Source organism: Sphingobium sp. 3R8, assembly GCF_020166615.1.
Lineage (GTDB): Bacteria > Pseudomonadota > Alphaproteobacteria > Sphingomonadales > Sphingomonadaceae > Sphingobium > Sphingobium bisphenolicum.
In genome coordinates this window covers 164029-221699 of the sequence record NZ_JAIQXR010000002.1, presented here as the reverse complement: position 1 = coordinate 221699, position 57671 = coordinate 164029, and the positions used below count along the sequence as shown (strand labels likewise).

At 65.5% G+C, this 57671-nt stretch carries 51 protein-coding genes and 1 tRNA gene (1 of these 52 running past the window's edge); 14 read left to right on the top strand and 38 right to left on the bottom strand.

Annotated features, from left to right (window positions below; genetic code table 11):
* Together K9B33_RS03075 and K9B33_RS03070 are read right to left on the bottom strand one after the other, a co-directional pair.
* Positions 1-449, bottom strand: partial view of a phosphotyrosine protein phosphatase gene (locus tag K9B33_RS03075; RefSeq protein ID WP_224546585.1) — the 5' portion only. 103 nt of this gene lie to the left of the window's left edge; 449 of the gene's 552 nt are visible here — the first part of the coding sequence; it begins with the start codon at positions 447-449; its stop codon lies beyond the left edge, outside the window.
* Positions 450-469: 20 nt separating this feature from the next.
* Positions 470-561: transfer RNA gene (locus K9B33_RS03070), tRNA-Ser, on the bottom strand.
* A 221-nt stretch (positions 562-782) separates the two neighbouring features.
* Between K9B33_RS03070 and K9B33_RS03065 the strand changes: the two genes are divergently transcribed.
* Positions 783-1577, top strand: a complete 795-nt coding sequence (locus tag K9B33_RS03065) for a DUF1134 domain-containing protein (protein WP_224546584.1) — start codon at positions 783-785, stop codon at positions 1575-1577.
* 68 nt (positions 1578-1645) lie between these two features.
* Here K9B33_RS03065 and dinB read toward each other — a convergent pair whose 3' ends face one another.
* The 4 genes from dinB to K9B33_RS03045 are packed head-to-tail and all read right to left on the bottom strand — an operon-like array spanning position 1646 to position 4391.
* The gene (gene dinB, locus K9B33_RS03060; RefSeq protein WP_224546583.1) at positions 1646-2737 is read right to left on the bottom strand and encodes a DNA polymerase IV; all 1092 of its coding nucleotides are present in this window, start codon (positions 2735-2737) and stop codon (positions 1646-1648) included.
* A 50-nt stretch (positions 2738-2787) separates the two neighbouring features.
* The gene (locus K9B33_RS03055; RefSeq protein ID WP_224546582.1) at positions 2788-3318 is read right to left on the bottom strand and encodes a hypothetical protein; all 531 of its coding nucleotides are present in this window, start codon (positions 3316-3318) and stop codon (positions 2788-2790) included.
* 9 nt (positions 3319-3327) lie between these two features.
* A complete protein-coding gene (locus K9B33_RS03050; protein ID WP_224546580.1) occupies positions 3328-3870 on the bottom strand; it encodes a DUF177 domain-containing protein in 543 nt (180 codons plus the stop codon).
* Positions 3867-4391: a ubiquinol-cytochrome C chaperone family protein gene (locus tag K9B33_RS03045; protein ID WP_224546578.1), complete on the bottom strand. Its 525-nt coding sequence runs from the start codon at positions 4389-4391 to the stop codon at positions 3867-3869. The genes K9B33_RS03050 and K9B33_RS03045 overlap by 4 nt, the downstream gene beginning before the upstream one ends.
* A 162-nt stretch (positions 4392-4553) precedes the next feature.
* Here K9B33_RS03045 and K9B33_RS03040 point away from each other — a divergent pair, with 162 nt between their 5' ends.
* Complete coding sequence (locus K9B33_RS03040) at positions 4554-5069, top strand: outer membrane protein assembly factor BamE (protein WP_224546576.1); 516 nt, start codon at positions 4554-4556, stop codon at positions 5067-5069.
* A gap of 196 nt (positions 5070-5265) precedes the next feature.
* On the opposite strand, the gene K9B33_RS03035 is transcribed toward K9B33_RS03040, so the two are convergent.
* From K9B33_RS03035 to K9B33_RS03005, 7 genes are all read right to left on the bottom strand, one after another.
* Positions 5266-6642, bottom strand: coding sequence for an efflux transporter outer membrane subunit (locus K9B33_RS03035; protein ID WP_224546722.1), 1377 nt, complete (start codon positions 6640-6642; stop codon positions 5266-5268).
* Between the two features lie 70 nt (positions 6643-6712).
* Positions 6713-7648, bottom strand: coding sequence for an efflux RND transporter periplasmic adaptor subunit (locus K9B33_RS03030; protein WP_224546575.1), 936 nt, complete (start codon positions 7646-7648; stop codon positions 6713-6715).
* Complete coding sequence (locus tag K9B33_RS03025) at positions 7645-7860, bottom strand: DUF1656 domain-containing protein (RefSeq protein ID WP_224546573.1); 216 nt, start codon at positions 7858-7860, stop codon at positions 7645-7647. The genes K9B33_RS03030 and K9B33_RS03025 overlap by 4 nt, the downstream gene beginning before the upstream one ends.
* Complete coding sequence (locus K9B33_RS03020) at positions 7857-9923, bottom strand: FUSC family protein (RefSeq protein ID WP_224546572.1); 2067 nt, start codon at positions 9921-9923, stop codon at positions 7857-7859. Before K9B33_RS03020 ends, K9B33_RS03025 begins: the two co-directional genes overlap by 4 nt.
* Before the next feature lie 10 nt (positions 9924-9933).
* Positions 9934-10383, bottom strand: a complete 450-nt coding sequence (locus tag K9B33_RS03015; protein ID WP_224546571.1) for a MarR family winged helix-turn-helix transcriptional regulator — start codon at positions 10381-10383, stop codon at positions 9934-9936.
* 190 nt (positions 10384-10573) lie between these two features.
* Positions 10574-10876, bottom strand: a complete 303-nt coding sequence (locus K9B33_RS03010) for a hypothetical protein (protein WP_224546570.1) — start codon at positions 10874-10876, stop codon at positions 10574-10576.
* Between the two features lie 23 nt (positions 10877-10899).
* The gene (locus K9B33_RS03005; protein ID WP_224546569.1) at positions 10900-13776 is read right to left on the bottom strand and encodes a M16 family metallopeptidase; all 2877 of its coding nucleotides are present in this window, start codon (positions 13774-13776) and stop codon (positions 10900-10902) included.
* Positions 13777-13943: 167 nt separating this feature from the next.
* Here K9B33_RS03005 and K9B33_RS03000 point away from each other — a divergent pair, with 167 nt between their 5' ends.
* Both K9B33_RS03000 and clpB read left to right on the top strand, forming a co-directional pair.
* Positions 13944-15593, top strand: a complete 1650-nt coding sequence (locus tag K9B33_RS03000) for a M28 family metallopeptidase (RefSeq protein WP_224546568.1) — start codon at positions 13944-13946, stop codon at positions 15591-15593.
* Between the two features lie 73 nt (positions 15594-15666).
* Entirely contained in the window at positions 15667-18246 is a 2580-nt protein-coding gene (gene clpB, locus K9B33_RS02995) for an ATP-dependent chaperone ClpB (RefSeq protein ID WP_224546567.1), read from the top strand.
* Positions 18247-18478: 232 nt separating this feature from the next.
* Here clpB and K9B33_RS02990 read toward each other — a convergent pair whose 3' ends face one another.
* Positions 18479-18688, bottom strand: coding sequence for a hypothetical protein (locus K9B33_RS02990; RefSeq protein ID WP_224546566.1), 210 nt, complete (start codon positions 18686-18688; stop codon positions 18479-18481).
* A 119-nt stretch (positions 18689-18807) separates the two neighbouring features.
* Positions 18808-20088, bottom strand: a complete 1281-nt coding sequence (locus K9B33_RS02985) for an aspartyl/asparaginyl beta-hydroxylase domain-containing protein (RefSeq protein ID WP_224546565.1) — start codon at positions 20086-20088, stop codon at positions 18808-18810.
* Between the two features lie 110 nt (positions 20089-20198).
* Here K9B33_RS02985 and K9B33_RS02980 point away from each other — a divergent pair, with 110 nt between their 5' ends.
* A complete protein-coding gene (locus tag K9B33_RS02980; protein ID WP_224546564.1) occupies positions 20199-21233 on the top strand; it encodes a hypothetical protein in 1035 nt (344 codons plus the stop codon).
* A gap of 105 nt (positions 21234-21338) precedes the next feature.
* On the opposite strand, the gene K9B33_RS02975 is transcribed toward K9B33_RS02980, so the two are convergent.
* Positions 21339-24416, bottom strand: coding sequence for a TonB-dependent receptor plug domain-containing protein (locus K9B33_RS02975; RefSeq protein ID WP_224546563.1), 3078 nt, complete (start codon positions 24414-24416; stop codon positions 21339-21341).
* Between the two features lie 394 nt (positions 24417-24810).
* On the opposite strand from K9B33_RS02975, the gene K9B33_RS02970 reads away from it, so the two are divergent.
* A complete protein-coding gene (locus K9B33_RS02970; protein WP_224546562.1) occupies positions 24811-25359 on the top strand; it encodes a type VI secretion protein in 549 nt (182 codons plus the stop codon).
* A 49-nt stretch (positions 25360-25408) separates the two neighbouring features.
* On the opposite strand, the gene K9B33_RS02965 is transcribed toward K9B33_RS02970, so the two are convergent.
* The 3 genes from K9B33_RS02965 to xseA are packed head-to-tail and all read right to left on the bottom strand — an operon-like array spanning position 25409 to position 27989.
* Positions 25409-26260: a M23 family metallopeptidase gene (locus tag K9B33_RS02965; protein ID WP_411973978.1), complete on the bottom strand. Its 852-nt coding sequence runs from the start codon at positions 26258-26260 to the stop codon at positions 25409-25411.
* A complete protein-coding gene (locus K9B33_RS02960) occupies positions 26257-26469 on the bottom strand; it encodes a DUF2093 domain-containing protein (protein ID WP_224546560.1) in 213 nt (70 codons plus the stop codon). The genes K9B33_RS02965 and K9B33_RS02960 overlap by 4 nt, the downstream gene beginning before the upstream one ends.
* Positions 26470-26492: 23 nt before the next feature.
* Entirely contained in the window at positions 26493-27989 is a 1497-nt protein-coding gene (gene xseA, locus K9B33_RS02955) for an exodeoxyribonuclease VII large subunit (protein WP_224546718.1), read from the bottom strand.
* Between the two features lie 7 nt (positions 27990-27996).
* Here xseA and purD point away from each other — a divergent pair, with 7 nt between their 5' ends.
* Both purD and K9B33_RS02945 read left to right on the top strand, forming a co-directional pair.
* Positions 27997-29274 (top strand): phosphoribosylamine--glycine ligase, encoded by a 1278-nt coding sequence (gene purD, locus K9B33_RS02950; RefSeq protein ID WP_224546558.1) that lies wholly within the window; start codon positions 27997-27999, stop codon positions 29272-29274.
* Positions 29275-29345: 71 nt separating this feature from the next.
* Positions 29346-29948, top strand: coding sequence for a hypothetical protein (locus tag K9B33_RS02945; protein WP_224546556.1), 603 nt, complete (start codon positions 29346-29348; stop codon positions 29946-29948).
* Positions 29949-29974: 26 nt separating this feature from the next.
* On the opposite strand, the gene K9B33_RS02940 is transcribed toward K9B33_RS02945, so the two are convergent.
* On the bottom strand, positions 29975-30940 hold the full coding sequence (locus K9B33_RS02940) for an acyltransferase family protein (RefSeq protein WP_224546716.1): 966 nt from the start codon (positions 30938-30940) through the stop codon (positions 29975-29977).
* A 150-nt stretch (positions 30941-31090) separates the two neighbouring features.
* Between K9B33_RS02940 and K9B33_RS02935 the strand changes: the two genes are divergently transcribed.
* Positions 31091-31792, top strand: a complete 702-nt coding sequence (locus K9B33_RS02935) for a GDSL-type esterase/lipase family protein (RefSeq protein WP_224546554.1) — start codon at positions 31091-31093, stop codon at positions 31790-31792.
* 156 nt (positions 31793-31948) lie between these two features.
* On the opposite strand, the gene K9B33_RS02930 is transcribed toward K9B33_RS02935, so the two are convergent.
* The 10 genes from K9B33_RS02930 to K9B33_RS02885 form a co-directional block, all read right to left on the bottom strand.
* A complete protein-coding gene (locus tag K9B33_RS02930) occupies positions 31949-32893 on the bottom strand; it encodes a glycoside hydrolase family 43 protein (protein WP_224546552.1) in 945 nt (314 codons plus the stop codon).
* Entirely contained in the window at positions 32890-34104 is a 1215-nt protein-coding gene (locus K9B33_RS02925) for a glycosyl hydrolase 53 family protein (RefSeq protein WP_224546550.1), read from the bottom strand. The genes K9B33_RS02930 and K9B33_RS02925 overlap by 4 nt, the downstream gene beginning before the upstream one ends.
* Before the next feature lie 112 nt (positions 34105-34216).
* Entirely contained in the window at positions 34217-34972 is a 756-nt protein-coding gene (gene kduD / locus K9B33_RS02920) for a 2-dehydro-3-deoxy-D-gluconate 5-dehydrogenase KduD (protein ID WP_224546548.1), read from the bottom strand.
* A gap of 107 nt (positions 34973-35079) precedes the next feature.
* Positions 35080-35919: a 5-dehydro-4-deoxy-D-glucuronate isomerase gene (gene kduI / locus K9B33_RS02915; protein WP_224546547.1), complete on the bottom strand. Its 840-nt coding sequence runs from the start codon at positions 35917-35919 to the stop codon at positions 35080-35082.
* Between the two features lie 98 nt (positions 35920-36017).
* Complete coding sequence (locus K9B33_RS02910) at positions 36018-36626, bottom strand: LUD domain-containing protein (RefSeq protein WP_224546545.1); 609 nt, start codon at positions 36624-36626, stop codon at positions 36018-36020.
* Positions 36623-38017: a lactate utilization protein B gene (locus K9B33_RS02905; protein WP_224546543.1), complete on the bottom strand. Its 1395-nt coding sequence runs from the start codon at positions 38015-38017 to the stop codon at positions 36623-36625. Before K9B33_RS02905 ends, K9B33_RS02910 begins: the two co-directional genes overlap by 4 nt.
* On the bottom strand, positions 38014-38769 hold the full coding sequence (locus K9B33_RS02900; protein ID WP_224546541.1) for a (Fe-S)-binding protein: 756 nt from the start codon (positions 38767-38769) through the stop codon (positions 38014-38016). The genes K9B33_RS02905 and K9B33_RS02900 overlap by 4 nt, the downstream gene beginning before the upstream one ends.
* A complete protein-coding gene (locus K9B33_RS02895) occupies positions 38766-39746 on the bottom strand; it encodes an alpha/beta hydrolase (protein WP_224546539.1) in 981 nt (326 codons plus the stop codon). The genes K9B33_RS02900 and K9B33_RS02895 overlap by 4 nt, the downstream gene beginning before the upstream one ends.
* Before the next feature lie 36 nt (positions 39747-39782).
* Positions 39783-40547, bottom strand: a complete 765-nt coding sequence (locus tag K9B33_RS02890; protein ID WP_224546537.1) for an SDR family NAD(P)-dependent oxidoreductase — start codon at positions 40545-40547, stop codon at positions 39783-39785.
* Positions 40548-40569: 22 nt separating this feature from the next.
* Positions 40570-41412: an IclR family transcriptional regulator gene (locus K9B33_RS02885; RefSeq protein WP_224546535.1), complete on the bottom strand. Its 843-nt coding sequence runs from the start codon at positions 41410-41412 to the stop codon at positions 40570-40572.
* Between the two features lie 186 nt (positions 41413-41598).
* Between K9B33_RS02885 and rhmD the strand changes: the two genes are divergently transcribed.
* The 5 genes from rhmD to rhaT all read left to right on the top strand — a co-directional run bounded on the left by rhmD (position 41599) and on the right by rhaT (position 46573).
* Positions 41599-42783 carry an L-rhamnonate dehydratase gene (rhmD, locus tag K9B33_RS02880; RefSeq protein WP_224546714.1) on the top strand — a complete coding sequence of 395 codons (1185 nt, stop codon included), beginning with the start codon at positions 41599-41601 and terminating at the stop codon, positions 42781-42783.
* 25 nt (positions 42784-42808) lie between these two features.
* Positions 42809-43666, top strand: coding sequence for a fumarylacetoacetate hydrolase family protein (locus K9B33_RS02875; protein WP_224546533.1), 858 nt, complete (start codon positions 42809-42811; stop codon positions 43664-43666).
* The gene (locus K9B33_RS02870; protein ID WP_224546532.1) at positions 43663-44412 is read left to right on the top strand and encodes an SDR family NAD(P)-dependent oxidoreductase; all 750 of its coding nucleotides are present in this window, start codon (positions 43663-43665) and stop codon (positions 44410-44412) included. Before K9B33_RS02875 ends, K9B33_RS02870 begins: the two co-directional genes overlap by 4 nt.
* A gap of 197 nt (positions 44413-44609) precedes the next feature.
* Complete coding sequence (locus tag K9B33_RS02865; protein WP_224546531.1) at positions 44610-45512, top strand: amidohydrolase family protein; 903 nt, start codon at positions 44610-44612, stop codon at positions 45510-45512.
* Positions 45509-46573 (top strand): L-rhamnose/proton symporter RhaT, encoded by a 1065-nt coding sequence (gene rhaT / locus K9B33_RS02860; RefSeq protein WP_224546530.1) that lies wholly within the window; start codon positions 45509-45511, stop codon positions 46571-46573. Before K9B33_RS02865 ends, rhaT begins: the two co-directional genes overlap by 4 nt.
* A gap of 15 nt (positions 46574-46588) precedes the next feature.
* On the opposite strand, the gene K9B33_RS02855 is transcribed toward rhaT, so the two are convergent.
* From K9B33_RS02855 to K9B33_RS02820, 8 genes are all read right to left on the bottom strand, one after another.
* Entirely contained in the window at positions 46589-47638 is a 1050-nt protein-coding gene (locus K9B33_RS02855; protein ID WP_224546529.1) for a LacI family DNA-binding transcriptional regulator, read from the bottom strand.
* Between the two features lie 46 nt (positions 47639-47684).
* Positions 47685-48650, bottom strand: coding sequence for a glycoside hydrolase family 43 (locus tag K9B33_RS02850; RefSeq protein WP_224546528.1), 966 nt, complete (start codon positions 48648-48650; stop codon positions 47685-47687).
* Entirely contained in the window at positions 48647-50161 is a 1515-nt protein-coding gene (locus K9B33_RS02845; RefSeq protein WP_224546527.1) for an MFS transporter, read from the bottom strand. Before K9B33_RS02845 ends, K9B33_RS02850 begins: the two co-directional genes overlap by 4 nt.
* Before the next feature lie 86 nt (positions 50162-50247).
* Positions 50248-51363, bottom strand: coding sequence for a glycoside hydrolase family 105 protein (locus K9B33_RS02840; RefSeq protein ID WP_224546526.1), 1116 nt, complete (start codon positions 51361-51363; stop codon positions 50248-50250).
* Between the two features lie 5 nt (positions 51364-51368).
* Complete coding sequence (locus K9B33_RS02835) at positions 51369-54368, bottom strand: glycoside hydrolase family 35 protein (protein ID WP_224546525.1); 3000 nt, start codon at positions 54366-54368, stop codon at positions 51369-51371.
* Positions 54369-54372: 4 nt separating this feature from the next.
* Complete coding sequence (locus K9B33_RS02830) at positions 54373-54687, bottom strand: L-rhamnose mutarotase (RefSeq protein ID WP_224546524.1); 315 nt, start codon at positions 54685-54687, stop codon at positions 54373-54375.
* A gap of 68 nt (positions 54688-54755) precedes the next feature.
* Positions 54756-56276, bottom strand: coding sequence for a glycosyl hydrolase family 28-related protein (locus tag K9B33_RS02825; protein WP_224546522.1), 1521 nt, complete (start codon positions 56274-56276; stop codon positions 54756-54758).
* Positions 56276-57484 (bottom strand): rhamnogalacturonan acetylesterase, encoded by a 1209-nt coding sequence (locus K9B33_RS02820; RefSeq protein WP_224546520.1) that lies wholly within the window; start codon positions 57482-57484, stop codon positions 56276-56278. The genes K9B33_RS02825 and K9B33_RS02820 overlap by 1 nt, the downstream gene beginning before the upstream one ends.
* Positions 57485-57671 lie beyond the last annotated feature (187 nt).

Here is a 57671-nt window from a genome sequence, read left to right as displayed (position 1 = left end):
TCGTGCAGATGCGGCACTATCGGCCGCGTCCAGCGCCCAAGCAAAACCCGTGGTAGACCCGCCAGGCGCGCGTCGGCGGCCAGCCGATGCAATTGCCGCACCTCCATGGCGAGCAACAGGTCGCCGTCTTGCGGCGCATAATCCTGCATGTCGATCGCCTTGTGGTCGGACAGGTCATGGCCCAGCGCCCGCGCCGCGATGATCGCGGGTTCATGCGCGGCCCGCCCGGTGGTGGTGGACAGGCCGAAGGAGGCCGTGTTGAGCCCCGCGCGCCGGCCCGCGACATCGGCAAAGGCGCTGCGACAGATATTGCCCTGGCACACGAACACCAGCCGCCGCACCTGCGCCGGACCGGGCGCGCGGCTGGCCGACCTGCCGAGCATGAGCTGCGGATAGGAAAGGGCGAGGCGAACAAGCCCGCGAAAGGTGCCGAAGCGGGATCGGATCAACGCACGGAACCTGCAAAAATTGGCGGAGACGGAGGGATTCGAACCCTCGGTGGCCCCTTAAGGCCACGACGGTTTAGCAAACCGCTGGTTTCAGCCACTCACCCACGTCTCCGCACGAAATTTGCCCACCCAGACAGGAGAGCAATGGCTGGCAGGGGCTATAGCGAGGGCTTTGCAGCATGGCAACGGGCTGATTGCGGAATTTTAGCAGCCTTTCGTCTTTCGTTCCGGCGCGGAATCGACTCGGGTCGCCGTTCGTTCATTGTCGTTTCAGCTTGCTGGTCGCAATGCCCTATGATGACTAGGAAGCGGGCTTTTCGGGGAGTAACGGGCATGATCGGCATCAAAGGGCAGAGGGGCAGCCGCATCGCGCGCGCCACGGCGCTGGTCGCGGCGCTGGCGGGCATGGCGCTGACGCCGCTCGCCGCCTCCGCGCAGGTGAAGACGATCGATCCCAATACGGCGATCGATTCCGACCTCGCGCCGCCGCCCCCGGCTAACACCACCCCCACCGATCCCGGCGTCGACACGAGCGTCACCCCCGGCGTCGCTCCCTATGAGCCGCAGGCGGGCAGCGCCGCCGGCAACACCGCCACCGGGGCGCCGGTCACGACCAACTCGCCGCCCGCCGCCCTCTCGCCCGCCGAATCCTATCAGGAAGACGACTTGATCGGCGCGGCGGAAGGCGTGTTCGGCAAGGGCGCCGAAGGCCTCGCTGGCCTCATCGAAAAAGTGCTGAAGGATCAGGGCCGCCCCAACGCCTATATTTCCGGGCGCGAAGCGTCGGGCGCCTTCGTCGTCGGCCTGCGCTATGGCTCCGGCACGCTCAACCATAAGGTGGAGGGCAAGCGCGAAGTCTATTGGACCGGTCCATCGATCGGCTTCGACGTCGGCGGCAATGCGGCCAACACCTTCGTTCTGGTCTATAATCTCTACGACACCCAGGATCTCTATCACCGCTTCCCCGCGGCGGAGGGCACCGCCTATCTGGTCGGCGGCTTCACCGCTTCCTATCTGCGCTGGGGCAATGTCGTGCTGATCCCCATCCGGCTGGGCGTCGGCTATCGCCTGGGCGTCAACGCGGGCTATATGAAGTTCAGCGAAAAGCGGACCTGGTTGCCTTTCTAAAGCAGACTTAACGCCCCTTCCGCCTGCGCGTAGCGCGTCAGTCGCAGCGGGGTGGGCACGGCGCGCGTCTACAATCCCAGCGCCAGTTGCCCGCCCTGCGCCGCGTTCTCTTCCTCCCCCTCCAGATTATGCACGCCCAGTCCCAGCAGCCGCGCCCCCATGCGCAGCGGCAGCTGCGCGACCAGCAGTTCCCGCCCGGCCTGCGCCAATATGTCGGGCGACCGCACCGGCGTCGAGAAACTCCGCGACCGGGTGATGATGCGGAAATCGGCGAACTTCACCTTCAACACCACGGTCCGGCCCCAGGCCTGCGCTTTCTCGATCCGGGTCCAAAGGCTCGCCGCGATCCGCTCGATCTCCGCCACCAGCGCCGCTTCCTCGACCAGATCGTCGAAAAACGTGTCCTCCACGCTCACCGACTTGCGCCCCTCGCGCTCGCGCACCGGCCGATCGTCCTCGCCCCGCGCCGCGCGATAATAATAGTCCGCCGCACTGCCGAAATGCGCCTGCAGGAAGCGCATGTCGCGCGCGCGTAAATCCGCGCCCGTCTCGATCCCCAGCGCCTGCATCCGCTTCGCCGTCACCGGCCCCACGCCATGGATGCGCCGCACCGGCATCGCCGCGATGAAGGCCGGCCCCTCGCTCGGCCGCACCACGCACACGCCGTCGGGCTTGTTCTGGTCCGACGCCAGCTTGGCGATCAGCTTGTTGTAGGACACGCCGGCCGACGCGGTCAGCCCCGTCTCTTCCCGGATCATCCGCCTGATCTCTTCCGCCACCTGCGTCGCCGACGCGATGCCCGGCTTGTTCACGGTCACGTCGAGATAGGCTTCGTCCAGCGACAACGGCTGGACGATATCGGTGAAGCGGCTGAAAATCTCCCGCACCTGTCCCGACACTGCGCGATACACCTCGAACCGCGGCTTCACGAAGATGAGGTTGGGGCAAAGCCGCCGCGCCCGCGCGCCCGGCATGGCGGATCGCACGCCGAATGTGCGCGCCTCATAACTGCATGTCGCCACTACTCCGCGCGGCCCGCCGCCGCCCACTGCGATCGGCAATCCTCGCAACGAAGGATCGTCGCGCTGCTCAACCGACGCATAAAAGGCGTCCATGTCGACATGGATGATCTTGCGCGGCAGCGGCGGCGAGGCGTCCATGCGCCGCCTATGCCATAATCAGGAACGAAAGGGAAACAGAGTCGGCTGCGTCAATCCTGGAGGCGCAGATTGTCGAGCAGCGTCTCCAGATGGGCGCGGCCGATCCGGCTCCACACATTATAGGTGCAGCGCTGCCCGTCGATCCGCAGATATGCAAGCGACTGCGAGCCCTTGCCCTCCGGATTGGCCGCAGGATAAGGTTCCGCGCCGATCAGCCCATAGCCGGCGAAGGCGGGGCCGGGCAGGGCGGCCAATGTGCGCCTGTACGGCCATTGCCTGTCCAGCCGCGCCCGCTGCGCCGCATCCGGCTCGGCATCCATGGGGATGATGCCCGGCCCGGCAAAGCCATAGGCGCTCCGTATCCCCGGCAGGTCGAACGCGACCGCCCAGCCGCCGCTGAAATCGGCTGCGCGCGCCTTGCCCTTGGCGCCGCCGTCGGACAGCAGCGCCAGCGGCGCGCATTGCGCCCGATTCTCCGCCATGTCCCACTGGACCCGAGCCACATCCTCACCGATCATGGGCCGCGCCTGCGCCCCACCCGCGGCGCTCGCCAGCATGAGTGCGACCAGAATGGCGGACATGGGGAAATCCTATTCCTTGTCCTTGAGCGCCAGCAGCGCCGCGAACGGGCTGGCCTGTTCCTCGCTCAGCACGCCTGCCTCCTTCAGATAGGCGTCCGCGTCGGGCGCGCGGGGAAAGGGCGTCATCGCCAGCGCCATCGTCTCGGCCACCGCTTCGCCCATGTCGATGACATGGCCGTCATAGCCGATCGTGTCGCAATCCTCCGCGTCCAGCTCCAGTTCGTCGGCTGCTTGAACATCTTCGCTCTCGACCACGAAGCGCAGTATGAAATCGCTGTCGATCGTTTCGGGCACCGGCACGCCCGTCGCGACGCAGGGCTGGGCCAGTTTTGCGCGCACCCGGCCGCGCGCGACGATCGCGCCATCCTCGTTCGCCACGCCATAATCGGCCTCCAGCCGATCGAGCGCCGCCAGGCCGAATCGCTGCGCCAGCGCGTCGCGCTCCGGCTGCTTCGCCGCGATATGCAGCTTGCCCGCCAGCCGCGCGATCTGGTCGACCTTGTGGGTCCGCGAAAATTCGGGGGCCAGATTGGGGGAGGGGTTGATGCTCATCCGATATCTCCCGTCAGCAGCGCGTCGCGCGATACGCAGCCCAGCCGTGTCCAGCGCGCCCGCAGCGCGCCCTCGACATGGGCGATCGCGGCGTTCTCCACATCCGCGCCGCGATAGAGGTTGCGCCGCAGCGCGTCCGCCAGATCGGCCTCGCCCGCCAGCGCCGCGCGATAGGCGCTGATCCGCCCGCCCAGCGCGCTCATCATCCGGCCGACATGTTTGCCGACCACGACGTCGCCAATGCCTTCCTGCCGCAACTGCCCGTCCATATCATCGACGAACAATTCGGTCAGCCACACGCTCTCCTGCGCGCCATTCTGCTGCTCCAGCCGGATCAGCACCTGCGCCAAAATCGCGACGATCATGTCGAATCGCCCGTCCAGCGTGTCGGGCACCGCGCCCGCGACATACCAGTGCGGCTGCCGTCCCTCCCGGATCACGGCGTTATAGAGCGGGCGCAGCCCCTCTTTGGGATCGGTGCGGCCAAAGAGGCGCTGGAGGAAGGAGGGGGAAGCGGACATCGGGCAACAGCTTTTCGTGACGGATCGGACGGCGACGCGCCGTCCGATGTTTTGCGCCCCTTGCCGGGGCTTGCGCATTTCCATATTGATCGCTGCGTCGCCCAATGCAATGGCGACATCAGTTTCTTGGGTTCGCGGGACGGCCCCCCGCAGGAGAAGTTCATGCGTCAGTTCAGCCGTCATTCGCCACGCGGGCGTATCCTGCTCGCGATCGGCCTCAGCGCGCTGGTGCTGGGCGCATCGGGCTGCACCCGCATCCGCACGCATCAGGGCTATTCGATCGACAAGCTGCTGGTCGATTCGGTCCAGCCCGGCATCGACAACCGCGCCTCGGTGGAAGGGACGCTGGGTCGCCCCAGCTTCGTGTCGCAGTTCGGCGAGCAGGACTGGTATTATGTGTCGCGTGAAATGCGCGCACTCGCCTTTTCCAATCCCAAGCCGGTGGAACAGACCGTGCTGCGCGTCCGCTTCGACCCCGCAGGCAATGTCGCGGCAGTCGATCGCATGGGTCTGGACCAGGTCGCCCACATCTCGCCCATGGGCGACAAGACCCCGACGCTGGGCCGCAACCGCAGCCTGTTCGACGAGATTTTCGGCAATATCGGCGCGGTCGGCGCTGGCGGCATGGGCGGCGGTGGTGGCGGCAGCAACACCGGCGGCGGCCCGAACGGCAGCTAAAATCTCGCCGTTACCTCTCTCCCGTTCGGGCTGAGCCCGTCGAAGGCCTGTTCTTCCTTTTGCGACGTCGAAAGAAAGAATAGCCCCCTGCGACTGCCTGCCTGCGGCTGTCGCTCAGGACAGGCTTCGACAGGCTCAGGGCGAACGGGTTTACTTCAAACTCGATGCTTTCAACAGGCCGATCCAGCGACCGGCTTCACTCCCAGCCGCCGCCCAGCGCCAGGAAGATCGCAATCTGGTCCTGCACCAGTTGCGTCCGCGCTGCCGCCGCGGTGACCTCCGCACTGGCCAGGCTGCGTTGCGCGTCCAGCAGCGACAGGAAATCGCCCCGTCCGAATCGGAACAGCTTGCCCGCCTGGCTTGCGGACAGCGCCGCGCTGTCCCGCGCCCGGTCCAATGCCGCCGCCCGCTCGGCATCGCGGCGATAGCTTTCCAGCGCCGTCTCGGTCTGGCGCAGCGCCTCCAGCACCGTACCGTCGAACCCGGCCAGATCGCCCTGTAGCGCGGCGTCGGCCTGCGCGATGCGCGCCCGCACCACCGGCCGGTTGGGGAAGCTCCAACTGATGAGCGGCCCCAGGCTGAAGCCGAACCCCGTGCCCGAACCCAGATCCTTGAGCGGCCCCGACAGGCCGACCGACCCGCCAATGCTGACCTGCGGATAGAGGTCGGCGGTCGCCACCCCCAGCCGCGCGGTATCCGCCGCGATGGCGCGCTCGGCCTGGCGGATGTCGGGTCGCCGCCGGATCAGCGCCGCGCCGTCGCCGACTGGCAGGGCCATGCGCAAGGACGGTAGCGCGGCGCAACTCTCGACATCGCGTGGATAATCGGCGGGCGGTCGCCCCAGCAGGGTCGCCAGCAGGTAAAGCCCATTCTGCCGCTGCGCCTCGAACGCCGGCAGCGCCGCCGCGCTGCTGTCCACCGCAGCCTGCGCCCGGCTGACGTCGAAGGCGGTGCCGCGCCCGCCCTTCGCCAGCCGCCGCGTCGCGTTCAGCGTATCGCGCTGCAACGCCACCACCCGCCGGTTTACGCCCAGGCTGTAATTGGCCGCGCATATCTGCGCATAGGCCCGCGCGGTCGCCGCCGCGACGCTGACCCGCACATAGTCGCGCGCCGCCGCGCTCGCCTCGACATCCGCGCCGCTCGCCTCGATCGCGCGCTTGATCCGGCCGTTGAGGTCCAGCGGATAGCTGGCGGACAGGCCCAGATCATAGCCGACCACGCCCGGCAGGCTGTAGCCGGTGCTGGATGGACGCGACAGCGACAGGCCGCTGCCGCTGACGCTGGTCGTGACGGTGCGCCCGGCCTCCGCCTCCCGCAATACCGCCTGTGCCTGGGCCAGATTGGCGTCGGCCTGGCGCAGGTCGGTATTGGCGGCCAGCGCCTGCGCGATCAGCGCATCGAGTTGTGGATCGGCATAGAGACGCCACCAATGGTCGGGCAGGTCGGCCTGGCTATATTGCCCGCCCTGCGCCGAATGAAACGCCCCGGTCGCGGCCGGCGCGGTGGCGGCGGACCGGGCCGGCGGGCGATAATCCGGCCCGGCGGTCGCACAGGCGGACAGGGCCAACACCAACAGCGCGCCCCCCAAACCCTTATGCGGTCCCGCGCAGGCGGGAACAGGCTGCCTTTTGGCCCGGTTAGCCTTAGCCATGACGGCAAACCCCCGCCTTGCCATCCTTGTCCCCATTTTTCTCAGGCGCCGCGGGCTGCACCGTCACCGTTGCGGTCCGGCCCGAAATCAGCCGCAACCCCGCCGGCGCCTTGTCCAGCTTCACCCGCACCGGAATGCGCTGGGCCAGCCGCACCCAACTGAAGGTCGGCTCGACGGAGGGGAGGAGGTTGCCGCTGTTGCTCCGGCTGTCGTCGTCGATGCCGAAGGCGATGCTCTCGACCCGGCCGTGCAGATCCTGCGCCTCGCCCATCAGCCGCACCGTCACCGGCGCGCCGATGCAGATCAGCCCCAGCTTGGTTTCCTCGAAATAGCCCTCGACCCGCATCGAATCGCTGTCGATCAGGGCCAGCGCCTGGCTCCCCGCGCCGACATAGTCGCCCGGATGCAGGTCCAGGTTCGTGACCACGCCATTGACCGACGCCAGCACCCGCGTCCGTTGCAGGTTCAGCGCCGCGCCCTCGCGCGCGCTCATCGCCTCGGTCAGCGCGGCCTGTGCCGTCTCGACCCGCGCGACATTCTGCTCATGCGTCTCCGCCGCCACCAGGTCGCCCAGCGCCAGGTCGCGCCGCGCCTCCCGCCGTGCCTGCGCCAATGTCGCCTGCGCGCTGGCGATCTGCGACCGGGCCTGATCCAGCGCCAGTGCGTAACGCGGCGTGTCGATCACGAACAGCAGGTCGCCGGCCTTCACCTGCTGGTTGTCATGCACCGCGACCGACGTCACCAGCCCGCTGATGTCGGGCGTCACCCGCACCACATCGGCGCGCACCCGCCCGTCGCGGGTCCAGGGGCTGCGCTCATAATGATTCCACATCCAGATCGCGACCAGCGCCGCGGCGATGACGAGCAGGATGGTGGCGGCGCTGCGGACCAGCCCCTTCCAAAACGGCGAATCGGACAGGCGGTTCATAGACGGATTCCAAAGGTGGGGACGAGCAAGGCGAGGCCGCCGAGCAGGAGGATGAAAAGGCTGAGGTCCACCGCCGCGCGATAGGCCAGGAAGCGATAGAGGCCGAAGGCGGCGATCAGCCGGGTCAGCGCCCAGCTCAGCACCAGCGCGACCAGCGCCAGCAGCAACAGGGTGGGGACGTAGAGGCCGCCCAGGGCGATTTCGCCGGTCATGCGATGGCTCTCCGATAGGCATGGGCGTCGGGGAAGAGGTTGCGGCGCAGGCTCACCAGCCCCAGCACGCCCTCGCGGCGCACCGGCAGGCGGGGATGGGCGCTCAGCGCGTCGATGGCGCCGTCGATATCGTGGAGCAGTGCGGGGTCGGCGGGCACCGGCTTGTCCGGGTCCAGCCCGCGATAATGGCGGCTCACCCCGCCCAGCACCGCGGTCAGCGGAGCGCCTTCTTCCGGGGGCAGGTCCAGCCGCAACTGGCGCAGTTCGCCGATGGCGACGCCTGTACGCAGGTCGCGCAGGGCGTCGTAGAGCGGCTTGCCGCTGTCGGCACGGGTCGCCGCCAGTCGCGGGGCGAGCAGGGCGATGCGGTCGAGCATCCGGTTGATCCAGCCGCGCACGTCGGGCGGGCTCATCAATGTCGCGCGATTGGCGATGTCGGTCCAGCCGGCGCGCAGCGTGCGGCGGATCGCGCGTTCGACCCCGGCCGACTGCAACAGCCCGGCCATCAGGATCGCGAACCAGATGCCAACGATCTGCGCCACCGCGCCGTTGATATAGCTGCCAAAGGCGCTGACATAGCTGCTCGACAGCAGCACAGGACTGCCCAACCCCAGCAGGGTGGGCAGCGCAATCCCCGCCCAGCGCGGCGACGCCATCATCGCGCCCAGCAGCAGCAAAGCGGGCGCATAGGCCAGCGCCAGCATCAGGAAGCCGTCCAGCCGCGGCATGATCGCATAGCCGTACAGCGCGCCCAGCGCCGACGCCGCGACCGTGCCGACCATGAAGCCCCTGAGTGGGGCCAGCGGATTGTCGACCGCTGCGAACAGCGCCAGGAACACGCCCGCCTGCATCACCGCGGTGCCGCCATCCTTCCAGCCGCTCAATATCCAGATCGCGCAGCCCAGCGCCACCGTGACGAAGGCGCTGAACGCGCCGCGCGCTGCGCTGGCATAGTCGCGGTGCAGTTCGCGGTTGCGCCGGCCCTCCAGCAGTTGCGCGACGCGCGGCGTCACCGCGGCGCGACTGTGCGTCGCCATCTGGTCGTGCAGGTCGCGGCAGTCGCGATGCGCCGCGATCAGCGTGGCCAGCCGGGCGTAGAGGCTCAGGCGCATCATGTCGGCCCAGCCCATGTCGGGTGCCGCCGTCGGCTCAAGTCCGGCGCAGCGGTCGATCAGCGCCTGGGCCAGCCGCGCCCGGCTGTCATTGTCGACCACCGGCGAATCCAGCCAGTCGCGGACATCGGCGATCAGCCTCTCGACCTGCGGCGGCACGGTTCCGCCGTTGGCGGCCTTTAGCTGCGCCAGCCGGTCCTCCGCCGCCGCGCCCAGCGGCAGCAACAATGACAACTGGTCCTGCAACGCGCGAACCGTCCGCACTCGCGGCGCCAGGCGGCTGATGTCGAAGGGCAGGTGGACCGACATCTGGTGCAATTCGGTGACGTCCTGCGCCAGCCGGCGGCGCTCGGCGTCCAGCCCCGCTACCGGTTCCGTCGCGATCGCGTCGCGGGTCCAGCGCTCGGCGTCGCGCAGCATCGCCTCCACCCGCGCCAGCAGCACGCTGCTGATCGATCCGGGCAGCACCACGCTATGGACCAGGCTGCCGCAGGCGATGCCGATCAAAATCTCCTGGACGCGCAACGACGCCACGGTGAAGATGGTCTGCGGCGTATCGACGTCAGGGAAGACGATCAGGCAGGCGGTATAGCCCGCCAGCACGAACATATAGGATCGCGGCGTGCGGTCCATCAGCGACACGAATACGCACAACGCCAGCCATGACGCCATGGCCAACACCAGCAATTCGGGCGCATTGACGAGCGGCGGAACGATGGCGACGGCGAACATCGCGCCGACCAATGTGCCGATGGCGCGAAAGACCGCCTTGGAAATCACCGCGCCGGCCATCGGCTGGGCGACGATATAGCTGGTCAGGAATGCCCAATAGGGCCGCTCCAGCCCGATGCTGAACGCGAGGTAGAGCGCCAGCATGGCCGCAACGAGGCATTTGAGGGAAAAGAGCGCGACCGGTACGCCGAAGCGTTCGCCGAAGATCTTGCCGCTCATGGCCGGATGCTCACGCCGCGCTCTTCCGTTCGGCGATGCGCAGGCTCAGCAGGTCCAGCAGCCATACTGCGACCTCGATCGCCTCTTCGGGCACGTCCTTCAGCAACTCGGCCCGCAGGGCGTCGAGCTTCGCTTCGATCCTGCCGACCAGATCCCGTCCCGCCGGAGCCAGCCCGACAATATTGGATCTCTTGTCGTCGGGATGTTGCGCCCGCGTCACCAGTCCGCCGGTCTGCAACTGGTCCAGCGTGCGGACCAGCGATGGCTGGCTGATATCCAGCGACTCGGCCAGCGCGCTTTGCCCTACCTCGCCACCCAGCCGATCGATATGGATCAGGCACCACCCGGCGCTGTTGGATACGCCGAATTCCGCCAGGGCCGTGTCGGCCAGTTGCCGCCAGGCGCGGGCGACCGGAGCCATCTTGTGCGCCAGTGCGCGCTTGGGTTCTGACAGGGGCATTTCCATTAGATAGCTAACTAATGGAAATTGTCAACGGCGTATTGCTGTCTCGCTCGCTGTCGCGGATAGGAAGGTCGCGCCGCGATTATTAAAGCCAGAACCGGGCTCCCGCGCAGGCGGCAGCCCGGTTCTGTCGTCTGAACTACACGCCGCGCTTTAGCGGGAACCCGCTGCCGACGGCGGACGATGCCTAAGCCCGGCGCGTCCCGTTGAAGGCCGACGCGCCGAATGCGCCGAGCTGCATCGTGCCGGTGATGGCATCGCCCGCCACGTCGGCCTCGCATTCGAGCGTCATCGGCATGGGCATGGTCATTTCCATCTTCCATGTCAGCTTCGCGCCATCGACCTTGCCGTCGACCACATCCAGCGACCCCATCATCCCGGCAAAGGTGCCGTTGAAGCGGTCGCCGCTGCTGATGACGGTGAAGACCCCCTTCTGGTCGCCCATCGGCGTTTTGGCCACGCAATCATAAGCGCCATCCACTGCAGCCATCTCGATTCTCCTTTACGTTGGCGTCAATCAGCCAATGTGCCCATTTCCACCGGCAGCCCCACCGCGTCAAGCTGCGGTCGCACCAGCTTGGCGTCGCCGACCACGACCCAGATCAGCCGGTCGGGGTTGATGGCCTCGCGCGCGGCCTTGTCGAAATCGGCGGCGGTCATGGCGCGATAGGTTTTGGGCAGCGTCTCGTAATAATCGTCCGGCCGCCCGATCAGGTCGTTGCGCATCATCGCGCTCAAAAGGTCGGAGGACGTTTCGAAACTGCCGGGCAGCGACAGGATCTGGCTGTTGATCGTCTGGTTGCGCTCCGTCTCGGTCGTGCCCTTGGCGGTCAGGAAATCGCTGATGTCCTTGCGCGCGGCGACGATCGACTCGCCGGTCTTGTCGGTCTGCACCGGGGCGTAGACCAGCAGAGGGATCGTTTCCTTGACGCCGGGTAGCGCGGACCCGGCATAATAGGCCCAGCCCTTGGTTTCGCGCAGGTCCATGATCAGGCGCGAGGAGGATGATCCGCCCAGCACCTCATTGGCGGTCTGCAACGTCACGGGATTGTCGGTCCCGCTCTTGTTGGTCAGCAGCCCGGCCAGGATCATCGACTGCGGGCTTTGCGGCTTGTCGACCAGCACGATCCGCGACGGGCGCATCATCCGGTCCATGCGGAACGTCTTGACGCCCTTCGCCACGCCGGGGGCTTTCCAGTCGCCGAAGCGCTTTTCCAGCAGCGGCATCAGTTCGGCCAGCGTCGTATCGCCCGCGACGAAGATGGTCGCATTGTCGGGCCGCAGCCAGGCATCGTGGAATCCGGTCAGGTCCGCCCGCGTCACCGCCTTGACGCCCGTCTCCGTGCCGGACCCGGTGAAGGGAATGCCATAGGGATGGGCCTGCCCATAGAGCAGCGGCGGCAACATCCGCTGGGCGATCGCCATCGGCTCGGTCTTCTCCGACGCGATCTTGGTCAGCATCTGGCTGCGCAGCCGCTCCACCTCCGCCGGGGCGAAGGCGGGATTGCGGATCACATCGGCCAGCAGGTCCAGCGACGCGTCCAGATTGGGCTTGAGCGCGAACAGGCCCACCGTGGTCCGGTCCATGCTGTTGGCCGCGCTTATCGACGCGCCCAGCCGCTCCTGCTCCTCGGCGATCTGGATCGACGACCGCGTCCTGGTCCCTTCGTCCAGCAGCGCGGTGGTCAGCCCCGCCGTGCCCAGCTTCGCCTTGTCATCGGCCGCATTGCCGGCATCGAACGCCACCGACACGCGCACCGTCGGCACCGTGGTGCGCCGCGCCAGCGCAACCTTGATGCCGTTTTTCAACGTGGCATGTTCGATATCGGGGAAGTCCAGATCCTTGACCGGCTCGATCGCGGGTTCGGCGATCTTGGTCGGGGCAGGGGGCGTCGCCGCCTTGGGCGCAGCGGCGTCGGGATCGCGGAAATGAGCCGGCTTGTGCGTCGCCCCCTCCGGCTGTACATTGCCCGCCAGCGCATTGTCAGCGGCCGACCGCTCGCCCGGCGCGACGGTCAGGCGCAACACCGGCCGTCCCAGCCATTTGCGCGCGGCGGCGCTCACGCTCTGCGGCGTCGCGGCGGCATAGACGGCCAGGTCTTTCTTATATTTCGCCGGATCGTTGGAATAGACCGCGCCTTCGGCCAGCGTCACCGCCTTGCCGCTAAAGCCGCCGACCTTCTCCAGCCCCGAAATCGTCCCCGCTGCCTGGCCCGTCGCCGCGCGCAGCACCTCGTCCGCGCTCGGTCCCTTGGCCAGATAGTCGGCCAGCAGCTGGTCGAGCCTTTTGCCCACCGCCACCGGGTCCGCGCCGGGCTTCACGTCGACCGTGATCTCCGCGATCGACAGCTTCTCGAAAGGCTGGATGCTGGCCTTCACGCCTACTGCGACCTTCTCGTCACGCACCAGCGCATTGTCGAGGCGGGAGGATTTCAGCCCGCCGAACACCGTCATCGCCAGGTCCAGTTGCTGCAATTCGTCGGAATTGACCCCAGGCACGATCCAGTTGCGATAGAGGCGCGTCGCCGCGACATTGTCGTGCATCACCTTCTCGACATCCTTGTCGAGTGTCGGCACGGTTGCATCCACATCCTTGGGCGCGGGGCCGGCGGCGATGTTGCCGAACCACTTCTCCACCTTCGCCTTGGCCGTGGCGGCATCGATATCCCCGGCCAGCACCAGCACGGCGTTGTTCGGGCCATAATGGGTCTTGAACCAGCTCTGCACGTCGGCCAGGCTCGCGGCGTTCAGGTCCGCCATCGACCCGATGGTGGAGTGGCGATAGGGGTGGCCCGCGGGCAGCATCGCATCGAGCTGGGCATATTCGACCAGGCCATAGGGCTCATTCTCGCCCATCCGCTTTTCATTCTGGACCACGCCACGCTGCGTATCCAGCTTGGTCTGCGTCACCGCGCCCAGCAGATGGCCCATGCGGTCGGATTCCAGGAACAACGCCCGGTCCAGCGCGCCGGTCGGCACCGTCTCGAAATAATTCGTCCGGTCGAACCAGGTCGTCCCGTTCCAGTCGGTCGCGCCGATATCCTCCAGTCGCCCGAAGAACGGCCCATCGGCATTTTCCGACCCATAGAACATCAGATGTTCGAACAGATGGGCGAAACCGGTCTTGCCCGCCGGTTCGAACCGCGATCCGACATGATACCAGACCGACACCGCCACCACTGGCGCCTTGCGATCGGTATGGACGATGACGCGCAGCCCGTTCTTGAGGGTAAATTCCTCATAGGGAATATCGACCTGCGACACGAGGCTGGCGACCGGGGCGGGAGCCGCCGCCGCAACGGGCTTGGCAGCCTGCGCCATCGGCGACAGCGCCAGAACGGACAGGCCCATCATCAAAGACAGGCGGCGCGACATCGGGGAAAGGGCCATGAGAACCTCATGAAAAGGGGGACTTTGCAGCGATAGAACACGGCCGCTGCACATAAGGCCGCAGCATAGCGGGCCGTTTTAGACGTGCAATACACTTATTGCTGGACAGGGCGGGGGTAGGGCGGCAATCCTCCGCCCATCCCGCCATCCAGTGGACAGATATCTCCATGAAAACCCCCTTCGCCCTTGCCGCCATGACGGCGCTGCTGTTGCCCGCCGCTCTCCCGGCCCGGAGCGCCGCCGATCCGGTATTCACCGCCGCCGCCATGCGCGCCCATGTCGAATTTCTCGCTGACGACCTGCTCCAAGGGCGTGATACTGGCAGCGAAGGGCATGAGATCGCGGCGCGCTACGTCGCCAGCCAGTTTGACGGCCTCGGCCTCAAGCCCGCCGGGGATGCAGGCGGCTGGCTCCAGCGCATCGCCTTCCAGCAGACCGAACGGACGAACATTCCCGCCGTCCTGACGCTGACCGGGCCCGCCGGTGACAAGAGCTGGACTCACGGCACCGACATCATCGTCGGCCTGAACCCCGACGAACCCAAAGTCGATCTGTCTGCGCCGCTGGTCTTCGTCGGCTATGGCATCGAAAATGCCCGCATGGGCCTCAACGACTATGCCGGCCTCGACGTGAAGGGGAAAATCGTCGTCACCCTGCGCGGCTATCCAAAGGGGCTGCCGAGCGAGGAGGGTGCGCATCTCTCCGCGACCAAGGCGAAGGTGGCGGAGGCGCACGGCGCGGTCGGCATGCTCTCGGTCGGCACGCTGCAATCGATGAAAGCGCGGCCCTGGGCGCGGATGCTGACCTTCGCCAACGAACCCGATTTCACCTGGGTCGATACCGACGGCCAGGCGCATGTCGATGCGCCCGGCATCCGCGCCGCCGCATCCGTGAACGAGCCGGTGGTCGCAGCGCTGTTCGCCGGCGCGCCCCAGTCGATCGCCGCCATCCGCAAACAGGCCGACAAGCCGGGCGGCAAGCCCAGAGGCTTCGCGCTCAAGGGCAGCGCCCGCATCCAGGTGGAAAGCGTGGGCAAGCGTGTCACCAGTCCCAATGTCGTCGCCATCCTGCCGGGCAGCGACCCGGTGCTGCAGCGTGAATATGTCGTTCTGTCCGCCCATCTCGACCATATCGGGATCAGCGAGGCGAAGCCCGACGACAAGCCCGATACCGATCGCATCAACAACGGCGCGCTCGACAACGCGGCGGGCATCGCGACCCTGCTGGAAGTCGCCCGCGCCATGGCGCAATCCCCGCAAAAGCCGCGCCGCTCGATCATCTTCCTCGCCTCCACCGGCGAAGAAAAGGGTCTGCTCGGCGCCGACTATTTCGCCCGCCATCCGGCGGTGCCTGTCAGGCAGATCGTCGGCAATGTCGATCTCGACATGCCGTTGCTGCTCTATCCCTTCACCGACGTCATCGCTTTCGGCGCCAACCATTCCACCCTCGGGCCGATCGTGGCGAACGCAGTCGCACCGATGACCATCAAACTTTCGCCCGACCCCATGCCGCAGGAAGGCATCTTCGTGCGGTCGGATCATTATATGTTCGTGAAGCAGGGCGTGCCCGCCGTCTTCCTCGCCACCGGCTTCGCCAATGGCGGTGAAAAGGCTTGGGAAGCGTTCCTGGGCGGCGCCTATCATCATCCGGGCGACGATATGAGCCAGAAGATCGACTGGAACGCCGGCGCTCGTTTTGCGGAAGCCAATTACCGCATCACTCGCGCGCTGGCCGACAGCGATGCCGCGCCCCTTTGGTATCAGGCGGATTTCTTCGGCGACACCTTCGCGCCCAATGCGAAGAAAGCGGCGCATTAGGATAATCATGCGCCACCCCTTGTGTGCTTTTTAAGCAACACTACATCAATCCCGTCATATTGGGTGGACGTACATGAACATCGAAAAATTCACTGACCGCGCCAAAGGTTTCCTCCAGTCGGCGCAAACCGTCGCGATCCGCATGAGCCATCAGCGGATCGGCCCGGAACATCTGCTGAAGGCTCTGCTGGAGGACAGCGAGGGCATGGCGTCCGGCCTCATCAAGGCGGCGGGCGGCTCGGCGCAAGTTGCGCTGCGCGACGTCGACGCGGCGCTGGCCAAGGTGCCGGTCGTATCGGGCAGCGGCGCGCAACAGACCCCCGGCCTGGACAATGACGCCGTGCGCGTCCTCGACAGCGCCGAGCAGGTCGCGGCGAAGGCGGGCGACAGCTACGTCACCGTCGAGCGCCTGCTGCTCGCGCTCACCCTCGCCACCACCACGACGGCGGGCAAGGCGCTCGCCGCCGCAGGCGTAAAGCCCGAAGCGCTCAACGCCGCGATCAATGCCTTGCGCGGTGGACGCACCGCCGACACGGCGGGTGCGGAGGATCGCTACGATGCGCTCAAGAAATTCGCCCGCGACCTCACCGAAGCGGCGCGCGCGGGCAAGCTCGACCCGGTCATCGGCCGCGACGAGGAAATCCGTCGCACCATCCAGATCCTCGCCCGCCGGACCAAGAACAACCCGGTCCTGATCGGCGACCCCGGCGTCGGCAAGACCGCGATCGCCGAAGGTCTCGCGCTGCGCATCGCCAATGGCGACGTGCCCGATACGCTCAAGGACCGCACCCTGATGGCGCTCGACATGGGATCGCTGATCGCGGGCGCCAAATATCGCGGCGAGTTCGAGGAACGGCTGAAGGGCGTATTGGACGAGGTAAAGGGCGCCGATGGCCAGATCGTCCTCTTCATCGACGAGATGCACACGCTGATCGGCGCGGGTAAAAGCGAAGGCGCAATGGACGCGGGCAATCTGCTCAAGCCCGCTCTGGCGCGCGGCGAACTCCATTGCATCGGCGCGACCACGCTGGACGAATATCGCAAATATGTCGAAAAAGACCCCGCGCTCCAGCGGCGCTTCCAGCCCGTCTTCGTCGGCGAACCCACGGTCGAGGACACGATCTCGATCCTGCGCGGCCTCAAGGAGAAATACGAACTTCATCACGGCGTACGGATCACCGACGGCGCGCTGGTCAGCGCGGCGACGCTCTCCAACCGCTATATCACCGACCGCTTCCTGCCCGACAAGGCGATCGACCTGATGGACGAGGCCGCCTCGCGCCTGCGCATGGAGGTGGAATCCAAGCCGGAGGAGATCGAAAATCTCGACCGCCGCATCATCCAGCTCAAGATCGAGCGGGAGGCGTTGAGGAAGGAGACCGACAAGGCATCGGCCGACCGGCTCGACACGCTGGAAGAGGATCTCGCCAATCTGGAGGAGCAATCCGCCTCGCTCACCCAGCGCTGGCAGTCGGAAAAGGACAAGATCGCCGGCGAAGCGAAGGTCAAGGAGCAACTCGACGCCGCCCGGCTCGAACTGGAACAGGCCCAGCGCGCGGGCGACCTCGCGAAGATGAGCGAACTGTCCTACGGCACCATTCCCGCGCTCGAAAAGCGCCTCGCCGAGGCGGAAACCGCGTCGGAAGGCGCGATGCTGCGCGAGGAGGTGACGGCGGAGGATATCGCCGGCGTCGTCGCGCGCTGGACGGGCATACCGGTCGAGCGGATGATGACCGGCGAGCGCGAAAAGCTGCTGGCGATGGAAGAAACGCTGGGCAAGCGGGTGATCGGCCAGGCCGATGCGGTCAAGGCGGTGTCGACCGCCGTGCGCCGGTCACGCGCGGGTCTGCAAGACCCCAACCGGCCGCTCGGCTCCTTCCTCTTCCTGGGGCCAACCGGCGTCGGCAAGACCGAACTGACCAAGGCGCTGGCAGGATTTCTGTTCGATGACGACAGCGCCATGGTGCGCATCGACATGAGCGAGTTCATGGAGAAGCACAGCGTCGCGCGCCTGATCGGCGCGCCGCCGGGCTATGTCGGCTATGAGGAAGGCGGCGTCCTGACCGAAGCCGTCCGCCGCCGCCCCTATCAGGTCGTGCTGTTCGACGAGGTGGAGAAGGCGCATGGTGATGTGTTCAACATCCTGCTCCAGGTGCTGGACGATGGCCGCCTGACCGACGGGCAGGGACGCACGGTGGACTTCACCAATACGATCATCGTGCTGACGTCGAACCTGGGCAGCCAATATCTCACCGGCCTGGCCGATGACGAGCCGGTGGAAAAGGTCGAGGATCAGGTAATGGACATCGTCCGCGCCCATTTCCGCCCGGAGTTCCTGAACCGGCTGGACGAAGTAATCCTGTTCCACCGTCTGGGCGCGGCCCATATGGCCCCGATCGTCGATATCCAGGTGGCGCGTATCGGCAAGCTGCTCAAGGATCGCAAGATCGTGCTCGATCTGACCGACGAGGCGCGTGCCTGGCTCGGCCGGGTCGGCTATGACCCTGTCTATGGCGCACGCCCCCTGAAGCGCGCGGTCCAGCGCTATCTGCAGGATCCGCTGGCCGACCTGATCCTGCGCGGCGAAATCCCCGACGCATCGACCGTCCGGGTCGAGGATGGCGACGGGGCGTTGAGGCTGGAGGTCGTTTAAGGCTGCTGCTCTGCTGCAAAGACGAAAGGCCCACCATATGATATGGTGGGTCTTTTGCCATATCACCAGCTTTTTACCCCCGACCGGCTGATCAAATCATCCGCATCGCGGCTGTTTCGTTTGCGGATTATCCGCCATTCCGCGGAAGCTTGCAGAGACGCGCCTTGCGCACGAGCGATCCGGTCAGGTCCAGGCCGGTATCAGTCGCCGTCAGCACAGCCGCCGCCGTGCATCAGCCGTTCGGGTTCATGCCTGCGCGGCTGCGGGTGATCAGGTCGTCCGCATCGCGGCCCTGCTGGTCACTGATAGCGCGCCATTCTGCATTGGTCTTGCAGATGCGCTCGCGGCGCACCAGCGACCCGGTGACCTCCAGGCGCTTGCAGCGCACGGCGTTGGGATCGTTGCGATCCAGCTTGGGTTTGTCTTCCGCCAAAGCGGGCATGGCGATGGCAAACAGACTCGACGCGATTACTGCTTTCAAAACTCGCACTTATTATCTCCCAGGAACGCGGCTGAAACGATAGGTCGCCGGTCAGGCGGGCTCCATCATTCTGCCGTCGATCAGATGCTCGCCGCGATATCCCTCGTCTTGCTCGCATCGGCCGTGGCATAGAATTGCTTCAATAATCGCTGTTCTTCAAGCGACAAATGCGGATTCCATACGTCGAAGATCAACAACACGCGCAAATGATCGCTCTCGTTCCATGCTTCATGCTCTATCGTGTCGTCGAAGGCGAAGGCGACGCCTTCTTCCCATGCCCGTGTTTCGCCGCCCACCCGAAAGAAACAGCCGGGCGGCACGACGAGGGGCAGATGGACGATGGCGCGGCTGTTGGTGACGCCAGTATGCGCCGGAATCCGGCTGCCGGGCTTCAGCAGCGAAAAGAAGGCCGACGGCGCGCGGCCAGGAATGTCCGCTCGCGGCAATGCCTCCAGCGCCGCGATCGTCTGTGGACAGGCGGCGCAGACCGCTTCGTTGCGCACGCCATATTCCCACAGGAAGGATGCGCCCCAGTCGAGTGATCCATCGAGCGCCGTCCATATATTGTCCGGCGTCCCGCTATCCTGCCGCACATAGGGACGGATATTTCCTCCGTCGCGGGCGACCATCGCCATAAATTCGCCACGGATCACATCGGTCTGCGCTTCCAGTTGCGCCATCCAGGGAAAATGGGCGCGATCGAAAAATTCGTCGGCGGGCAGGAAGGGGTAATGCAGACCCGAACATTGGTTCTGATAGACGGTGCGCCGTCCGAACTCGCGGTCGAGACAGGCCTGGAAGCGCCGCCGCGCCAACGGATCGGCAGCGCCCAACTGATCGGCCAGTCCCGTTTCGACAAAGGCGGCGAAGCGCGCATGATGATCGCTGACGAAGCGGCGAGCTTGCGCCAATATCTCTGCCAGCGCCGGGGGAATGTCGGCCATGCCGGTAGTCAGCGCCAGCACCTTGCCCCAGCTTTCGGCCGCACCCTGCGCCTCGCCCAGCCGTTGCTGCAGTTCCGCCATGCGGATTTGCGCCGTCAGGTTGCGTTGCTCGATCGCTATCGCCCGGTTCAGTGCGGCCCGTTCCGCCTCCGCCGCGCCCAGCCCGCGTTCGGCCGATGCGACATTCATCCACAGAGCGGCTTCCCCCGGATCGGCCTGCGCCGCCGCCCGGAATTGGATACCCGCCGCGCTGAAGTCGCGCCGGTCGAGCGCGATCAGTCCCATCAGGTTGAGCGCCTGCGGTTCGTTCGGGCTATGGCGCAATGCTTCGCCCAGCGCACGCTCCGCCTCTCGGGCCCGCCCATGGCGGCGCGCCTCCACAGCCTGCTGCAACAACCGCCCCACCGTCACGTCCATAAAGTGCCCCTGACCTCTATTCCCTATCGCTATCAGAAGCCTAGGCGCTGGCAAGTGGGGGGACGTCCGCACGGCTTGTGCGGGAAACACACGCATGCCAAGGCTGACGCATGAGCGCCTCTCTCCCATCGATCCGCGACGTCATGCGCAGCGCCCAATGGCTGGCGCACCGCTATGATCCGAACCATGACGCTTTTCATCTCCTGCCGGTGCCGCGCGAACGCCATGCCGCCATTCCCTTCCTCACAGACGAATATCTGGGCGATCTTGGTCAACCTCTAGTGGTGCGCCGCGCCGAGGCCGTCGAACAGGCGAGGGCGCCGGCGCCCGCCCATTTCCTCTTCCATTCGGCCTATTGCTGCTCGACCCTGCTCGCCGCCGCGTTCGACCGGCCCGGCGTCGCGATGGGACTCAAGGAGCCGGTGCTGCTCAATGATCTGATCGGCTGGCGTCATCGCGGGGCGAAGGGGCCGGATGTCGCGCGGGTGCTCGATGATGGACTGCGGCTGCTCGCGCGCCCGTTCGCACCGGGCGAGGCGGTGGTGGTCAAGCCGTCCAACATCGTCAATCCGCTGATCCCAGGCATCATGGCGTTGCGGCCGCAGGCGCGCGCGCTGCTGCTCCATGCCCCGCTCGACGCCTATCTCGCCTCGATCGCGCGCAAGGGCATGTGGGGGCGCCTGTGGGTGCGCGATCTGTTTGGCAAACTGCTGCGTGAAGGGATGCTGGCGCCGCTGGGCATCGCACCCGACGATTATCTCGGCCTCACCGACATCCAGGTGGCTGCGGCCGGCTGGCTGGCGCAGCAGCGGCAATTTCAGGACATCGCCGGCAAGCTGTGTGACCGGGTAGCGACGCTCGACAGCGAAACGCTGGTGGAACGCCCGGGGGACAGCCTGGCGGCGCTCGCCGGCCTGTTCGATCTGAGGTTGGACGGCAGCGCGATCGACGCCATCGTTAGCGGTCCGATCTTTGCCCGTGATGCCAAGAGCGGGGCGGGTTTCGCGCCCGGCCAGCGCGCGCGGGCGGCGCAGCAGGGCCTCAGCCTTCATGGCGAGGAGGTGGAGAAGGTTGTGCATTGGGCGCGTGTCCTGGCGGACAATGGCGGCATCGCGATGACGCTGCCCAATTCGTTGCTCGACTGAGCAACCGACTGCTCCAACGCACGGCGCGGCCCTCTCCTTCGAATAGCCCGAAAAAAGGGGCCGGTGTTTCCACCGGCCCCTCCTTTTTGATGGCTGACGCGTGGCTTAGAAGCGGAACTTCGCAGCGATCGCGTAGCGACGGCCCAGCGCGTCGTAGGTCGACGGATAGACGTTGCCGCTGTTGTAGCTGGTCGAACCGATCGTGTTGCCGACCACCTTGGGCTTGTTGTTCAGAATATTCTGAGCCGTCAGCGTGATGGTGATCTCGTCCGAAACATGGAAGCGGCCGGTCAGGTCGAAATAATGCTCGGCCTTGATCTTCCGGAACTTCGGATCGACGATGCAACCGCCTTCATCGGTGGTTTCGTAGTTCGGGCAACCCTGGTCGTCGAGCGGCAGAACCGTGCCATCGTCATCCAGATTCGCGGCCAGAGCAGCGGCCATGTCGTCGGCCATCTGCTGCGGCTCGAACTTCACCGTGTCGATGTAGCGCCAAAGCAGCGAAACGTCGACCTTCTCGAAGGACAAAGTGGTGCGCTGCGAGAACTGCCACTTGGGCTGGATCGACGCGCAGTTGACCGAATAATAGCCCACGCACTCGCGGTTCAGGGAAACCGAGGTCGCCTGGAACTTCGAGCTGTTGGTCCAGTTGCCGGTCAGGCTGAGCGCGAGGTTGGCGAAGCCGATATCCTTCTGGTAGTTCAGCGAGAAATCGACACCGTCGGTGCTGAGCTTGCCCAGGTTCGAGGTCACCAGCGACAGACCAGGGGTTACAGTTGCTTCGCCGAACAGTTCACCGGTCAGCGGGTTGCGGCCGATCGCGGTACAGGCCGGATCGGTCGCGCTGGCGGCGGTGATGTTGTTGAAGCAAGCGCCGATCGCGTCGCCCGGCGTGGGCGAAGTGATCGCGTCGGTGATCTTGATGTTGTAATAATCGATCGTCGCCGAGAAGCCGCGGAAGGCCGCTGGCTGGAAGACCGCACCAAGAGTCCAGCTGTTGGACTTTTCAGGCTTCAGCGCCAGATTGCCACCGCCGGTATAGTTGACCTGACCGGCTGGGTCGTTGGTGATCGCGCCGATCTGAGTTGCAGGGGCACCCTGCGCAATGCAGACCGCAGCCAGATTGGCGTTGCCGAGCGGAGCCGAGCCCGAGCAGGGATCGGTGCCAAGGTTGGTCAGCAACGTGTTCACGGGCGCAAACAGTTCGGCGATGTTGGGCGCGCGAACCGCGTGAGCATAGTTGCCACGGATCTTGAAGCCGTCCACCGGGGTCCAGCTACCGCCGGCCTTCCAGGTCGTCGTCTTGTAGGACGGGTTGCTGGGCGCGTCGACGCTGTACTTTGAGTAGCGGATGCCTGTTTCCAGGGTCAGATCCTGGAAGAATGGCTTGTCCTGAACCAGCGGCAGAACGAGTTCGCCAAAGGCTTCATAGACGTCATAGCCGCCCGCAATGTTCGGCGCCGCGCCGCCGGCGCCGCCAAGATCGCCCGAACGGGAAAGCTCATCCGATTCCTGCGAGGCAGTATATTTGCGATATTCACCGCCAATGGCGAAGGCGACCGCGTCGCTCGCCCAGGGCGCTGACCAGCCAAAATCGCCGTTAATGGTCGCATTAGCCTGCGCCAACGAAGTCTTGGTAATGATCCGGCTGTCCGCATTGAGATATGCATTCATCTCCGGCGTGATCGAACCGTCGGGGCCGAACACGTTCAGCGGAACGCAACCATCGGCGGCAGCCTGCGGATCAAGGCATGTGGTCGTGCTGGTCGCTTGCAAGGCATTGCGGACACGCGAGTTCAGCCAGTAGCCCTGCTGGGTCTGGGTCTGCTCGCTCTCGCCATAAGCGCCCGAAACGTCCCAGCTAATCGAGTCGGTGATACCGCCGCGAAGGCCAGCCTTGTAATCGAAGAAGGTGGTGGTGAATTCCGAGATGCGCGGCCCCAGTTCGGTCGCACGACGCGACAGGGCGGTGGTGACTTCACGATAGTTCGGATCATTCGGGTCGGTAGCCGTTGCAGCCGCGGTGCATTCCGCTGCGGTGTAGAGCGGCGTGTAGACGCCCAGGGCGATGTCCGCCGCCGACGCCGTGTTGCGCTGGCAGAAGGCGTTGCGCTGCGCCGTCGTCAGGAACGGGTTGCTGAGCGGGATATCGACGGCGATGCCGAACGCGCCCGACGGCGCGATGATGGTCTTGACGGTGTTCTTGGAGAAAATGCCGCGCGTATAGGCTTCGACCGCGTCGCTGACTTCGTAACGACCGGCGCCGTACATGTTGAAGCGCTCGAACGGCGTCTGGAAGATATTGAAGGGGTTAAAATTATAGGCGTCGAACGCGGTGGTAGGGCGGAAGGCGGTGCCGTCGGCCGTGATCTGGCGCGTGCCGTTGCCGGTCGCGGTGCCCGACGGGTTGGTGCCGGTGAAGCGCGACGGGCTCGACGTGCCCGAACCGCCGATGGCGCCGCTGTAGGAGTCGATGTTGAAGACCGAATAGTCGCGGCCGCCCTGATAGACCGGGTCCGACTGCTGATAGCCGATCGAGAAGACGACATTGCCCTTGCCGTCGTCGAAATTCGCGCCGAGCGTGACGTCGGCGCGGAAATAGTTGCCGTCGCCTTCTTCGGTCAGCTGGTTCGAAATCGTGCCTTCCAGCCCGGCGAAGTCCGACTTGGTGACGAAGTTCACCACGCCCGAGATGGCGTCCGCGCCGTAGGTGGTCGATGCGCCACCGGTCAGCACGTCCACGCGCTCGATCAGGGCGACGGGAACGTTGTTAAGGTCGAAACGGCCGTTCAGTTCGGCGGGGACCAGGCGGTCGCCGTCGAGCAGGACGATGTTGCGGTTGGAACCCAGGCCGCGCAGGTTGACGAACGAAGCGCCGCCGTTGCCGTTGTTGACGGCCGAACCGATGCTGGGAACGATGCCCGGAATTTCACGCAGAATATCTTCCGCGGTGTTGTTCTGCTTCAGTTCAATCTGGTCGGACGTGGTCGCGGTGACCGGCGTCGAACGCTCCAAGTTCGGGTTGCGGATCAACGAACCCGTAACGATGATGGTGTCGCCGGCATCGGCTTCCGCCGTCTGCGGCGCGTCCTGCGCGAATGCAGCCGTCGCGATCAGCGACGCGCCCAGGATCGCCGGTGCGGCGCTGGCACGCAATAGTGCCCTCTTCGAAAATATTTTCACGGTTCCAGTCCCTTGCTCTGGAGTTTGGCAGATAGCCTGCCACATAAGTGGCCCGTACGAAGGGATATGGTGCCCGACAGCGATCCCCCCGTATGGATGCGACGAAACTGCGCGGGCTTCGGGGCGCTGTAAAGCGGGGGAAAAGGGACATGGCCGCTTTTGAAGGCGGCTGTATCATAAATGCAACAAGGTGGGCGCGCCGCTGTTTTACGGCCGTATTGCAAGAAAATTACACGAAGTTACAAAAGGATGTAGCAATCATACATCATGAAGTGGATAGCCGACCTATTGTGGCGTTTGAGACGTCCGGTATCGGCGAAGACTGTCATATTGACGTCATATCCCGCGGGTGCATGTTAGTGGCGACACAGGGTTCGGAAGAGGAAGCACGAATATGAACGGCAAGCAGGGCTGGATTTTCGTAACCATGCTGTGCCTTGTGGCGGGGGCGGCCCAGGCGGCGCCACAGCGGCAGCAGCCCCGGCCGGAAATCTTCACCAACCTGCTCCAGTGTCGCGCCATAACGGACAATGCGGAGCGGCTCGCCTGTTTCGATCGGCAGGTCGGCGCGATCGACGCTGCTGCCCAGCGCGACGAGGTGGTGGTGCTCGACAAGAGCGAACTCAACAAGACGCGCAAGACGCTGTTCGGCTTCTCTTTCCCCAAACTGCCTTTCCTCGGCGGCGGCGATGACGACGGCGGCGACAAGCCGCAGGAAGAGGGCGTCACCCATATCGATGCGGTGATCGCGTCGGTCCGGAGCCTGGGCTATGGCAAGTGGCAGATTGTCCTGGAAGACGGTGCCCAATGGATGACGACCGAAGCGGTGACAGGGCGCGAACCCAAGCCCGGCCAGAAGATCGAATTGAAGCGCGCCGCCATGGGCAGTTTCATGGGCAAGCTCGAGGGCGGGCGAGCAATTCGTATGAAGCGGGTCAGTTGACGCTTATTGCCGCCAGCGGGAGCCGACGACGGCTTGCTGCGCGCCGAATCTAAAGCCCGTTCGGCATAGGCCCGGCGAGCAGCATCGGGTCGATCCGCGCCTCGTTCCATTTCATTCCCCAATGGAGATGCGGTCCGGTCGCGCGCCCCGTGGCGCCGACCGCGCCGATGCGTTGCCCCTGGGCCACATGGTCGCCGACCCTTACGTCGATCCGCGACAGGTGCAGGAAGGCGCTGTTGAGGCCATGGCCATGATCGACCATCAGCAAATGTCCTTCCAGCGTGAAGGGCGTGTTCGCAGCGGCGAGAATCACCACGCCGTCGGCCGGCGCCACCACCGGCACCCCAGTCGCGCCCGCTACATCAACGCCGCCATGATAGGCGCCGGGCGTTCCCTGATAGACGCGCTGTGATCCGAACAGCCCGGATATTCGCCCTATTCTCGGCCAGATGAAGCGCTGCCGCCAGCCCTGCGCGTCGGTTACCATCGCGCGCGCGTTGGCGATCGCCTCCAGCTCCGGCTTGCGCAGCGCCAGAAACGCCTCTGTGCTCTTGGTGGGCCGCATCGGCGCGTCGATCCGCTCGATCCGCCAGGCGCGTGGCCCGACGGTCAATACGCGTTCGATCGTCCGTCCATCGGGCAGGCGCGCAGTGAGGCGCGCGATCGGCGGGGCATCCCGGTCGAAGGCGATCAGGAAGCGGCCGTCGGCGTCCACTGGCACCAGTTGCGCATCCAGCTTCAGCGCGACCGTACCGGACGGCGCGGTGCCGACCAGCGTGCCGCCCTGCGTCGCCGTGCCGGTCAGCTGAAAATCGGTCTGCATCGTCCCGGAACGGGGGCCGGGCTGCGCGACGGCCGTTCCGGCGCAGGCCAGCAGCAGCGCCAGGCCGATCCGCCTCATCGCGGCCCAAGCGCCTTCAATTCCGCCTGTACCGACGCATCGGCATTGGCATAGGGTTCCTGCCGGGCGATGCTCCAGTAACGCAGATCCTCCAGCGCGATCTTTCGCCCGGTCACGGCGCACAGGACATGGTCGCCCGCCTGCAGCACACGGAAACTATAGGGCATGTAGTGGAGCCGGGCGATCCGGTCGCGATTGGACATCAACATGGGTCAGGCCTTTCTTCGCTCGATCAGGAAAATAGATCCTGCTGCGGCGTTTCGTTCGCCTCGCGCGGCTTGCGGGCGGGCCGCGGTGATGATGGCGATATAGCGACGGGCGGGCGCTTCTCAAGCGGCGGCTTATCGCCGATGGCGGCCTCCACCGTCCCATCCTTGAAATGCAGCATGACCTCGCCTGCCGCCTGCGCCGCGGCTACCGACTGCACCAGCCGCCCCTGCGCCATCACCCGCGCATAGCCCTTTTGCAGCGGCCGGTCGGGATCGAGCGAGGCGAAATGGCGCGACATCCGGTCGAAGGCGATCGCGCGATCGGACAAAGCGCGTTGCAGATAATCTGGACGCAGCTTCAGCCGGTCGAGCCGTTCGCCCGCGCGCTGGACATGCTGGCGCAGCAGGGCCGGCCGCAATGCGCCGCCCGCTTGGCCCAGATGCGCGCGCGCATCGGCCAGCCGATGGCGCAACCCGCTCACCAGCCCGTCGGACAACTGATCCAGCTTTTGCCGCTGGGGGCTGAGCAGCATATCGGGCGTCGGCATCAACCGCGCCTGCATCTCCAGCCGCTCCCTGGCCTGCGCCGCGCCACGACGCACCGCGCGTCCGGCCCGCAAACCCATCTCGCCGAGGCCCGCCAGCAATTCCGCCCGTACCGGAACCGCCATTTCGGCGGCTGCGGTCGGCGTGGGTGCGCGCCGGTCGGCGGCATAGTCGCACAGGGTCGTGTCCGTCTCATGCCCCACCGCCGAAATAATCGGAATCGTGCAGTCGGCGACAGCGCGCACGACGATCTCTTCGTTAAAGCTCCACAGATCCTCGATCGACCCGCCGCCGCGTGCGACGATCACAAGGTCCGGCCGGGGCGTTGGCCCGCTGCCGTCCATCGCACTGAAGCCCCGCACCGCCCGCGCCACCTGTTCCGCCGCGCCCTGACCCTGCACCAGCACCGGCCACACGAGGACATGGGTCGGGCAGCGATCGGCGAGCCGGTGAAGGATGTCGCGGATGACGGCACCGGTCGGCGACGTCACGACGCCGATCGTGCGCGGCAGGAAGGGCAGCGCCTTCTTGCGCTCGACCGCGAACAGCCCTTCGCCCGCCAGCTTGGCCTTCAGCTTCTCCAGCAGCGCCATCAGCGCGCCTTCGCCGGCCAGTTCCATCCGTTCGATGACGATCTGATATTTGGACCGGCCGGGATAGGTTGTCAGCTTGCCGGTGGCGATCACCTCGACGCCGTCCTGCGGGAAAAAGGCCAGCCGCTGTGCGCCACCCTTCCACATCACCCCGTCCAGCACCGCATTCTCGTCTTTCAACGCCAGATAAAGATGCCCCGACGCCGCTCGCTTGAAGCCCGAAATCTCGCCGCGCAGCCGGACATGGCCGAATCGATCCTCGACCGTGCGCTTGAGCATGCCCGACAATTCGCTGACGCTGAGCGGCGGCGCGTTGTCCCCTGCGCGTTCCTCCGCTAACAGGCGGCCCGAACTGTCATAGGCATCAAATTCCGGGGACATGGGCGACATGAACATCCTTCTGCTTGGCGGCGGCGGCCGCGAACATGCGCTGGCGTGGAAGCTGGCGCAATCGCCCCGGCTCGATACGCTCTACGCCGCGCCGGGCAATCCGGGCATAGCCGAGCATGCCACGCTGGTCGACCTCGACGCGACGGATCATCGCGCGACGATGGATTTCTGCATCCGCCATTCGATCGGGCTGGTGGTGATCGGGCCGGAAGCGCCGCTGGTCGATGGCCTTGCCGACAACCTCCGCACCATGGGGGTGCCCGTTTTCGGTCCCAACAAGAAAGCGGCGCAGCTTGAGGGGTCGAAGGGCTTTACCAAGGATTTGTGCCAGCGCGCGAACATCCCCACCGCCGCCTATGTCCGGGTCACCAGCAAGGATGGCGCGCTCGCAGCGCTCGACGATTTCGCGCTGCCGGTGGTCATCAAGGCGGACGGGCTGGCCGCGGGCAAGGGCGTCATCATCGCCGAAACCCGCGACGAAGCGGTTGAGGCGCTGGACACCATGTTTTCCGGCGCGTTCGGCGCGGCGGGCGAGGAAGTGGTGCTCGAAGAATTCATGACCGGCGAGGAAGCCAGCTTCTTCGCGCTGACAGACGGCAGCGCGATCCTGCCCTTCGGATCGGCGCAGGACCACAAGCGGGTGGGGGATGGCGACACCGGCCCCAATACCGGCGGCATGGGCGCCTACAGCCCGGCCCGCGTGCTGACGCCGGAACTGGAGCGCCAGGTGATGGAAACCATCATCCGCCCGACCGTCGACACCATGGCGGCCGAAGGCATGCCCTATTCGGGCGTTCTCTATGCCGGCCTGATGCTGACCGCCAAAGGGCCGAAGCTGATCGAATATAATGCCCGGTTCGGCGATCCCGAATGCCAGGTGCTGATGACCCGTTTCGACGGCGACCTGATCGATCTGCTGCTTGCCGTGGCGCAGGGCCATCTGGCGGAACAGGGGCCGGTCCAGTTGGCGGACCGCGCCGCGCTTACCATCGTCATGGCGGCCAACGGTTATCCCGGCACGCCCGACAAGGGCGGCGCGATCGACGGGATCGACGCCGCGGAAAAGGACGGCGCGAAGATTTTCCACGCCGGCACCACGGAAAAAAATGGCGTGCTGATCGCCAATGGCGGGCGCGTCCTCAACGTCACCGCGACCGCAGATACGGTCGGCGCGGCACAGGTCGCGGCTTATGCCGCGGTCGACGCGCTCGACTTCCCGACCGGCTTCTGTCGTCGCGATATAGGCTGGCGGGAGGTCGCGCGCGAGGCGCAATAGGCCATGCCCTTGCAGCGCGTGGCAAACCGTCCTTAAATAGCGTCAGGATTTGGCAGGGGAGACGGAGCGCGATGCAGGAATTCTTCATGGACTATGGACTGTGGCTGCTGGTCGCGCTGCTGGTCATCATCGCGCTTGTCTTCCTGCTGTCGGGCAAACGCAAGGCGGAGCAGCCGGTCGAACCGGCCGCGCCACCCGCTCCGGTGGCCGCCCCCATCGCCGCACCGCCCCCGACGCCGACGCCCTTCGTCGATCCGATCATCGCGGCGCCGGTCGCTGCGGCTCCGGTCGTGGTGGAGCCTGTCGCCCCGGTGGTCGCCACAGAACCGGTCGTGCCAGTCACGCCCGTCGATCCGATTGTCGAGCCGAAGCCCATGGCGACGCTCACGCCGGAGCCCATTCCCGTGTCGCCTGCCGTCGCGGCGGTCACGGATGAGCCTGACGACCTTCTTCGCCTCAAGGGCGTTGGCCCCAAGCTCAAGGCGTTGCTCGTCGAACTGGGCGTCACCCGCTATGCGCAGGTCGCGGCCTGGGGCGATGCTGATATCGCTGCGATCGACGCGAAGCTGGGCAATTTCAAGGGCCGCCCGGTGCGCGATCAGTGGGTCGATCAGGCCAAATATCTCGCCGCCGGCGACATTGCCGGCTTCGAAGCCAAATATGGCAAGCTCTGACATGATCTGAGGTGGGCGGGCCTGAATCAGGCCGGCTGCGGCGCGGCGTCCGACGGTTCCGGCGCGACCATGTGTATGCGCGGCGCGGGCGCGCTGCCGACCAGCCGACGAATCAGCGTGCTTGGCGCGAACAGGCGGCTGGCGAGCAGCAAGATCAGGATCGAAAGCGCCAGCGCCGCCATCGCGCTGACTCCGCCCGCCAGCGCGGCCCCCATCACCAACGGGTGCCAGAGGTAGAAGAACAGGCTGTCCCGGCCGATCCGGTTGAGTGGGGCGAAGGACAGGCGCAATGCCGACAGGCGGGGCAGCAGCGCGATCAGGCCCAGGCACATCATCAGGCGCGCGGGAACATAGGCCAGCCCGTTGCCGCTGCCCCGCAGGCCTGCCCACCAGGTGAGGCCCAGCGCCATGACGAGCAGCGCGATGCCCAGATAGCGCGTCGGCAATCCCTTCTCCGCCATCAACATACCGAAGAAGAAATAGACCGGAAAACGCAGGAAACGGCTGTCGGGAGACATCAGGCTGATCCCGACCGGGCCGTGGTCAAGGCCAAAGCCATACATGGTCGCCAGGCTGATCGGCGCGCCGATCGCCAGCAGCAGCAGCGGCGGCAAGGGAAGGAGGCGCGTCACCAGGATCAGGAAGAAGAGAACTGGCACATACCAGAGGTGGAAAGGCGGGCGCAGCATCAGGTCCAGCGGGGTGATCCAGGACACGGACCAGCCGCTCACCAGCAGATAGACGATCAGGGCGACCAGCCACGGCAGCAACATGCGCTCGCCATAGCGGCCCAGCAACACCCCCGTCTGTTCCGTGCGGGTGCGGGTGAGGTTCAACAGATAGCCTGATATGCCGATCATCAACGGCATCCGGAATCCCGCGCCGATCCACAGCGCCAGATGCTGCTGATGGGCAAGCTCCATGGCGTGCCCGGCCATCACCAGAAGGATCAAGACCCCCTTGAGAAGGTCGATCGACGGATTCTTGCCCACGCTGATAAACCCCCGGCCCCGCATGAGCCTGCGCCATCTGTACTTGCAAACGCTTTAAAATATGTGGTGAACGGATAATGTGCCGAACCGTTGTGGATGGTGTTTCCGCCGAAATAGCGCCATTCCGCCCGCTACTTGGAGGTCGTCCTATTGCGAAGCATCGATTCCTCGCCTCTCGCCAAGCTCCTGACGGCGCTGCTCGTCTTCGCCGTGATCCTTGTCGGGTGGCGGCTCTATGGCCGCTATCGCGAATCCACGGCGACCCTGCCTGACAACATGGCCGCAGCGGGCAATTGCACGCTTTGGTTCGTCGGCAGTTCCTCGATCCATCGCTGGACCAGCCTCGATCGGGACATGGCGCCCTGGGCGACGGAAAATCGGGGAATCAACAGTGCGACGCTGGCGGACATTCTGCCGCGCTTCGCCAATATCAAGCCCCGCGAGGGGCGCCCGCGCGCACTGATTTTCTACGTCGGCGAAAATGACATCGCCAAAGGCGTGCCCGTCCGCACGGTGATGCGCCAACTCGCCAGCCTGTTCGATCTGCGCGACCGGCTCTTGCCCGATGTGCCGGTACTGCTGCTGTCGGCGAAGCCCAGCCCCGGCCGGGCGGCCTTCCTGCGCGAACAGCGCCTGTTCAACGCGGCGGCGCAGCAATTTCTGCCCCATATGCGGGTGGCCTATTATGGTGACATCACGACACCGCTCTTTGCCGGGGGCGTAATGGGCGACAATTATCAGCGTGATGGGGTGCATATGAATGCGCGGGGCTATCGCATCTGGGCCGAAGTCGTGCGCCAACGCCTGCGTGACATCCTTCCCCCCCAAGTGACGCACAATTGCGCGCCATAGCGCGGCAGCGGGGGGCAGGAACCAGCGATTCTCCCACCGTTTCGCAGAAGCAATAGCAGTCGTTCTTGGGATCACAGGCAGCTTGGCCTTGCCGAACGTGCCTTGCGGCTGGGCGAAAGCGCAAGTGCCGGCGCTAAGTAGATTGTTCGAGCCCGCTCAGCCGATCGCGTCCACCAAGGCACGCGGGATGCGCAGCAACGATCCGTGACGTGCGCCCGTCGGCATGGCCAATCGCGCGCTGACATCGGTCCACCGCATCATGTCGCGAGTCATCGCCGCGCCCCAGCGACCTTCCTTGTAGATATCATAATAGCAGAGCAGCGCGTCGCCGATCCGGGCCGTCATGGGGCCCTCGACCCAGGCGGGAGAAAAGGGCGGGGACAACGGGCCGAAGGGGCCGGTGGGGCTGTCCGCCTTAGCGACCTGCAGCCATTTGCGCGGTGGATCGACCGTCTCGTCCTTCACCACCAGCCAGAGGTCGCCTGCAGGCCCCCGCGTGAAGCTGCCGTCGATCACGCTGAAACCGGGGTCGTAGAGCGGCTGGGCCGGGGCGAACGTCTCGAAATCCGTCGTGCTGCTGTACCAGAGTCGATGATTATAGGCGGATTCGGATGTACCGGCGGTTTCGGTGAAGCGGCCGGTGACGGTGCTGGACCAGAAGATGTCGTATCGCCCGGTGTGGGGATCGCGGATCGCCTCGGGCGCCCAGCAATTGCGCGCGCCGGGTACGTCCGCCATCACCGGAATGGCCCTTTGCGCCGACCAGTGGACCAGGTCGGCGCTGGTCGCATGGCCGATCGTCACGCCTTTCCAGGCCGTGGTCCACAACAGATGATAGGTCCGGCCGTCATGGAAGAGAAAGGGATCGCGCAGCAGTTTCTTCTCGCCCACCTGCGGAACCAGCAAACTGCGCCCGCCCGCCAGCGGACGAAAGGCGAAGCCGTCGTCGCTGACGGCGAGTTTCAGGCCGTCGGCTTCGCCCGTTTGGCCGGTAGTGAAATAGGCGAAGACCAGCGGGTCCTTGTCCTGTGCCATGCGCCGGGTGGCGCAACGCGTCAGCGCCAGCGCGCCAAGGCCCAGAGCGAAATCGCGCCGCCTCACCGGTAATCCTTCGCCATTTGGCGGTAGATATCCAACAGCGGATTGGCGACATAATCGCCACCATGGCCCATCGGACCAGTCGGTTCCGGCTGGACTGCCACTGCCGGCTGCCCGGCGATGCCGCCGGGTGCTTCGGCGCTGTTCAGCCCTTGCGCAATCAGGTCTGGCTTGGCCCCTTCGCCGGCATTTTGGCCGTCCTGGTCGAAGATGGCCTCCTGATGCCGGGTCGGCTCCCAGATGAAGGCGCCCCAGCCATGTCTGGCCGGCAGGGCGTGGACCAGATCGTTGATATAGCGCTTGCGGCTGGAATATTCCGCGACCAGCAACCCTTTGTCGGGATAGCGTTTTACGAACTGCGCGAAGGTCGTCGCCCAGTCGCCCTGCGCGCGTTGCTGGTAGCAGGAAAAGCCGATGACGTCGAAATCGACCTTTCGCGCGACCAGCGCGTCGGCCCATTCGCGCACGATCGGCCAATGGCGGCCCAGATGATTATGCAACTGGATCGCAATCGCCGGTTCGGCCCGCCGCGCCCCGGCGATTCCGGCGCGCAGCAAGTACGCAAAAGCGTCGAACCCGCCGACTGCGCCGACGTTCGCATGATTGGCGTCGGTGACCGGATTGCCGGTGGGGGTGGATAATTGCACCCGGCCATGCGGCCAGAGGATGCCGAAGGTCGTTTCATTGCCGATCACCGCCATATCGACCGGCGCGCCGCCCGCGCGCATCGCGACCAGCGTGTCATGGGTGTGGGTGTCGACTGCCTTGGCAAGCTGCCCGAGATCGTAGCCTTCCCAGGCCGCGGGGACGCCCTGATGCTCGGGGTCGGCCCATATGTCGCTATAATGGAAACTCAGGACCAGATAGAGGCCGGCCTCCCGAATGCGCCGCCCCAGCATGATGGTTTGGGCCAGGCCGGCCCAGGCCTTGTCCGGCTCGCGCTTGGCATAACCCTTCGCCGGATCGACGAAGATGCGCAGCCGGATCGCGTTGAACCCGGCATCGCGCAGCAGCAGGATCGGGTCTTTCTGTACGCCATCCACGAAATAGCGCGCGCCCGCGGCCTCATCCTCGGGAATCCAGCTAATGTCCGCGCCGATCAGATAGGGGCCGGGACGGGCGCCCCGGCGCGTCGCCGCCTTGGTCGGCAACGTCAGCCCAAGGCTCGCAAGTCCCGCCGTAGCCAGCGCCGTTCGCCGGTCGAATGAGGGCATCGTTTCTCTCCTTTGCTGTGGACGGGGCAAGTCCTCCTCCCGACAAGCCGTGCTCCTGCGCAGGCAGGAGCCGAGTTCCAATCTCGCTGCCTGCCCAGGCAGGCGCGCCCCTTCAGCGCGCCAGCCAGCCGCCATCGACGGCCAGCACATGTCCATGAATATAGCCCGCTACGCTGGATGAGAGGAACACGGCGGCTCCGCCGATGTCGCTGGCCTCGCCCCAACGCCCTGCCGGGATGCGCTCCTGAATCTGTCGATTGCGCTGTTCATCGGCCTGCAGGGCGGCGGTGTTGTTGGTGGCGATGTATCCGGGCGCGATTGCGTTCACATTGATGCCCTTGGACGCCCATTCATTCGCCAGCAGCTTGGTCAGGCCCGCCACGCCACTCTTGGCCGCGGTATAGCTCGGCACCCGGATACCGCCCTGGAAGGACAGCAAAGAGGCGATGTTGACGATCTTGCCCGATCCTTGGGCGATCATATGTCGCCCCGCTGCCTGACAGAGGAAGAACAGCACCTTGAGATTCGTGTCGATCACTGCGTCCCAGTCCGACTCGGTGAAGTCGGCGCTGTCGGCGCGGCGGATGATCCCGGCATTGTTGACGAGGATGTCGAGCCCACCCAGCGCTGCAATCGTCTCGTCCACCACGCGTTGCACCGGCTCGATGTTGGAAAGGTCGGCGGAGACGATCTCCGCCCTGCGGCCGAGCGCACGGACCTGCGCGACGGTCGCTTCCGCGGGCGTGCGGCCCACCGCGGCGATGTCGGCGCCTGCGGCGGCCAGCGACAGCGCGATCGCCTGGCCGATGCCGGTATTGGCGCCGGTAACGATGGCGACTTTGCCGGTGAGGTCGAAGGGGGTGGTCATAGAGATCCTGTTCCCCCTCCCTTCAGGGAGGGGCTAGGGGAGGGCGTGTCGGAAAGGGGCTTCATGGACATGCCCTCCCCCGATCCCTCCCCGAAGGGAGAGGAGATTCAGGCCAGCTGGCAGATATCCAGCACATGCATGTCGGTATAATCCTGATTCTCGCCCGCCATCGCCCAGATGAAGGCATAGGCCCTGGTGCCGCTGCCCATATGCACCGACCAGGGCGGGGAAATCACCGCTTCCTCATTGGCCATGACGATGTGGCGCATCGCTTCGCCCTCACCCATATAGTGAAAGACGCGGTCGGCCGGGCCGTCCAGCTCGAAATAAAAATAGATTTCGCTGCGCCGCTCATGGATGTGTGGCGGCATGGTGTTCCACACGCTGCCTGGCTTCAGCACGGTCAGCCCCATGACCAGCTGCGCGCTGTCGCAGATGCCGGGGATGACGAGCTGGTAGATGGTCCGCTCGTTCGATTCCTCCAGGCTGCCACGCTCCAGCGCATTGGCGTCGGCGATGCCCAGCTTGCGGGTCGTGAACGCCTTGTGCGCCGGGCAGGCGGCGAGATAATAGCGCGCGCCCGTACCGGCGAACTCCACGTCCTTCGCGCCCATAGTGACATAGAGGCAATCCTTGTTGCCGAGGGTGAAGACTTCACCATCGACAGTCACCATGCCTTCTACACCGCTCACATTGACGATCGCCAGTTCGCGCCGCTCCAGAAAGGGATGGCCCGCCGCCGACGCCGGCTCGCTTTGCACCGGCAGCTTCACCGGCGCATCGGCCACCGCCACGCCGCCGATCACGAACCGTTCGGCATGGGTGTAGTTCAGGACGCATTCCCCGTCGCGGAACAGGCCGCCGATCAGATAGCGGTCGCGCAATTCCTCGTTCGATACGCACTCCATCATGTCCGGGTGCGTCGCATAATAGGTCTTGTGGAACATCGGGGACTCCATCGCAGGCATTTTGCCCCCTTATAACGGTCGACGATTCAAAAGTAAGTGTTTATTCCCTGAATGTGGAATTGAGGTCCGACATGCGGTCAATTCTGCAAGAGGATGACATGCAGGAAGCGCGGGCCGTGCGCGCCGCGGACATAGGTGCCTTCGATATCGGTGGTGCCCGATACGCCGGTGACCCAATAATGGGCGCGGGGTTGCGGGCCGGCCAGCGGCGCATCCTCCAGATAGGGCGCGATGTCGCGGACGGCCAGCAGCACGATATGGTGCAGCGCCAGGAAATTGGGCAGCATCGGCGCGGTCGGGCTGGTCTCGAAAATCAGTGATCCGGTCTCGGCGATCCCCTTGCGCGCGATGGCGAGGACGGCGGCTTCGTCGGCCGTGGCGCTTGCGTGGAGGGCGAACCCCTTCCAGTCGATAGCTTTCAGGCGCGGTTCGGGTGGCAGGCAGAGTGTGAGCGCTTCACCCTGTTCCGCAAGATAGCGGGCAATGGCGGCGGGCAGGTCCGCCATGGCCCTGATGACGTCATGGCTGGCATTGACACTGGGCAAGGCGAGCCGGGAGAGAAATTCCGCTTCCAGCGCCGTTTCGTCCACTGCCGGACGCTCGGGCGCGACCAGCAGCGCCATGGCTTCCGCCCGGTCGGGCGCCGGCCCTTTCAACCGGCCGAGGATCGTGCCGCGGGTGTTCATGGGCGGCGTTCCTTCTGATATTGCGCCATGAAGGTCCGGGCGGCGGGCTTGGGCATATCGCGATCACGGGTCCAGCCGCCGGCCAGCGGAAGTTTCGCGATCCAGCCCTTTGTCCCCAGCAGCCGCAGCGCCCGGACGGCGATGCCGGTGCCCAGCCGATAGAGCCGCGGCCGCATGGCGACCCAGGCCCACAGGCCCAGCCCTGCGCGGACCGACGTCGGTTCCAGCCCCTCGCGCCAGCTTTTCTCGCGCCAGCCTTTCAGCAGGGTGGGCAGCGGAATGCGCACCGGACATACCTCCTGGCACTTGCCGTTGAGGGTGCAGACATGGGCGAGGTCGCGATTGGGCGCCAGCCCGTCCAGCGCTGGCGTCAGCACCGCGCCCATCGGCCCCGGATAGGTGCCGCCATAGGCATGACCGCCAATCTGGCGAAACACGACACAATGGTTCATGCACGCGCCGCAACGGATGCAACGCAGCATCTCCGCCAGCCCCTCCTCGCGCATTTTTGTGCGGCCATTATCGACCAGCACGATATGCATCGCGTCCGGCCCGTCGCGGTCGCCCGCGCGCTTCGGTCCGGTATAGAAGGTCGTATATTGGGTCAGCGCCGCGCCGGTCGCCGAACGCGCCAGCATGCGCAGCATATGGATGGCGTGGGGCATGGACGGCACGATTTTCTCGATCCCCGCCGTTACGATATGGACGCGCGGCGGCACCAAAGACAGTTCGGCATTGCCTTCATTGGTGACGGTGCAGATCGCGCCGCTATCCGCGATCAGGAAATTCGCGCCCGATATGCCGACGTCCGCGCCCAGCATCTGCGTGCGCAGTTCCCGCCGGGCGCTTTCGGCCATGGCGGCGATCGTCTCTTCCTCATGCGGACTGCGATGCCTGGCCTTGAACAGCGCCGACACCTGTTCGCGAGTCTTGTGCATGGCGGGCCAGATGATGTGCGACGGGCGCTCGTCGGCCAGCTGTATGATATGCTCGGCCAAGTCGGTTTCGACGCGGTCGATCCCGGCCTCGGCCAGCGCATGGGGCAGGCCGATTTCCTCGCCCAGCATCGATTTGGATCGCGCGACGCTCCCTGCGCCCGCCGCCTTGCAGATATCGATGACGATCTTGCAGGCTTCGTCGGCGGTTTCGGCCCAATGCACCTTTGCTCCCGCAGCGATCGCATTCGCCTCGAACTGCTCCAGATACGCGCCCAAATGGGCGATCACATGGTCCTTGATTGCTGCGGCGCGAGTTCGTGCGGCCTCGAAATCGGGAAAGGCGTCGATGGCGATCATACGCTTCGTCTCGGCCGTGCCCGCCGTGCGTTCGACCGCGATCTTGAGGATCGGATCAGCCAGCGCCGCATCGGCGCGCTCCTTGAAACCGCTCACGCCTCTTCTCCGATCGCCGGCCCGTCGCCCATGCCGGCGATCAGTTCGATCGCATGATAGGCGCGCACCTTGCTGCCCTTGCGATGCAGCTTCCCCGCGATGTTCATCAGGCAGCCCAGATCGCCTGCCAGCAGCAGGTCGACCCCGGTCGCTTCGATCGCGTCCGCTTTCTCGCCGACGATCGCGTTGGAAATGGCGGGATATTTGACGCAGAAGGTGCCGCCGAAGCCGCAACATGTCTCCTCGCCGGCCAAGGGCGCGAAGGTCAGGCCGTCGATGGTCCTGAGCAGCCGGCGCGGCTGCGCCTTGATACCCAGTTCGCGCAGTCCCGAACAGCTATCATGATAGGTCGCCCTTGCGTCGACGCTGACGCCCTGGGGCTTCCAGCCGCAAATCTGGTCGAGATAGGCCATGACCTCCCATGTCTTCGCCGCCACCGCCTGCGCCCGCGGCAGCCAGACGGGGTCATGCGCGAAAATCTCGGGATAGTGGCAGCGGATCGTCCCTGCGCAGGAGCCGGACGGGATGACGACAGCTTCATAAGGTTCCAGCGCTGCGATCGTCTGCTTCGCCAGCGCAGCGGCATGGTCCCGGTCGCCGCTGTTGAGCGCGGGTTGGCCGCAGCAGGTCTGCCCCTCGGGCACGACCACGGCGCACCCTGCCGCCTCCAGCGCGCGGATCGCGGCGAACCCGATGCGCGGCCGCATCATGTCGACAAGGCAGGTGACGAAAAGGGCGACGTTTTTGGTCATATTATGTGGCGTTTCGCGAAATCGAGGAACAGGTCCGGCCAGGGCGCGGGCGCGGCGGGCGAGGCGGCCAGCCCGAAGCCATGGCCGCCATTTTCGAACAAATGGCATTCGGCCGCTATCTTGCGTGCGCGCAGCGCCGCCAGCATCGCCAGGCTGTTCTCGACCGGCACGGCAGGATCGTCGATCGCATGGGCCAGGAACACCGGCGGCGTGTCTGCGCTCACATCCTGGTCGAGCGAATAGGCACGCATCCGCGCTGGCGAGGGATCAGCGCCCAGCAACTGGGTACGCGATCCCTGATGGACGAACGGGCCCTCCATCTGAATGACGGGGTAGAGATAGGCCGCGACCGCCGCCTTGATCGGCTCCCGGTCGGCGGAATCGACCGGCTTGTAGCTCTCCACCGGCGCGCGGCTGGTGAGCCAGGCGGCGAGATGCCCACCCGCCGAAAAGCCCATCACCCCGACCCGGTTCGCCTCGAAGCGCTCGCGGACACTTAGCGCCCGCACCAGCCGCAGCGCGCGCTGGGCATCCTGCAACGGGGCCTCCGCTCCCGCCGCCCATCCGTCGCCGGGCAGGCGGTAGAGCAGCGAGAAGCAGGCATAGCCCGCCTCCGCGAAGCGCCGGGCCACATCATATCCCTCATGACCGATGGCGACCCGGCTATATCCTCCGCCGGGGATCAGCAATATCGCCGCGCCATTGGGATTCTCCGGCCGCAGCAGCGTCAGAGTGGGCGTCACGACATGGGCGAAGACGCCATCGTCCGGGCCGCTGTCGGGCTGGCGCAGCGTCTCAACCTCCTGCACCTGGACGGTATCGCCGCCGGGCGCCCGGTCCGGCCAGATCGGGAAACGTTCGAACCCCGCGGGCAGCGGGAAGGGACCGGTCTTCACCGTCTGGCCCAATGCCGGACTGGCCAGTCCGGCGCTCGCCATGGCGCCGGCGATCAGGGTGCGGCGGTCGATCGGGTTCATGGCCAGTCGGCCCCTTCCAGCAGCGGCACGACGCGCCTATTGCAGATTCACATACATGCCGCCGTCCACCAGCAGCGCAGCGCCGGTGACATAGGCGGCCATGTCCGACGCCAGGAAAACGATCGGCCCGGCCAGATCCTCCGGCGCCCCAAGGCGACCGAGCGGCGTGCGCGCCTCCATATATTGACGCTTCTCGACATCGGCCAGATCATCCTTGTTGATCTCGGTCAAAATGGTGCCGGGCAGCACGCTGTTGCAGCGGATGCCATGCTTGCCCAGCGCAATCGCCGTGGACTGCATCAGCGAATGTACGCCGGCCTTGGTCGGGGTGTAATGGGTCTGGAACTCGCCGCCGACCAGCGCCGAGATGGAGGATACTGCGACGATCGACCCGCCATGACCCTGTTTCACCATCTGCTGTGCCGCCGCCTGCACCATGAAATAGGCGCCATGCAAATTCACCCTGAAGGTCCGCTCCACCACATCGACCGGCATGTCCAGAAACGCGTGGAAGGGGCAGATGCCTGCATTGCTCACCATCACGTCGACCTTGCCGAACGCTTCGACCGCCTTTGCCACGAAATCCTGCGCGGTCTGCGGATCGGCGACGTCGCCCTTCACTGCGATGGCGCGCTGGCCGAGCGCCTCGATCTCGGTCACGCAGCTTGCGGCTGGACCATCGCTGTTCGCATAGTTGATGACGACATCGGCGCCGTGCCGGGCCGCGCCGATGGCGGCGGCGCGGCCGATGCCGGTCGATGCGCCGGTGACGAGGACGGTCTTGCCTTCAAGCAGCTTCATGGGGCGGATTTTCCTTCGATGGTTAGCGCCGCGCCGGGCGGCGGGGGGATTTGACGCCGGGGGTCCAGCCCAGATCGGCGCTGACCTTGTGCGCGGCGGCGCGGACATCCTCGCTCAGCGCCGCCATGCGATCGTCGTCCATATATTGGGCGGCGCTCGACAGGCTGATGGCGGCGATGATCGCGCCCGACGCATCGCGGATCGGCGCGGCGACGCAGCGTATCTGGTCTTCATTCTCTTCCAGGTCGAATGCGCGGCCCGCGGCGGCATAGGCGCGCATCCGCTCCAGCCAGCCGTCATAGTCCTGCTGGTGGGTGCCGGTGGCCTGGTCTGCGTCGAACAGCCTGCGCCAATTCGCCTCCGCGTCGTCGATCAGCAGCGCCTTGCCCAGGCCCGTGGAGGTCAGCGGATGGCGGTCGCCGATGCGGCTACTGATCTCCACGCGGCGGCGGCCGGGAATCTTGTCGAGATAGAGCGCCTGGTCGCCATCGAGCCGGCCCAGATGCACGACATCCTCGCTCGCCGCGGCCAGCGCCTCCAGATGCGGCCGGGCGATCTGCACCACATCGGCCTGCGATTGCGCCAGAAAGCCGAGTTGCAGCAGCTTCGGCCCCAGTTGATAGCCCTCGCGCGGTAGGAAGGTCAGGAAGCCGCGCTCTACCATGGCGTTGGCCAGCCGATGCGTGGTCGAGCGCGTCAGCCCCATCCGCTCCGACAGGTCGGCCAGCTTGATCGGGCCATCGATCACCTGGTCGAGCAGGTCCAGCCCGCGCTGCAAGGTCTGCGACCCGCCCGCCTTCGCCTTTTCCTCTCGCCCCAAATTTTCCGGTGCGTCCGATTCCGGGTTTGACGTTTTCTGTCTCATCTAATAACACTCTATCCCACAAAATGAGAAAAACAAGGGTGATGGAGAGGCTGGGCATTGATTCTTGCGATCAAACTCCTCCCCAGATCCAACTTTATCGGTTTTTTATCATATGTTGAAATTTTCTGCCGAATATTCCCACATATTGGGCATCGGCGTGACTCAGGGAGTGTATGCGTGCCGATCGTGACGTTGCCGAAGATCAAGCATGTCCGTGCCTTCACCGTGCGCGGCGGCGGGGCGGATTATCATGACCAGGGCGAAGGCCACTGGATCGACGACCATATCGCGACGCCGATGTCGAAATATCCCGAATATCGCCAGTCGCGGCAGAGCTTCGGGATCAACGTGCTGGGTACGCTGGTCGTGGAGATCGAGGCGGAGGACGGCACCGTCGGTTTCGCGGTAACGACCGGCGGCGAACCGGCCGCCTATATCGTGGAAAAGCATCTCGCCCGCTTCCTGGAAGGCCGCTCGCCGACCGATTATGAGAAGATCTGGGATCAGATGTATTTCTCGACCCAATATTATGGGCGCAAGGGTCTGGTCGTGAACGCGATTTCCGGTGTCGACCTCGCGCTCTGGGATTTGCTCGGCAAGCTGCGGCAGGAGCCGGTCTATCATCTGCTGGGCGGCGCGGTGCGCGACGAACTGCAATTCTACGCCACCGGCGCGCGGCCCGACAAGGCGAAGGAATTCGGCTTCATCGGCGGCAAGATGGCGCTGCACCACGGCCCTGCCGAGGGTGTCGAGGGCCTGAAGAAGAATATCGCCGAACTGGCCGACATGCGCGCGAAGGTGGGCGAGGATTTCTGGCTGATGTGGGATTGCTGGATGGCGCTCGACGTCGATTATGCCACCCGCCTCGCCATCGTCGCGCACGACCTTGGCCTCAAATGGATCGAGGAGGCGATCAGCCCGGACGATTATTGGGGCTATCAACAGCTCAAGCGCAACGTGCCCAAGGGGATGCTGGTCACCACCGGCGAGCATGAGGCGACCCGCTGGGGCTTCCGCATGTTGCTGGAAATGGACTGCTGCGACATCGTCCAGCCCGACGTCGGCTGGTGCGGCGGCGTCACCGAATTGCTGAAGATCAGCGCGCTCGCCGACGCCCATGGCAAGATGGTCGTGCCGCATGGATCGTCGGTCTACAGCTATCATTTCGTCATCACCCGCCACAACTCGCCCTTTGCCGAGTTCCTGATGATGCATCCGGGGCCGACCGAAGTGGTGCCGATGTTCCATCCGCAATTGCTGGGCGAACCCGTGCCGGAAAATGGCCGCCTGAAGGTGAGCGCGCTCGACAAGCCCGGCTTCGGCGTCGACCTCAACCCCGACATCGCGATGCACCGCCCCTATACCCATTGATTGCCGTAAAAGAGAGACTGATCCCATGAAATTCGTTCGTTTCGGCCAGCCTGGCCAGGAAAAGCCCGGCGTCATCGATACCGATGGCAACATCCGCGATCTGTCGGGCGTCGTCCCCGAATTGACCGTCGCAACGCTGGCCGCCGCCAAGGCCGCCGCCATCGCTTCGCTCCCGATCGTCGAGGGCGAACCCCGCTACGGCGTGCCGGTCAAGGGCATCGGCAAGATCGTCGCCATCGGTCTCAATTATGAGGATCATGCGATCGAATCGAACCTGCCGATCCCGACCGAGCCGGTCATGTTCATGAAGGCGCTGTCGTCGCTGAACGGCCCGAACGACGAAGTGATGTTGCCCAGGAACAGCACCCATGGCGACTGGGAAGTCGAACTGGGCGTGGTGATCGGCGAAACCTGCCGCTTCGTCAGCGAAGAGGACGCCCTGTCGAAGGTCGCGGGCTACACCCTCGTCAACGACGTATCGGAACGTTTCAACCAGAAGCAGCGTGGCACCCAGTGGAGCAAGGGCAAGGGGCATGACACTTTCTGCCCCGTCGGTCCCTGGCTGGTGACACCCGATGAGGTCGGCGACCCGCAGGATCTGGACATGTATCTCGACGTCAATGGCGAGCGGATGCAGACCGGCAACACGAAGACGATGATCTTCAACGTCGCGCAGTTGATTGCCTATGTCAGTGAATATGTCACGCTCTATCCGGGCGACCTGATGATCACCGGCACCCCGCCGGGCGTGGGCGAGGGCAAGAAGCCCGACGCCATTTATCTGAAGGCCGGCGACGTCATGGAACTGGGCATCGCCAGGCTCGGCACCCAGAAGCAGCAGGTATCGGAATGGCGTCACCTCGGCGACGTGGTGCTCGGATGAGCGTCTATGCCGGCCGTTTCGCAGGCCGCAACGCGATCATCACCGGCGGTGCGTCGGGCCTGGGCAAGCAGGTCGCCGCGCGCATCGTCGCCGAAGGCGGTCAGGTGGCGCTATGGGATCTCAATCCCGATGTGCTCGCGGCCACCAGCGCCGAGATCGGTGCAGCGCATGCCGTGGCGCTCGACGTCAGCGACTATGCCGCCGTCGCCGCCGCCGCGAAGGAAACCGCCGCCGCGCTGGGCAAGGTCGATATCCTCATCTGCTCGGCCGGCATCACCGGCGCGACCGCGACGGTCTGGGACTATCCGGTCGACAGCTTCCAGCGGGTGATCGACATCAACCTCAATGGCCTTTTCTACTGCAACCGGGAAGTCGCGCCCTTCCTGCTCGAAAACGGCTATGGCCGGATCGTCAATCTCGCCTCGGTCGCGGGTAAAGAGGGCAATCCCAACGCCAGCGCCTATTCTGCGAGCAAGGCAGGCGTGATCGGCTTCACCAAGAGCCTTGGCAAGGAACTGGCAGGCAAGGGTGTCATCGCCAACGCGCTGACCCCCGCGACCTTCGAAAGCCCGATTCTCGCCCAACTGCCGCAAAGCCAGGTCGACTATATGCGCTCGAAAATCCCGATGGGCCGGCTCGGTCTGGTCGAGGAATCGGCGGCCATGGTCTGCTTCATGGCCAGCGAGGAATGCAGCTTCACCACCGCGTCGACCTTCGACACGTCGGGGGGGCGCACCACTTTCTGATATGAGAAGTTGCGCGGCGCGACTGGTCCCAGAGCCAGCGCGCCGCTTCGATCGGGGAGAGATGCCGTTGACGCCGATCCATGACCGCCGCGCGATGCTGACCGTCCTGCTCGGTTCGGCCTGCGCCATGGGCGTGGCGGATGTCTCTGGCCAATAGCCCCATGCGGCGCATCCAGCGCCCTTTACCGGAGAGGTCGATGATCCCCTTTGTCGATGCCCATATCCACCTGTGGGATCTCAAACATATCCGCTACGACTGGCTGAGCGCTCCTTTCTCCGACGACGGACCGAACGGCAGCGTCGAAGCAATCGCTCATGACTATGGCGTCGCGCAATACCGCGCCGACCTTGCTCGCTGGAATGTCGTCGGCGCGGTCCATGTCGATGCCGGTGCCGCGGCGCACAGCGCCTTGCGCGAAACCCAGTGGCTCGACGGCCTCGCCGTGGTCGAAGGCCTCCCCACCGGCTTCGTCGCCTTCGCCGCCCTCGACGATCCCGATGTCGATGCCCTGCTCGCCGCCCAGGCGGCGCACCCGCGGGTCAAGGGCATCCGCCATATCGTCAACTGGCACCATGATCCCCGGCGCACCTATGGTTCGGTCGACCTGACCGTCGATCCGCAATGGCAGGCGGGCTATGCGTTGCTGGCCAAGCATGGACTGTCCTTCGACCTGCAATGCTATCCGGGACAAATGCCGGGCCTCGCTGCGCTGATCGCGCGCCATCCCGACATTCCGGTCATCATCAACCATATGGGCATGCCGGTCCTGACCGATGTCGATGGTCTGGAGGACTGGCGCAGGGGCATGAAGGCGCTCGCCGCGCTGCCCCATGTCGCGGTCAAGCTGTCGGGCATGGGCTTCATCCGTCGCGACTGGACCCGCGAGACGATCGAACCGCTGGTCCGCCAGACCATCGATCTCTTCGGCCCCGATCGCTGCGCCTTTGCCAGCGACACCCCGACCGACAAGCTGTTCGGCCCGATCGACCGCTACATGGACGCCTATCACGCCATCGTCGCGGACCTGCCCGATACCGACCGCCGCGCACTCTTCGCCGGCAACGCCAACCGCCTCTATCGCCTGGGACTTGACCTATGATCGGAAATCCATTGCTCGGCGTGCTGTTCCACTGGTTGGGCGGCCTGGCCTCGGCCAGCTTCTACGTTCCCTATCGTGGCGTGAAGCGCTGGAACTGGGAAATCTTCTGGCTCACCGGCGGTATCTTCTCCTGGGTGATCGCACCCTGGTTCTTCGCCTCCATCCAGACCAGCGACCTGATGGGCGTGATGCGACAGGTGCCGTCCTCGGTCGTCGGCTGGTGCGTCTTTTTCGGTTTCCTCTGGGGCTTTGGCGGCCTGACCTATGGCCTGACCATGCGCTATCTGGGCCTGTCGCTCGGCATGGCGGTGGTGCTGGGCCTGTGCACCGTCTTTGGCACGCTGATCCCGCCGATCGTCGACGGCAGCTTCATGACGGAGATCGTCGGCACCCTGCATGGCAAGATCGTGCTGCTGGGTCTGGCCGTCACCCTGCTCGGCATCATCGTCGTCGCCATGGCCGGCGCGCGCAAGGATGAGGCGCTGTCGCCCGAACAGAAGGCCGCCGCCGTCGCCGAGTTCGATTTCAGGAAGGGCATCGCCGTTGCCATCTTCTCCGGCATCATGTCCTCCTGCTTCGCCTTCGGTCTGGCAGCGGGACAGCCGGTGAACGAACTCAGCCGCGCCGCGGGCACCGGGCCGCTCTGGGTCGGTCTCCCGACCCTGTGTATCGTCATGTTCGGCGGCCTCATCACCAACGCGCTCTGGTGCGGCTGGCTGATCGCCAAGAACAGGTCGGCGGGCCAATGGGTGGGCGCGTCCGACGCCAGTGGACAGAGGCCGGCACTGCTGCCCAATTTCCTGCTTTGCGCGCTGGCTGGCACCGCCTGGTATTTCCAGTTCTTCTTCTACACGATGGGGGAAAGCCAGATGGGCCGTTTCGGCTTTTCCAGTTGGACGCTGCACATGGCGTCGATCATCATCTTCGGTACCTGCTGGGGCTTCGCGTTCAGGGAGTGGAAGGACGCCGCCCCTGCCGTCCGCCGCATGGTGTGGAGCGGGGTCGGCCTGCTGATCTTCGCTACCCTCATCATCGGCTACGGCAATCGCCTCGCCGTCTGATGGTCCGGCCCGGCGTCAATGCCGGGCCGGCACCGCGTCCGACTGGCGGCGGATCAGCTGATAGTCCAGCTTCACCTTGCCGATGACTCCGTCCGCCCCTTCATCCTGGCTGCGGAAGCGCATCGCCAGCAGCCCGATCGCCTCGCGGCTCATGTCACGGATCGGCTGGCGGATGGTGGTCAGCGCCGGCCAGATCGCGCTCGCCAGCGGCGTATCGTCGAAACCGCAGATGCTGATCTCGGCCGGCACATTGATCCGGCGCTGGTGCGCGACGGTGATTGCCGCGGCGGCCATGTCGTCGTTGCAGGCGAAGATCGCGCTGGGCCGCGCCTCTAGGCTCATCAGCCGCTCGGCCGCGTCCAGCCCCGACCGATAGCTATAGTCGCCCGGCACGACAAGCTGGTCGTCATGCTCCAGCCCATGATGGAGCAGCGCATCGCGAAATCCCTGCAACCGCCGCGCGCTCGACCGGTGGCGCACATTGCCCTCTATGAAACCGATGCGCCGATGCCCCAGTTCGATGAGATGCCGGGTCAGGTCATAGGCGGCGTGGCGGTCGTCGGTGCCCACCGCCAGCATGTCCGGCTCGTCCTGGTCCGGCGCGATTGCGACGATGGCGATATCGCGCGCCGTCAGTCCGGCGATCAACTCCGGCCAATCGCACAAGGGTGGTGGCAGGATCACGCCGGCGACATTGGCATGGGCAACCTGCTCGACGATTTCTTCCGCGAAGGCGCCGGGCGCGCACTGTTCGACCACCAGATGCAGGTGTCGCTGCGGTGCTTCGCCCAGCGCACCCAGCAACAATTCCCCCAGATAAGCGGACGTGGTCGAGTTGCTGTGCAACAGCGCGACCCGCCGGTCGGCGCTGCCGGCCAGCGCGCGGGCCGACGCATTGGGGATATAGCCCAGTTCCTTGACCGCCAGTTCGACCGCGCGCCGCGCTTTGGCGCTGACCAGCGCTTTGCCGTTGACCGCGCGCGACGCGGTCATGACCGAAACGCCCGCGCTGGCGGCGACTTCCTTGATCGTGGGCGGCTTCTTCTTGGGATCGCTTTTCTGCATCCCCTCTTCCCTAGCCGCTTTTACGGCCAAGGAAAATCGCCGGGATTCAGGGCGTCAGCCGGACCCGCGCCGGCGCGTTGCGGTCTACGCTGACGACCCCGTCCTTTTCCTTCAACTCGGCGATCTGCAATGCGCTGCGCCGCTTCCAGTCGGGATTGGCCTTCGCTTCATCCTCGCCCTCCTGATGGACGAAATAGATGATATAGGCGCGCTCGCCCGCCACGATGATGTCGGGATGCTGGCCCTTGGCCCGATCGGTCGGATGAATACCGGGCTGACTCAATATATGACCCGGCTGCGTCGTCCAGTGCGCCGCATCGTCGGATCGCATCACCAGCAATCCTTGCCATGCGTCGGATATCAGCCAGTATCGTCCCTTCCAGCGAAATGCCTTGGGGCCTTCCCCCGGCGTTTCCGTCAACCGCTCGCCGACCGTCCAGTGGACCAGATCGTCGCTGTCGGCGGCACGGATCGCCTTGTTCATCCGCTCGTCATTGAAGAAGAGGCGATAACCGCCGCCCGGCAACGCCATTATACTGGCATCGATCACCCGGTCGGAGCCGAGGTCGAGCCGCTCGCCGCAAGTCCAGCGCGTCAGGTCCGAGCTGGTCAGATGGACGATGAAGCGTGGCGCGTTCCAGTCGCGATAGACGCCCGGCACCACCGTCAGCCACATATGCCATTGTCCCGCCAGCCATTGCACCTCGGGCGCCCACAGCGTGTCGCCGGTGCAGCTTTTGGGAATGTCGGCAGTTCCGCCATAGGTCCAGCGCGCGCCATCCTTCGACCGCGCGACGCCGATTGCGGTGCCATGCACCCAGCGCGAGTCCTTCGGGTCTTCTGGCGGAAGGTCGGCGCGGCGATTGGTGTAGAACATGACCCATTCGCCGCTCCGCGTGTCGCGCACGGTCGAAGCATCGGCCGCGCCGTCATGCACCGGATCGCGGAACAGCGGCTTGGGCGCGACGGGACCGCTGGCCGCGGCGCCGATGAGCAGCAGCGCGCCGATCATCGCGCCAATCCCGCGACCGGATTATTGCCCCATAGCTGGTCGTAGCGCCACCCCGACAGATCCTCGACCACCAGCGCCGCGCCGGGCGAACTGGGCGTGCGCGCGCCGCTGCGCAGATGCTCGATCTCGCGCATCAATATGTCGTGGGTCGCGGGGCTCAGGCGGAAGCGTCTCGACACCCACAGGCCGAACATCAGGCAGCCGACCGTTCCTATCCCCAGCAGCAGCGCCATGGTGAGAATCGCGCCATGGCTTTGCACCGGCGCGCCCGATATGAAGCCACCCGCCTGCATGATGAAGCCCACGCCCGCGACCGCGGCGGCCTGGGTCGCCTTGCGCACGAAGGTCATGACCCCGGCGAAGCTGCCCTCGCGCCGCTGACCGGTCACGATCTCGTCGACGTCAGCCATATAATTATAGGTGGCCCAGGGAATATAGTTGAGCGCGCCGCGCCCCAGCCCCGCCAAAATGATCGGCGCCCATATCCAGGGGGAGGTGGCCGGCACGCCGAGCAGCCACAGGCCGATCAGGGCGAACACCCCCACCGCAAAATCGGCGGCGGCGACCTGATAGGCGCGGCTGGGGGACGCGCGCAGCGCCAGGTTGATGGCGATGATCACCGCCACGAACTGGACGATATACATCGTCCCCAGCAGCCCCGATGCTTGTCCCATCGATCCCGACAGCGCGAAGATGACGAAGAAGGTGAAGGTCGCGTTGAAAATATCCTGGCTGATATAGCCGCCCAGATACATGCCCAGATGCAGGCGAAAGGCGCGAATGCGCATGGTCGAGAAGATGTTGCGATAGAGCGCGCTCAACGCCTGCCCTGCGCCGCCGGCCGCCAGCCTTTCGGCGGCTACCGCCGGTCCACCCGGCATATGCCGTTCCCAGCTGAACAAATAGAGCAGCCCCGCAGTCACCATGAACAGGGCGGCGAAGATCAGGCCCATATAGAAGAAGGTGTCGGCGCTGTCCCGGCCCAGCGCGTTGATCAGCCAGAGCGGCAGGAAGCCCGCCAGGATCGCCGACGCCTGGCCGAAGAGGATGCGCGATCCCGCGAATTTGGCCTTGGTGCGATAGTCGCTCGACATTTCGGCGGCGAGCGTCTCGAACGGGATGATCTCCATCGCATAGACCAGTTCGAACAGCACATAGCTGACGAGATAGTACCAGAATCCTTGCCCGGGCAGCCACATCAGCGCGAAGCTCGGCAGCAGCGGGATGGCGGCGAGGATGAAGAAGCGGCGGCGGCCGAATGTGCGACCAAGCCAGGTCGATCCGAAATGATCGGAGATATAGCCGATCATCGGCGAGGCGAAGGCGTCGAGGATGCGGGCCACGGCGAAGATCGTCGCCGCCTGACCTGCGCTCAGGCCGCAAAACTGGGTGTAGAAGATCAGCACCCAGCCCGAAATGACCGCCATCGACCCCGCACCCAGCACATCGTTGGAGCCATAGGCGAGATAATTGGGCAAGCGGACGGGTCGGATCGGCGCTGCTTCAGGCATGTTCGGCTCCTCAGCCCATCTTATCATTGTTGGTCCGCGGACGGCGACGCTCCTTCCATGATCGCCGCCGTCCGCGTCCGCCTGCGTCAGATATAGGTGCGCAGGAATTCACCCAGCGCGCAGATGGCCAGGCTCTGGCCATAGGGCATGGAGGTGAGCGCGATATCCTTGTAGAATTGCTGGGTGTCGCCCATCGCGGTGCCGAAGCTGACCTGCTGCAACTCGCCCGCTTCATCGATATTGGCGAGCACGCCCTGCACGGCCTTGATCCCCACCTCCTCATAGGCGCGCGGCAGATAGCCCTTCCGCACCGCCTTCAATATGCCATAGGCGAAGCCGGCGGTAGCCGACGCCTCCAGATAGCTGGTCGGATCGACGATCAGCGTGTGCCACAGGCCGCTGTCGGCATCCTGCGTTTCGCTCAGCGTCTTCACCTGCGCCGCCAGCGTGTCGATCAGGAAGGTGCGGAAGAAATCGCCTTCGGGCAGGTCCAGAATCTCGATGATCTCGGGGATCGCGATCGTCACCCAGCAATTGCCGCGCGCCCACAGCGCCTGCGCGAAATTATGGCGGCCATTGAAGTCCCAGCCGTGGAACCACAGGCCCGTCTTCGTATCGAACAGATATTTGATGTGGACCAGGAACTGGCGCTTGGCTTCCTCGATATAGGCCGGGCGGTTCAGCAGCAAGCCGATCTTGGCCAGCGGCAGCACCGACATCATCAGCGTGTCGTCCCACAGCTCGCCCGGATTCTCGTCATTATAGACGATATGCTGGAACCCGCCTTCCTGCGTCTTGGGCAGACCGTCGGGGGCCATCAGCCATTCCGCCCAGCTATCGAGATAGGGAATGTAGCGCGGGTCCGGCTCATGCTCATAGAGGTAGGCGAGCGTGATGAAGGGAGCCATCGTGTTGATATTCTTGGTCGGGGTGCCTTCGGCGAAGCGATCCTCGAACCATTGTTTGATGATCGCCAGCGCCCTGGCGTCGCCGGTCTGCTCATAATAGCGCCACATGCCGAACAGGCCGACGCCATGGGTCCATTCCCATCCGGCCCAGCCCTTGGTGTCTATGATCCGCCCATCGTCCAGATGGAGCAGGAATTCGCCGGTCTCGTCCTGGATATTGACGAGATTGTCCATCAGGCGATCGATGGCGTCGATCACCTGCGGGCGAGGGACGTCATGAGAGAGAGCGGCCACTGAAATTACTCCTTGAGATCTGAAGGTGCGTTTGGCGCGGCAACCATCTGCACTGGCAGACCGCCTTTCACGGTATGAAGGGTAACGAGGCGCACGCTTTCCAGCGCGTCGCCCGGCTGGCCATCGGATGTGACGGCCAGCGCGACATGATTGCGGCCCCGGTGGTTGAGGATGCCTTCGGGGATGGGGAAGGTCCGTTGCGGGCCGACATGGGCGATGAACTGGCCCATGTTCCAGCCGTTGACGAAGATCAGCACGCGATAGCGAACCGGCGAGCGCGCTATCCTGGCGTCGCTGAAACTGAGCGCGATGGTCGCGTCCTGGCCCTTGGGCACGGCGAGATTGAAGGCGGTGCGATACCAGTTGGTGCCCGCCTGCGCCTGCGTCGCGGGCACGCTGGACCTGGCCCATGCGCTGTCGTCGAAGTCCGGCAGGTGCCAGCCCATCCGCTCGCCATATTGGCCGCCATTATTGGCGGGACCGCGGGCGACGTCAGGCAGGTTTTCGCCGCCCTGTTTACCCTGGATCTTCCATGCGATCGGCACGGCGAAGCTGCGTCCGCCCGGTCCCCCCTCGAGCGAGGCGGAGATCAGGCCGCGCGCTTCCTTGTGGAAATCGTCGCTGTCCAGATCCCAATTATGGCCGTTATTGCGCACCATGACGGAGACGACATACTCGCCCGATCGCGCACCGGCGGGCAGGGCGAAGCGCGCCGTGCCGGTGGTGATGGGGCGTGGCAGGCCTGCGGGCGTTTCGCCTTCGCCCAGGAACTGGCCGTCGACCCAGGCCTGCACCAGCCCCGATCCACCCGCGCCATAATAGAGCGAAAGCGTCCTGGCGTCGGGCGTGCCGGTAAAGCGGCCGCGATACCAGACGTCGCCGTCATGGAAGCCATAGGCGTCCATGCCCATGTTGGGCTGGCCGTCGGGCCGCGCCGTGATGCTGGCGGAGGGGCGATTGTCGATCGCCTGCCATGCGCCGTCGTCGAAGGCGGGGTCGGCTTCGGGTGCCCCCTTGGCGACGCGCCAGTCGGTCAAGGCGGGCAAGGCGATGTCGGCTGGCCCGGCCAGCGGCTGCAAGGCGGTGTAGCTGCCCGCAACCCCGGCTTTCGTCGCAACCTTTGCGCCATTCCATGTGACCGCGCGGACCGCCTTGGGCGCCCAGATTGCGAGCGGGCTGGCCTCGGCCGTATCGCCGGTCAGCGCCAGCGTGCCGTCCTTGACCTTAGCGCTGCGCACCAGCGCCGGGCCGCGCACCAGCGCGTCCTCCTGCCGCCAGTAGCGGGCGCCTTCGGCTTCGTCGGCGAGTATCAGCGTCAGCGGCGGTCGTCCGCCGCCTTCGATCCGCAGCACGGCGCGGCCCTGATGGCTGTAATCGAGCTTGAGGTCACCCTTCGCCGCGTCGAAGGCGCTGGTGGCGCTGCCTTCCAGCACCGTCACTTTCGGGGCGGAGGCATAGCGCAGCACCGTCTCCCCCGGTTCCCCGGCGCGGCCGTAGAACAGCATGAGGTCCGCCCCGTCCATCACCTGCGCGGACTGGAGTTCGGAGGTCGAATAGACCAGCCGCTGCCCGCCCAGCGTCACGCCGGCAACGAGCCATTTGGCGTCGAAGCCGTTCAACTGCATCGGCACGCTATAGCGGCCGTCGGGCAGGTCGGCGGTGAAGCGGAAGACGTCGCTGGTCTGCCCGTTGGACGGCTTGTGCGCCACCATCAGGAAGCGCGCATCCGTCTCCGGGTTTTTATTGTGGTAAATCTGGATATTGGGCGAGGAAATCTCCACCGCGCCAGCCGGGATCATCCCCGCCAGGTCGGGGACTGACGCAATCAGCCCGCCCAACTGCTTCATCTCCAGCGCCTTTTCGCGCAGTGCGCGCGGTTCGGAGATGGCGGCGCCATAATCATAGCTGGTGAACACCACCGGCGCGGGCAACCAGCCCCAACTGGTGCCGCCATAGGTCATGTAAAAGCTCTGGATGCCGATCCCGTTGGCGAGGTTGGTGCCGTAGAAGACCCGCTGGAAGCGCTTGCCGCGCTGGATCGCGTTGCAGGCATAGCCGCCGTTCGATCCCCAATAGTCGAACCAGCCGCCACCGAACTCCGCCAGGAAGCCGGGGGTGTCGGGGGAAGCGGATGCGCCGCCCTTCGCCCCGCCGGGACCATAATAGCCCCAGTCGGGCGCGGCGACATCGCGGGTCGGCTTGCCCTCGACCGTGCAGGTGCCGCCGGGATAGCCGTCGAACGCATAGAGGTCGTTGGGGCCGGTCACGACCTTGTCGATCTTGCTGCTTTCGGGCGTCCAATATCCGTTGCGGCCCTGATCATTATGGAACAGCGGTATGGTGATGCCATCGGCCCGCGCCTTGGCGGCCAGATGGTCCATGTAGCGGCGCTGCGCCGGGGTGGTCAGCGCCAGCTCATTTTCGATCTGGTGCAGGATGACGCCATAGCGGCGGCTGGGATCGGCATTGATCTGATGCTTCGCGACGATCGCATCGACTTGGGTCAGCCATTCGTCCACGGCAGCCAGATAGGCGGGATCGTCGGTGCGGGCGCGGGCGCGCTGGTTGACCAGCCAGCCGGGAAAGCCGCCGCGCGACAATTCGGCATTCACATAGGGACCGGCGCGGGTGATGACGTAGAGGCCTTCCTCTTCCGCCATGGTCAGCAGCCGGTCGATGTCGCGGATACCGCTGAAATCATACACGCCCTGTTTCGGGCTGTGATAGCCCCAGTCGAAATAGAGGGCGACCGTATTGAAGCCGCCCGCCTTCATCTTCTGGAGAATGTCGCGCCACAGGTCGGGCGACGGCAGGCGGAAGGGGTGGAATTCGCCGCCCCAGATCACCAGCCGCTGGCCGTCCACCATCAGCGATCGCGCGTCATACGACACGCGGCCAAAGCGCTTCACGGGCGCGGACAGATTGGCGGTCTGCTTCGCCTCCTGCGCGGGGAGGGGCGTAGCCAGGGCGGAGCCGAGCAGCAGGGCGGCGATCAGCGAACGCATGGGATCAATCCATGTGAAACAGCAGCGGGAGCGGCCATTCCTTGGGCTGGTTGCCGGGCTGCACCTCCATCAGCGGGGCCATATGGTCCCACCAGCGCTGCATCACCGGATGGCCGGGCAGCGCATCGCGCTGATTCTCGTCCCGCAGCTTGAGCACCGCAAACAGGCTCAGCGTCCCTTCGTCCAGAAAGATCGAATAGTCATATATGCCCGCCTGCGACAGCAAGTTGGACAGTTCTGGCCAGATTTCATCATGGCGCTTGCGATACTCGTCCACCACGCCGGGCTTGAGTTGCATCTTGAAGGCGTGGATGGACATCGGCGCTCCGTAATATCCATATTGTGGAACTTGCTACCTATATTTGGTAGCACTGTCCCGGAGGATCGTCAACGCCAGAGCGGGGTGTCGCGCACCGAAACATGGCGCACATCGTCGAACGCGAACGGCGGGCGCTGGTCCGGCGCGATGGTTTCGGCGCGCAGCCGGTCGATCGTCAGCCGTTCCACATGGCGCGCCCATAGCGCCCAGCTTGGCAGCAGGCCGAACATGCTGGGTTCGGGATAGGCGTCGGGCAACTCCGCCGGAACGCGCGCCGCATCGGTCGCCGTGCCGCCGCCGCGATAGAGAAGATGGATGTCGCGCAGTGTCACGTCGCGGATCGGCTGCCCCGGCAGACCGGCGATGGCGACGGGGAAGCGATGGTCGATGCCGCGGGCATCGACCTCGCTGATCGCGACATCGCGAATCGCGCCGACGCCGGTTCCGTCCGGCCCGCGCCGCCGGTCGCCGAGCCGCAGGAAAAGCGGTGCGGTGGTGACATCGCGCATCGTCAGGCGGCGGGCGACGATATGTTCCATGACGCCGCCGTCCACCGTCTCCAGGGCCAGGCCGCGGCAGCGGGTGAAGCGGCAATCCTCGATCCGCACATTGCGATAGCCGCCATTGCTTTCGGTGCCGAGCTTGATCCGGCCCGTCACCCTGTCGCGGTCGGGTGCGACCTCCTGCGTGGTTCGCTTCGTGCCGTCGACCAGCGATCCCATGTCGTAGCCCGACACGTCGCAGTCGCGGATCACTATATCCTCCGATGCGATCGCCCGGCCCAAGGCAAAGCTGCTTTTGACCACGATGCCGTCGTCATTGGGCGAATTGACCCGGCAGTGCTCCACCACCACATCGCGTACGCAGTCCAGGTCGATCCCGTCGCGATCGGTGTCGATCGTCAGCCCGTCGATCCGCAATTCCCGCGTGCCGGTGGCCAGGACCGCGAAATGCCCGCCTTTCAGGATGGTGAAGCCCGACAGGCGGATGTCGCGCCCGTTCTTCAGCGCGATCGCCTTGTTGCCCAACCCCTGCATCGCCACGGCGTCCGGTTCCAGATGGCCGATCTCCGCCGCGCTCATGCCCTGCATCGACAGCGGCCGTTCGCCCGCCTGCTTCTTCCAGCGCGCACCGGGGCCATCACGGGTCAGGCCCAGCCCATGGATCAGGCCGGGGCCAACGATCGCGACCTGCTCGACATCCTCGCCCCAGATCAGGCTGTTGCGCCAATGGCTATGGCCGAAATCCTGGTAGAGTTGGTCTACGTCCGTTTCTGGCAGGTCGTAGCGCCCGGCGTGGCGCGCCGGATCGGCTGCCTCGATCACCGCACCCTCGGCCAGCAGCAGCGTCACCCGGCTCCTGAGCCGGATCGAAAAGCAGAGATAGCGCCCGCGCGGCAGGACGACCGTGCCGCCCCCCGCGGCGGAGGCGGCCTCGATCGCGGCGTTGATCGCGCCACTGTCGATCGCGATCCCATCCCCGTGCGCGCCATGGCCGCGGACGTCATAGTGGCGCGCGGCATGGGCCGGGAAGACGGGCAGCAGGGCGCTCGCTAGGCCCAGCGTCAGATCGCGGCGGGTCAAGCGCATCAATTGCCCGCCGGCCGCTGATCGCTGCGGATCAGGCTGGGGGCGATCGCGATCGCATCCGCTGCGGGTGGCCGGTTGGGGGTAAAGGCGGGCATTGTCACATGCGTCGCCAGCGCGGGAATCTGCATGCGAATCCGTTCCGCCACTGCGCTGGCCAGCAGCCAGGCGCCATAATTGTCATGGTGCGTCCTGTCCTTGCCGCCATCGTTGAAAGCGGTCGGCGCGACCGCCGGCCCCAATGCCTCATAGATGGCCCGGCTGTCGGCATTGAGGTCGATCAGCGGCACCTGCTCTTCCACCGCGACCTTGCGCGCCGCCGCCGCATAGGCGCCCAGCGTATCGAGAATCTTCCCCTGCGCATCGAAATTGCGCCGTTCGGGCGACGTCACCAGCACCGGATGCGCGCCGCGCCGCCGCGCTTCGGCGATATAGGCGCGGAGCCAGGCGACATAGCCCGTCCCGGCATCGAGATAGGTTTGCGGCCATTCCTTCTTCTGGTCGTTATGGCCGAACTGGATGAACAGCCAGTCGCCGGGCTTCATGCGCGCCAGCAACTTGTCGAGGCGCAGGTCAGTCAGGAAGGATTTGAGCGTCGCGCCCGACTTGGCATGGTTGGCGACCACGATCCCGTCGTCCAGCATCGCCGGCAGCATCTGGCCCCAGCTTGCGGCCGGTTCGGCATGTTGGTCGGTCACGGTCGAATCGCCGGCCAGGAAGAGCGTGGGTGCGATCACGGGTTCGATCCGTACCGATTGCACCGCCGGCCGGCCGAGAAATTCCAGCGTCAGCTTCTCGTCCCAGGTCGCTTCCTGCGCTTCGCGCGCGTCGATCCGCACCGCGCGGCCGCCCGGCGCATTGGGCGGCGGGGGCATCAATGCGGGGGTGCGGATATTGACCAGGAAGCTGCGTTCGACGCTCTCGCCCCGGCGCGTGACGATATGGTTCAGCATCAGCCGCCGCGCTTCCGCCTTGACGCTGGTGTCGCCCGTGTGGCGGGCATCGCCCAGCCGCACCGTAACGCGATAATCACCTTCTGGCAGCGCTGCCGAAAAAAGGAAGCCCTGCGCGCCGCCGCCTGGTTCCACGCCATGGCCGCCATGCACATAGGGATGCCGCCATTCCGCCGATCCGGCACGCAGGTCGAAACTCTGCACGGTTGGGAGGGCAGTGGCGGTCAGCATCCAGGCGAGGGAAGTGGAAAGCGGCATGAAGCGAAGCATCCCATCGGATAAGAAGAGGGAACGCCGCGGCGCCGCAGCGCTCCCCCAGATCAAACCGCCCGTGCAGAGGCGGCTGGATAAAAATCCCATTAAATAGATTATCGATCCATATATAGGGATACACTGATGGTCAATCGGCTTTGGCGGTTGGGGAACTGAGCGTGCAGATGGCCCA

Coding starts and splice junctions, on each gene's coding strand:
- K9B33_RS03065 (WP_224546584.1), top strand. CDS start 783: ATGATCGGCATCAAAGGGCAGAGGGGCAGCCGCATCGCGCGCGCCACG.
- dinB (WP_224546583.1), bottom strand. CDS start 2,737: ATGGACGCCTCGCCGCCGCTGCCGCGCAAGATCATCCATGTCGACATG.
- K9B33_RS03055 (WP_224546582.1), bottom strand. CDS start 3,318: ATGTCCGCCATTCTGGTCGCACTCATGCTGGCGAGCGCCGCGGGTGGG.
- K9B33_RS03050 (WP_224546580.1), bottom strand. CDS start 3,870: ATGAGCATCAACCCCTCCCCCAATCTGGCCCCCGAATTTTCGCGGACC.
- K9B33_RS03045 (WP_224546578.1), bottom strand. CDS start 4,391: ATGTCCGCTTCCCCCTCCTTCCTCCAGCGCCTCTTTGGCCGCACCGAT.
- K9B33_RS03040 (WP_224546576.1), top strand. CDS start 4,554: ATGCGTCAGTTCAGCCGTCATTCGCCACGCGGGCGTATCCTGCTCGCG.
- K9B33_RS03030 (WP_224546575.1), bottom strand. CDS start 7,648: ATGAACCGCCTGTCCGATTCGCCGTTTTGGAAGGGGCTGGTCCGCAGC.
- K9B33_RS03025 (WP_224546573.1), bottom strand. CDS start 7,860: ATGACCGGCGAAATCGCCCTGGGCGGCCTCTACGTCCCCACCCTGTTG.
- K9B33_RS03020 (WP_224546572.1), bottom strand. CDS start 9,923: ATGAGCGGCAAGATCTTCGGCGAACGCTTCGGCGTACCGGTCGCGCTC.
- K9B33_RS03015 (WP_224546571.1), bottom strand. CDS start 10,383: ATGCCCCTGTCAGAACCCAAGCGCGCACTGGCGCACAAGATGGCTCCG.
- K9B33_RS03010 (WP_224546570.1), bottom strand. CDS start 10,876: ATGGCTGCAGTGGATGGCGCTTATGATTGCGTGGCCAAAACGCCGATG.
- K9B33_RS03005 (WP_224546569.1), bottom strand. CDS start 13,776: ATGGCCCTTTCCCCGATGTCGCGCCGCCTGTCTTTGATGATGGGCCTG.
- K9B33_RS03000 (WP_224546568.1), top strand. CDS start 13,944: ATGAAAACCCCCTTCGCCCTTGCCGCCATGACGGCGCTGCTGTTGCCC.
- clpB (WP_224546567.1), top strand. CDS start 15,667: ATGAACATCGAAAAATTCACTGACCGCGCCAAAGGTTTCCTCCAGTCG.
- K9B33_RS02990 (WP_224546566.1), bottom strand. CDS start 18,688: ATGCCCGCTTTGGCGGAAGACAAACCCAAGCTGGATCGCAACGATCCC.
- K9B33_RS02985 (WP_224546565.1), bottom strand. CDS start 20,088: ATGGACGTGACGGTGGGGCGGTTGTTGCAGCAGGCTGTGGAGGCGCGC.
- K9B33_RS02980 (WP_224546564.1), top strand. CDS start 20,199: ATGAGCGCCTCTCTCCCATCGATCCGCGACGTCATGCGCAGCGCCCAA.
- K9B33_RS02970 (WP_224546562.1), top strand. CDS start 24,811: ATGAACGGCAAGCAGGGCTGGATTTTCGTAACCATGCTGTGCCTTGTG.
- K9B33_RS02965 (WP_411973978.1), bottom strand. CDS start 26,260: ATGAGGCGGATCGGCCTGGCGCTGCTGCTGGCCTGCGCCGGAACGGCC.
- K9B33_RS02960 (WP_224546560.1), bottom strand. CDS start 26,469: ATGTTGATGTCCAATCGCGACCGGATCGCCCGGCTCCACTACATGCCC.
- xseA (WP_224546718.1), bottom strand. CDS start 27,989: ATGTCCCCGGAATTTGATGCCTATGACAGTTCGGGCCGCCTGTTAGCG.
- purD (WP_224546558.1), top strand. CDS start 27,997: ATGAACATCCTTCTGCTTGGCGGCGGCGGCCGCGAACATGCGCTGGCG.
- K9B33_RS02945 (WP_224546556.1), top strand. CDS start 29,346: ATGCAGGAATTCTTCATGGACTATGGACTGTGGCTGCTGGTCGCGCTG.
- K9B33_RS02925 (WP_224546550.1), bottom strand. CDS start 34,104: ATGCCCTCATTCGACCGGCGAACGGCGCTGGCTACGGCGGGACTTGCG.
- kduD (WP_224546548.1), bottom strand. CDS start 34,972: ATGACCACCCCCTTCGACCTCACCGGCAAAGTCGCCATCGTTACCGGC.
- kduI (WP_224546547.1), bottom strand. CDS start 35,919: ATGTTCCACAAGACCTATTATGCGACGCACCCGGACATGATGGAGTGC.
- K9B33_RS02910 (WP_224546545.1), bottom strand. CDS start 36,626: ATGAACACCCGCGGCACGATCCTCGGCCGGTTGAAAGGGCCGGCGCCC.
- K9B33_RS02900 (WP_224546541.1), bottom strand. CDS start 38,769: ATGACCAAAAACGTCGCCCTTTTCGTCACCTGCCTTGTCGACATGATG.
- K9B33_RS02895 (WP_224546539.1), bottom strand. CDS start 39,746: ATGAACCCGATCGACCGCCGCACCCTGATCGCCGGCGCCATGGCGAGC.
- K9B33_RS02890 (WP_224546537.1), bottom strand. CDS start 40,547: ATGAAGCTGCTTGAAGGCAAGACCGTCCTCGTCACCGGCGCATCGACC.
- K9B33_RS02885 (WP_224546535.1), bottom strand. CDS start 41,412: ATGAGACAGAAAACGTCAAACCCGGAATCGGACGCACCGGAAAATTTG.
- K9B33_RS02875 (WP_224546533.1), top strand. CDS start 42,809: ATGAAATTCGTTCGTTTCGGCCAGCCTGGCCAGGAAAAGCCCGGCGTC.
- K9B33_RS02870 (WP_224546532.1), top strand. CDS start 43,663: ATGAGCGTCTATGCCGGCCGTTTCGCAGGCCGCAACGCGATCATCACC.
- K9B33_RS02865 (WP_224546531.1), top strand. CDS start 44,610: ATGATCCCCTTTGTCGATGCCCATATCCACCTGTGGGATCTCAAACAT.
- rhaT (WP_224546530.1), top strand. CDS start 45,509: ATGATCGGAAATCCATTGCTCGGCGTGCTGTTCCACTGGTTGGGCGGC.
- K9B33_RS02855 (WP_224546529.1), bottom strand. CDS start 47,638: ATGCAGAAAAGCGATCCCAAGAAGAAGCCGCCCACGATCAAGGAAGTC.
- K9B33_RS02850 (WP_224546528.1), bottom strand. CDS start 48,650: ATGATCGGCGCGCTGCTGCTCATCGGCGCCGCGGCCAGCGGTCCCGTC.
- K9B33_RS02845 (WP_224546527.1), bottom strand. CDS start 50,161: ATGCCTGAAGCAGCGCCGATCCGACCCGTCCGCTTGCCCAATTATCTC.
- K9B33_RS02835 (WP_224546525.1), bottom strand. CDS start 54,368: ATGCGTTCGCTGATCGCCGCCCTGCTGCTCGGCTCCGCCCTGGCTACG.
- K9B33_RS02830 (WP_224546524.1), bottom strand. CDS start 54,687: ATGTCCATCCACGCCTTCAAGATGCAACTCAAGCCCGGCGTGGTGGAC.
- K9B33_RS02825 (WP_224546522.1), bottom strand. CDS start 56,276: ATGCGCTTGACCCGCCGCGATCTGACGCTGGGCCTAGCGAGCGCCCTG.
- K9B33_RS02820 (WP_224546520.1), bottom strand. CDS start 57,484: ATGCCGCTTTCCACTTCCCTCGCCTGGATGCTGACCGCCACTGCCCTC.